We start from the raw sequence: 57671 nt of genomic DNA on the forward strand, positions 1-57671 counted from the left end.
CGGCCCGGTCCGCCCCCGCGGCGGCCGTCCCGGCCTCGGACGGGCCGCCGGGCTCCCGCGCGCCCGCCGTCCCCCGTGCCGGCCGCCCCGGCCACGGATCACCGGTCAGGGCCTCGGCGAGCCGGTTCAGTTGCTCCCTGAGCACCGCCACGTCCGCCTCGGCCGAGCGGTGGGCGGCGAGGAGGGCGGGGTCGTCGTGGGCGTCCGGCGGCAGGGGGGCGCCCGTGATCGCGGCCATCAGGGCGTCCATGCCGCCGTGCTCCCCCGTGTCCTCGTGTCCGGCGGGCATCTCACACCACCTCGTCCTCGTGCAGTCGCCGGCGCAGGGCCCGGACCGCCGCGTGCAGCCGGCTCTTGACCGTGCCCTCGGCAACGCCGAGTTCCTCGGCGATGCCGCGCACCGGCAGGTCGGCGAAGAAGCGCAGGATCAGGACCTGGCGCTGGGCGTCGGGCAGTTCGTCCAGGCCCCGGGCGACGGCGAGGGACAGCACGCTGGTCTCCTCGCCCGACGGGTGGGCCGGCTCGCCCAGGGCAGCCAGCCGCTCCCCCAGCCGCTCCTGGCGCCGCCTGGCCCGGTGCCAGTCCATGGCGAGGTTGGAGGCGACCACCGCCGCCCACGCCGACACGTCCCGTGGCGCCTCGCGCCCGCTCGCGGCCCGTTCCAGCAGCCGCAGGCGGACCTGCTGCACCCCGTCCGGCAGGTCCGCCTGCGGCACCCCGCCGAGCGCGAGCACCGCCCGCACCCGGCGTTCCTGGGCCGCGTCCAGCGGGTCCCCGCCGGTGCTGTCCGCACCGGCGTACACCCCCTGGTCGCGGCGCGCCCCTCCGCGCAGCACAGGCCACCCCCTCCCGCGTCTGCCCCTACGACGCACGAGGGGGTGGAAACGTTCGGCCGGGATCCGGGGACCCGAGAGGCGTACGTCACACCGCCGTGTGGGCGGAGCGTCGGTGGGCAGGGGCGGCCACAGCACAGCTTCCGGCGCGGGACCGCCGCCGGGGAAACATCTGCAGCTCAGCGCGGTGTACGACGGAGGTCCGGAACCGGACGCCGGGTGGTCGTGTCCCTTCTTCGTGGGCGGGCACCGCAATGAAGTGGACAGGTGGACCGGGACTGGCCGCATGATGGAAAGGCCCCGGTCACGCGAAGGCAAGCAGCAACAGAGACACAGAGGGAGTCGCCGTGAGGGTCGGAATCGTCGGAGCCACCGGTCAGGTCGGCACGGTCATGCGCAGGATCCTCACGGAGCGGAACTTCCCGGTCACCGAGCTGCGCCTGTTCGCCTCGGCCCGCTCGGCCGGGACCGTGCTGGACGGCGTGACGGTGGAGGACGCGGCGGCCGCCGACTACTCCGGCCTGGACATCGTGCTCTTCTCCGCGGGCGGCGCGACCTCCAGGGCGCTGGCCGAGAAGGTCGCCGCCCAGGGCGCCGTGGTGATCGACAACTCCTCGGCCTGGCGCCGCGACCCCGAGGTCCCGCTGGTGGTCGCCGAGGTGAACCCGCACGCCATCGCCGACCGGCCCAAGGGCATCATCGCCAACCCGAACTGCACCACGATGGCCGCGATGCCGGTCCTGAAGCCGCTGCACGAGGAGGCGGGCCTCGAGGCGCTGGTCGTCGCCACCTACCAGGCGGTGTCCGGCTCCGGCCTCGCGGGCGTGGCCGAGCTGCACGGCCAGGTGCAGAAGGTGGCCGCCGAGGCCGACAGGCTGACCCACGACGGTGCGGCGGTCGACTTCCCCGAACCGCAGGTCTACAAGCGCCCCATCGCCTTCAACGTGCTCCCGCTGGCGGGCTCCATCGTCGACGACGGTCTCAACGAGACCGACGAGGAGCAGAAGCTGCGCAACGAGTCCCGCAAGATCCTGGAGATCCCGGCCCTGAAGGTCTCCGGCACCTGCGTGCGCGTCCCGGTCTTCTCCGGCCACTCCCTCCAGGTCAACGCCCGTTTCGCCCGGCCGCTCAGCCCGGAGCGGGCGACCGAGCTGCTCGCGGGCGCGCCGGGCGTCGCCCTCTCCGACATCCCGACCCCGCTGCAGGCGGCCGGCCAGGACCCGTCGTACGTCGGGCGCGTCCGCAGCGACGAGACGGTGGACAACGGCCTGGCGCTGTTCGTCTCCAACGACAACCTCCGCAAGGGCGCCGCGCTGAACGCGGTCCAGATCGCGGAACTGGTGGCGGCCGAGCTCTCCGAGAAGTAGGCGCACCCGGTGCGAAAGGGGCGGTCGCGGGCGTGTGACCGCCCCTTTCGCCTGCCCGGGCTCATCGCTTTCCGCGTGGCCGCCATGGAAGGATGGCGCAACCCACACATAACGAGGAGATGACCGCGTGCCTGGCACAAACCTGACTCGCGAAGAGGCGCGGCAGAGGGCGAAGCTGCTCACCGTTGACTCGTACGAGATCGATCTCGACCTCTCCGGCGCGCAGGAGGGCGGCACCTACCGGTCCGTGACCACGGTGCGCTTCGACGTGGCGACCAGGGGCGCCACGTCCTTCATCGACCTGGTGGCCCCGGCCGTCCACGAGGTGACGCTGAACGGGGACGCGCTCGACCCCGCCGAGGTGTTCGCGGACTCCCGCATCGCGCTGCCCGACCTGCTCGACGGGCGCAACATCCTGCGCGTGGTCGCCGACTGCGCCTACACCAACACCGGCGAGGGCCTGCACCGCTTCGTGGACCCGGTGGACGAGCAGGCCTATCTGTACACCCAGTTCGAGGTGCCGGACGCCCGCCGGGTCTTCGCCTCGTTCGAGCAGCCCGACCTGAAGGCGACCTTCCAGTTCACCGTGAAGGCGCCGGAGGGCTGGACGGTCATCTCCAACTCGCCGACGCCGGAGCCCCAGGAGAACGTCTGGGTCTTCGAGCCGACCCCGCGCATCTCGTCGTACATCACGGCGCTGATCGTCGGCCCGTACCACTCGGTGCACAGCGTGTACGAGCGGGACGGGCAGAGCGTGCCGCTCGGCATCTACTGCCGTCCCTCGCTGGCCGAGTTCCTCGACTCGGACGCCATCTTCGAGGTCACCCGGCAGGGGTTCGACTGGTTCCAGGAGAAGTTCGGGCTGGCGTACCCGTTCGAGAAGTACGACCAGCTCTTCGTGCCCGAGTTCAACGCCGGTGCGATGGAGAACGCGGGCGCGGTCACCATCCGCGACCAGTACGTCTTCCGGTCCAAGGTGACCGACGCCGCGTACGAGGTGCGCGCCGAGACGATCCTGCACGAGCTGGCCCACATGTGGTTCGGCGACCTGGTCACCATGGAGTGGTGGAACGACCTGTGGCTGAACGAGTCGTTCGCCACGTACACCTCCATCGCCTGCCAGGCCGCGGCACCCGGCTCCCGCTGGCCGCACGCGTGGACGACGTTCGCGAACTCCATGAAGACCTGGGCCTACCGGCAGGACCAGCTCCCCTCCACGCACCCGATCATGGCCGACATCCGTGACCTGGACGACGTGCTCGTCAACTTCGACGGCATCACGTACGCCAAGGGCGCCAGCGTGCTCAAGCAGCTCGTCGCGTACGTCGGCGAGGACGAGTTCTTCAAGGGCGTGCAGGCCTACTTCAAGCGGCACGCGTACGGCAACACGCGCCTGTCCGACCTGCTGGGCGCCCTGGAGGAGACCTCCGGCCGCGATCTGAAGACCTGGTCGAAGCAGTGGCTGGAGACGGCCGGCATCAACGTGCTGCGCCCGGAGGTCGTGACGGACGCGGAGGGTGTCATCACCTCCTTCGCCGTCCGCCAGGAGGCCCCGGCGCTGCCCGCCGGCGCCCAGGGCGAGCCGGTGCTGCGCCCGCACCGCATCGCGATCGGCCTGTACGACCTGGACGGCAGCGGCAAGCTGGTGCGCACCGACCGGATCGAGCTGGACGTCGACGGCGAGCTGACGGCCGTGCCACAGCTCTCGGGCCGGCCCCGGCCCGCCGTCGTGCTGCTCAACGACGACGACCTGTCGTACGCGAAGGTCCGGCTGGACGAGGAGTCGCTGCGGACCGTCACCGAGCACCTCGGCGACTTCGAGGCGTCCCTGCCGCGCGCCCTGTGCTGGGCCTCGGCCTGGGACATGACCCGCGACGCCGAGCTGGCCACCCGGGACTACCTGTCGCTGGTGCTGTCCGGCATCGGCAAGGAGTCCGACATCGGTGTCGTGCAGTCGCTGCAGCGCCAGGTGAAGCTGGCGATCGACCTGTACGCCGACCCGGCCGCCCGTGAGGCCCTGCTGACCCGCTGGACCGACGCCACCCTGGCCCATCTGCGCTCGGCCGGACCGGGCAGCGACCACCAGCTCGCCTGGGCCCGGGCGTTCGCGGCGACGGCCCGCACGCCGGAGCAGCTCGACCTGCTGGACGCGCTGCTGGACGGCTCGCAGACCGTCGAGGGTCTGGTCGTCGACACGGAGCTGCGCTGGGCGTTCGTGGAGCGGCTCGCGGCGGTCGGCCGCTTCGACGAGGCGGAGATCGCGGCGGAGTACGAGCGGGACCGGACCGCGGCCGGTGAGCGGCACGCGGCCACCGCCCGGGCGGCCCGTCCGACGCCGGAGGCCAAGGCGGAGGCGTGGGCGTCGGTCGTCGACTCCGACAAGCTGCCGAACGCCGTGCAGGAGGCCGTGATCGGCGGCTTCGTGCAGACGGACCAGCGGGAACTGCTGGCTCCCTACGCGGAGCGGTACTTCGAGGTGCTCAAGGACGTCTGGGACGCCCGTTCGCACGAGATGGCCCAGCAGATCGCGGTCGGCCTGTACCCGGCCGTGCAGGTCTCCGAGCAGACGCTGGCCAGGACGGACGGCTGGCTGGCTTCGGCCGAGCCGGGCGCGGCCCTGCGCCGGCTGGTCTCCGAGTCCCGCTCGGGCGTCGAGCGCGCGCTGCGGGCCCAGGCGGCGGACGCGGCCAGCGCGTAACGCCGGTTCGCACACCAGGGCGCCCGGTCCCGCACCGGGCGCCCTTCCCGTGCGGCCGGTCCGGGGGTGCGGCGTCCGGATGCCGCCGGTGCGCGGCGCCGCCGGCGGGCCACGCCGCACGTGTGGCGGCACGCACCGCGCGGCGCGTGCCGCCCCGGCCTCCCGCCGAGCCGCTCGCCCGGACGAGAAGGGCCCGCCCCCTGGCGCTGCTTCGGGGACTCCGGGGGCGGCGCGCTCGGAGTCCTACGCGCCGCCGCGCCGCCCCGCCCCGGACGGCCGCGTCCCCGGAGGCCGCCCGGTCGAGGGCCCGGCCCCCTCCGGACCGGCACTCGCGGCGGCCTCCGCCGGTCCGGAGGTGGCGCCGGTACGTGTGCGGGCGGCGCGGTACGGGTGCTCGGGGTACGGGTGCTTCCTGTGCGCGGCACGGCGGGGCCCGTGGGCCGCTCCGCTCCCGATCTGCCCGGCCGCCGTCGCCCCGAACGCCAGGGCCATGCCGAGCACCTGCACCGCGGTGAGCGCCTGTCCCAGGACCGCCCAGCCGGTCACGGCGGCGGTCAGCGGGGAGAGCGGGCCGAGGAAGCCGGCCCGGGTGGCACCGAGCCGGCCGATGCCGCGGAACCAGAGCCAGTAGGCGACCGCCGTGTTCGCCAGCGCGAGGTAGAGGTAGCCGCCGATCGCGCGGCCGTCGAGCGCGGGCGGGGCGCCCTCGGCGAGCAGGGCGACCGGGGCGACGAGCAGTCCGCCGGCGGTGAGCTGCCAGCCGGCCAGGGCGAGCGGGCCGACACCGTCGGGCCGGCCCCAGCGCCGGGTCAGCACGGTCCCCGCGGCCATGGAGACGGTCGCCGCGACGGCCGCGAGCACGCCGACCGCGTCGAGGGCACCGGCCCCCCTGAGCACGACGAGGCTCACCCCGAGGGCGGCCACGACCCCGGCGACCAGGGTGCGGGGGGCCGGCCGCTCCCGCAGCAGCAGTGCCGAGAGGCCGATCACGAACAGCGGCCCGGCCGAGCCGACCACGGCGGCCATCCCGCCGGGCAGCCGGTACGCCGAGACGAACAGCAGCGGGAAGAAGGCGCCGATGTTCAGCGCGCCCAGCACGGCGGCCTTCGCCCACCAGATGCCGCGCGGCGGCACCCGGGTGAGGGCGAGCAGCAGCAGCCCCGCGGGCAGGGCACGGGCCAGGGCCGTGAACAGGGGGCGGTCCGGCGGCAGGAACTCGGTGGTGACGGCGTAGGTGGTACCCCAGGAAACGGGAGCGAGGGCGGTGAGCAGAGCGGTCGTGGGGCGCTTCATCGCGGACCCTTCCACGGATTTCAGTAAGTGGTAAGTAGCTTAGTGCTAAGCAACTTACGGTCAAGCCACTTTCTTGCCGACGACCGTCCCGGATGGCGATACTCGGCGCATGAACGCAGGCCGGCAGCAGCCCCACGACCCCGTCGACGCGATCATCGGCCAGTGGGCGGCCGTCCGCCCCGACCTCGACACGCGGGCGATGGAGGTCTTCGGACGGATCCACCGCCTCTCCCGCGCCATGGGCGATCTCATGGAGAAGGCCTACGAGCCCTACGGCGTCTCCGGCGGCGAGTTCGACGTGCTGGCCACGCTGCGCCGCTCCGGCGAGCCGTTCACCCTGTCCCCGCGCCAGCTCTCGGCGACCCTGATGCTCACCACCGGCGGCATGACCGGCCGCCTCGACAAACTGGAGCGGGCCGGACTGCTGCGCCGCTCCCCCGACCCCCACGACCGCCGCGCGCTCCAGGTGACCCTGACCGAGAGGGGACGGGACGTCGTCGACCGGGCGGTCGGCGCGGGACTCGACGTCCAGACCGAGGCCCTGTCCCACCTGAACGACCAGCAGGCCGGCCAACTGGCCGATCTGCTCAGGGAGTTGCTTTCCGGCACCCGGTAGGCGGGCGACCGGTGCGGCATCAGGGGCCGCGAGCCTTCCCGGTCACGGCACCAGCCAGTGCTGCGACCGGAGAGGTCCACCGGCTCGCGACGCCCGGCACGGCGTCTCGCCGCGTCGCCGCATCACCCGAGTACGTCCGGTACGCGGACGACGCTCCGCCTTGCGCTGCACCGCACCGGACGCCGCGAACCTTCCGGCAGACCCTTCCGGTCACAGCACCTAGCCGCCGACGTGTGCGGTGACGGCCGCCCCGATCTCCGCCGGACCGGCCGAGTCGGCCGCCCAGGCCACGTACCCGTCGGGGCGCACCAGCACGGTCACGCGGCGCTCACCCGCCCAGTGCGCCACGGCCAGCCGGTCACCGCGCCCGCCCTCGTACGGCTCCGGCGTGATCAGCACGAACCGGCCCCCGCGCAGCGCCTCGTGGAGGCGGCCGCCGCCGGCCAGGGCGACGTCCGGGACCCGGGTACCGGTGAGGCGATGGGCGCCGCGGGGCGCGGGATAGCGGAAGCCGACGCCGGTGATCCGGCCGGCGACCTCGCGGCGGGCGGGTCCGACGGCGCCGAGGAACGCGGTGAGCGCGGCCCGGGCCGCCAGCGTCCAGGGGCGCTTGGCCATGGCGAGGCGCACGATCCCGCCGCTGCTGCGCAGCACGGCCCTGCCGACCGGGTGCCGTTCGGCCTGGTAGCTGTCGAGCAGTTCGGGACCCGCGTGGCCACTGACGACCGCGGCGAGCTTCCAGCTCAGGTTGGCCGCGTCCTGGAGCCCGGTGTTCATGCCCTGACCGCCGGCGGGGGTGTGCACGTGCGCGGCGTCGCCGGCGAGGAAGACCCGGCCGGACCGGTAGGCGGGCACCTGGCGCTCGTCGCTGTGGAAGCGGGACAGCCAGCGGGCGTCGTGCATTCCGTAGTCCCGGCCGAGGGCGAGCCGGGTGATCTCCTTGACCTCGGCCAGGTCCAGCGGCTCCCCGTCGGGGACGTTGCGGCCGCGGTGCCAGCCGATCACCCGGTGGTAGCCGTCGCCGAAGGGCGCGAGGAAGGCGAACGCGTCGCCGACGGCGTTGACGGTGAGCAGGGCCGGGGGCTCCTCGGCGAGCCGGACGTCAGCGAGGACGACGGACCGGATCACCGACCTGCCGGGGAACGGCAGCCCGATCGCGTCCCGTACGGCACTGCGCATGCCGTCGGTGCCGACGACGTAGCCGGCCCGCAGCGTCCGCGCCCGCCCGCCGGGCCCGCCGGCCGCCACGGTGACCCCGTCGGCGTCCTGGGTGAGACCGGTCACCTCGGTCTCGTACCGGAAGTCGGCGCCGGCCTCGAGCGCCCGCCGCTCCAGAACCTTCTCCACCTCGTACTGGGGCAGGACGAGGAGGTGGTTGAAGCGGGAGGGCAGGGCGGCGAGGTCGACGGTGAGCCGGCCGAACAGGCGGAGCCGGTCCAGGGGCCGCCCGACGGCCTCCAGGTCCTCGGCGAGGCCGCGGGCGTCGAGCTGTTCGAGGGTGCGGGCGTGCAGGACGAAGGCGCGGGAGAGGTTGCTGATCCCGTGGGGGCGCTTCTCCAGGACGGTGACCGGGACGCCCGCGGCCGCGAGGTCGCCGGCGAGGAGGAGTCCCGTGGGGCCGGAGCCGACGACGAGGACCCGAGGGTCGGCGGGGCTCGCGTTTGCGGTGGTACTCGCGTGTGCGGTGGTGCTCGTGCTTCCGGTGGTGCCGTTCATGAGGACCTCCTGGCGCCAACGCTTGTTGGCCCATACCTGTCCGGCCCGCGATCGCCGGTCAACAGTTGTTGGACAACGCTTGTTGGCAAACGTACGGCGACCCCGCACGATTGTCAACGCTTGTTGGCAAACATGCGTGGGCCTACGCTTGTGGGCATGAACGCCAGCACCAGTAGCGACAACAGCACCGGCACCGGCAGCAGGAGCACCGGTCGGTCTCGCCGCTCGGACGCCACCCGCGGCGCGATCCTCGCCGCCGCCCGCGAGCGCTTCGCCACCGACGGCTACGAGCGCGCCACCATCCGCGCCATCGCCAAGGACGCACGCATCGACCCGTCGATGGTGATGCGGTACTTCGGCAGCAAGGAGGGCCTGTTCGCGGCAGCCGTCGCACTCGATCTGCGGCTGCCCGACCTTGGGCCGGCGCCCCGGGACGAGGCCGGCCGGACGCTGGTCGCGCACTTCCTCGACCTGTGGGAGGAGAACGAGGAGCTGACCGCGGTACTGAGAGTGGGAGCCACCAACCAGGCCGGGGCCGAGCGCATGCAGGGCATCTTCCGGGACCAGTTGCTGCCGGTGACCCGGCGGGTGTGTCCCGACCCGGAGCAGGTCCCGGCCAGGGCCGCGCTGTGCGCGGCGCAACTGCTCGGGCTGGCCCTCACCCGCTATGTGCTGCGACTGCCGGCGGCGGTGGCGCTGACGCGCGAGGAGCTGGTGGCCTGGCTCGGGCCGACCGTGCAGCGGTACCTCACCGCGCCCAGCCCCTGAGCCCGCCGGGAAGCGCCGAGGGCGCCGGTCCCACCCGGGTACGGCGGTGTGCGCGTACCGGGGAGACGGCGCCCTCGGCGGGACGGGGAGGAGGCCCGGTCAGGCCTTCGCCTCGCCCCGCACGTTGATGTTGGACGACGTGGTGTCCTTCTTGGCGTGGGACTTGTCCAGCGCCATGACCAGGCCCGCGATGATCACGAACAGGGCGATCGGCGCCACGACGTAGAGGCCCAGCGTCTGGACGACGCTCAGGCCGGGGCCGGGGTCGTCACCGTCGTCGCGGGTCAGCGCGAGCGCGGGGGACGACATGAGCAGCATCATCAGCGTCGTACCGGCGGCCAGGGCGCCGGCGCGCAGGGCGTTCTTCTTGTCCACACCCTCAAGTTAGCGAACCACCCGAACGGGCGCGCGCCCGGGGTCCCCTACGCCGCACTCACCGTCCCGCTCCCTGACCGAGCAGGTCCAGCAGCGCCCGGAGCCGGGGCGAGGCCGCCAGTTCCTCCAGCGTCACCGGGCGGCCCCGCGAATCGGCGACGGGCAGCCGCCAGTTCGGGTACTCGTCCCAGGTGCCGGGCAGGTTCTGCGGGCGGCGGTCGCCGACGCCGTCCGGGAGCCAGACGCCGACCAGCCGGGCCGGGGTGCGCAGCAGGAAGCGGTGGACGCCCTGGATCTCCGCCTCCTCGTCGCGGCCCGGCGGACCGGCCGCCGGACCGTCCAGCAGCCCGAGACCGCCCAGCAGGGCGAGCCATTCCGCCGTGTCCGCGGCCGCCTCGGCGCCCTCCTCGGCGGCGGAGCGGGTGAGCAGGCCCAGGCGGTCGCGCAGGCCGACGTGGTCGCCGCTGAGCCGGGCGGCGGTGGGCGGCAGGTCATGGGTGGTGGCGGTGGCCAGACAGTCGGCGCGCCAGCGCTCCGGGGGCAGCGGACGGCCGTCGCCCTCCCAGTCCCGCTCGAACCAGAGCACCGAGGTGCCGAGCACCCCGCGCCGCTGCAGCCGCTCGCGGACCCCGGGCTCCACGGTCCCCAGGTCCTCGCCGATCACCACCGCCCCGGCCCGGAAGGCCTCCAGGGCGAGCAGGGCGAGCATGGCCTCGGCGTCGTGGCGGACGTAGGTGCCCTCGGTGGGCGGGCTGCCCCGGGGCACCCACCACAGCCGGAACAGGCCCATCACATGGTCGATGCGCAGGGCGCCGGTGTAGCGGAACAGGGCGCGCAGCAGATGACGGTAGGGGGCGTGGCCGGAGTCGGCCAGCCGGTCGGGGCGCCAGGGCGGCAGCCCCCAGTCCTGGCCGTGGGCGTTGAAGGCGTCGGGCGGGGCGCCCACCGACATCCCGGCGGCGAAGTGGTCCTGCTGCGCCCAGGCGTCCGCGCCCTCGGGGTGCACGCCGACGGCGAGGTCGTGCACGATCCCGACCGGCATGCCGGCCTCCCGCGCGGCGCGCTGGGCGGCGCGGAGCTGGCCGTCGGTGAGCCAGGCGAGGCGGGAGTGGAAGCCGACGCGGTCGGCGAGCGCGTCGCGGGCCCGCGCGGTCTCGGCGGAGCGCGGGTCGCGCAGGCCGGCGGGCCACCGGCGCCAGTCGGAGCCGTGCACCTCGGTGAGCGCGCACCAGGTGGCGTGGTCCTCCAGGGCCTGCCCCTCGGTGGCGCGGAAGGCGTCGTAGGCGGCCTGCCGTCCGGGGGCGAGGGGGACGGCGTGGACGAGCTCCAGCGCCTCCCGCTTCAGCTCCCACACCGCGTCCCGGTCGATGAGGGCGCCGTTGTCGAGGACGTCGGCGCGCAGCCGGGCGGCGCGGTCCAGCAGGGCGCGGATCCGGTCCCGGTCCTCGACGTGGGCGAACTCGTCGATCAGCTCGACGCGTAGGTGCACGGGGTCGGGGAAGCGGCGTGAGGAGGGCCGGTAGGGCGAGGGGTCGGTCGGGGCTCCGGGCACGGCCGCGTGCAGCGGGTTGACCTGCACGAACCCGGCACCGGCGGTGCGTCCGGCCCAGCCGGCCAGCTCGGCGAGGTCGCCGAGGTCGCCCATGCCCCAGGAGCGCCGGGAGAGCAGTGAGTAGAGCTGGACGAGCAGGCCGTAGGAGCGGGTGGCCGGGGCGGGCAGCCGGTCCGGGGCGACGACGAGATGGGCGTGGCCGGTGCGGCCGTCGGGCGCGACGGCGGTCACCCGGTGCGCCCCGAGCGGCAGTCCTTCGGCCGTGTCCCGTGTCTCGCCCTGCTCGGTCTCGACGGTGAGGCGGGTGCCGGGGGGCAGGGCGGCGAGGGCGGCGGGGCCGTCCGGGTCGCCGGCCCAGTGCACGACCGTCGGCGGGAGCAGCCGTTCGCGCAGCTCGCGCTCCCGTTCGGCGAGCGCGGCGCGGACCGCGTCCGCACTGCCCGCGTCCACGCCCAGGGCGGCCAGGACGGCCACCACGGCGGAGACGGGGACGTCGACCGTGCGGTCCGGGGCGGGGCGGTAGGAGGTGTCCACCCCGTGCAGTGCGGCGAGCCGGGCCAGCTCCCCGTCGACGGCCGCGGCCATCTACAGCCCTGCGCCGGAGAAGTCGGGGAGCGGGCCGGTCTCGCTGGTCAGGGGAACGGCCTCGGCGAGTGGCGGCTCGCTGGTCAGGGGTTCGAAGTCGGGCAGGGGCGGCTCGCTGGTCAGCGGCGCCTCCACGCAGGCGCTCTCCGCGCTGAAGACGCAGAACCGCGTGGCGTCGGTCTCGGCGGACGGCTCCGCCAAGGGTTTCCACTGGGCCGGAATGACGGGATGAGCCGGTGCGGCCACGGGGGCCTCCTTCTCTCTGGTTCGCTTGCCGCGGCTAGCGGTGGTCAGGGGCAGGCCTACCCCGCGACGCCGAAGCCACTCACCCCACTGTCCGGGCACGCGTGTGCGCATCCCGTCAACCGGTGCCGGGGGAGGCGGGGCCGGCCGAGGGGACGGGCGGCTCTCCCGCCGGGGCCGGCGGGAGAAGGAGGGGGACGGGGCTCGGCGCTGCCACGGGCCGGCGCGGCGGGCGATCCGGCGGCGGTGACCTGCCCGTACGACCGGCACGGCGCGCCGGGTGGCCGCGCGCGGGCCGCGCCGCCGACCGCGTTCGCGGCGGGCGCCGCGCCGTGGACGGACCGCGGGGCGCGTGCCGAAGGTCCCCGCGGTCGACGGACCGAGGAATCGCGCGGACGACGTGCCGAAGGACCCCGTGGCCGGACGGCGGGCCGTGCGGCCACGGGGTGCGCGAAGGCCCGGAGTCGTCAGGCTGAGATGCCGTCGATCCGGGCCATGGCGTCGTCCGCGCCGTACGGCTGCAAGTAGGGCAACCAGCGCGGGTCCCTGTGGCCGGTGCCGATGATGCGCCAGGCCAGACCGGTGGGCGGGGCGGGTTTGTGGCGCAGCCGCCAGCCGATCTCGACGAGGTGCCGGTCGGCCTTCACGTGGTTGCAGCGGCGGCACGAGGCCACCACGTTGTCCCAGACGTGCTTGCCCCCGCGGCTGCGCGGAATGACGTGGTCGACGCTGGTTGCGACGCCACCGCAGTACATGCACCGGCCCCCGTCGCGCGCGAACAGCGCCCGGCGGGTGAGAGGAACGGGACCCCGGTAGGGGACCCGCACGAAACGCTTCAGCCGGACCACGCTGGGTGCGGACACTGTGACGGTCGCGCTGTGCATAAAGGCGCCGGATTCCTCGAGGGAGACGGCCTTGTTCTCCAGGACGAGGACGAGCGCGCGGCGGAGCGGTACGACGCCGAGCGGCTCGTACGACGCGTTGAGGACCAGGACGTGCGGCACGGGTGCCTCCTTGGGCGTCGGCGGCGCGTGGCTCGCGCCGGGACGATCTGCAGTCAGTCTCCCCTCATGCCTGGTGAACGCGCCACCATGTCCCGGTAACGGGCTGGGAGTGTTTTCGACCACACCCGATGTGTCCCCCGGATCATGGCGTGTTCAAGCCCAGGTGAGACCCGTCTCCCTTGAGCGGAACGGCGCGGAGCACCCACGATGCCCCGTTAGTGTGTTGGTTCTGTCCGTCCGGTGACCTTTTCGTGATCAGACCTTGACCACACCGCCGGAGCGGGCCGCGCAGCACCTGGAGGTACCCGCCGTGTCCCTGTCCGTCGCCCTCGCGGCCGCCGGCGCGTCCCCCTCGCCGTCCCCCTCGGATTCCACGGCGCCGCCCGTTCCCACCCTGCAGGACGCCCAGGAGCACGCGACGAACGCCGCGAGCTGGGTGGAGCAGAACTGGTCGACCTGGCTGGCGATGGGTCTGCAGATCGTGCTGGTCGTGGTCGTGGCCGTGGCGCTCAGAGCGGTGGTGCGGCGGGCGATCACCAAGCTGATCGAGCGGATGACCCGGACGGCGCAGGCCGCCGAGGGCAGCGCGCTGAGCGGGCTGCTGGTCAACGTCGAGCGGCGCCGGCAGCGGGCGGCGGCGATCGGCTCCGTGCTGCGCTCGGTGGCCAGCTTCCTGATCCTCGGCACGGCCGCGCTGATGGTGCTGTCCACCTTCAGGATCGACCTGGCGCCGCTGCTGGCCTCGGCCGGTGTGGCGGGCGTCGCGATCGGTTTCGGCGCCCGGAACCTGGTCACGGACTTCCTCTCCGGTGTCTTCATGATCCTGGAGGACCAGTACGGCGTCGGCGACGAGATCGACGCGGGTGTGGCCACCGGCGAGGTGCTGGAGGTCGGTCTGCGGGTGACGAAGCTGCGCGGCCCCAACGGCGCGATCTGGTATCTGCGCAACGGCGAGGTCAAGCGGATCGCGAACCTCTCCCAGGGCTGGGCGACGGCCGGGGTCGACGTGACCGTGAGGGCGAGCGAGGACCTGGACCGGGTGAAGGCCGTCCTCGACGAGGTCGCCGAGAGGATGACCAAGGAGGAGCCCTGGAACGAGCTGCTCTGGGGTCCGGTCGAGGTGCTCGGCCTGGACAGCGTGCTGATCGACTCGATGGTCGTCCGCCTCTCGGCCAAGACCATGCCCGGCAAGTCGGTGACCGTGGAGCGCGAGCTGCGCTGGCGGGTCAAGCGGGCCTTCGACGCGGCGAGCATCCGCATCATGGGCGGCGCGACGGCCGTGGAGGACCTCGAGGGCGGCGCGGACCCGGCCGCGGCGGTTGCGGCGCCGTCGGTGTACGCCAACGCGGAGTCCTCGCAGTCGGCGGCGACGGCCCCGATCACCACCTCGCGTACGGCTCCTCCGGGCAGGTAGGAGGGGGGCGTGGGGACCGCGTGCCGGCGCCGGCGCCCGGACCCCACGCCCCCGGGCGGCGGCTCCGCCGCCTCGGGGGCACTGTCCGTTGACGTCCTCTTCGTCCTGGGCATATCTTCCTCCGAAACAAATAGGAAAGTTTCCTAACAGCGATCTCCCGGGTGCCCGCCGATCAAGGCTGGACCTCGTCCCCCGCCCACTGAAGGGCCGGGCAGCCGGAAAGGCAGGTGTCGACCGCATGGCAGGAACCGCCGGTACACCGGGCACCCCGCGCGTCCTGCGCGCCATGAACGACCGCGCCGCGCTGGACCTCCTGCTGGAGCACGGGCCGCTGTCGCGCACCCGGATCGGCAAGCTCACCGGCCTGTCCAAGCCCACCGCGTCACAGCTCCTGGCCCGCCTGGAGGCGGCCGGGCTGGTCCGGGTCACCGGCACCACCGAGGGCCGGCCGGGCCCCAACGCCCGGTTGTACGCCGTGAACGCGGACGCCGCCCACGTGGCCGGGCTCGATGTGAGCCCGCACCGCGTCCGCGCCGCGGTCGCCGACATCACCGGCCGCACGGTCGGCTCGTACGAACTGCCCACCCCGGGACGGCGGCCGGCCCGGGGTGCCGTGGAGCAGGTCACCGAGGCGCTCGACGGTGCCGCGAAGGCCGCGGGTCTCGCCAGGTCCGATGTGCACCGGCTGGTCATCGGCACCCCGGGGGCCTTCGACCCGGGCACCGGCCGGCTGCGCTACGCCTCGCACCTGCCCGGCTGGCACTCCCCCCGCCTGCTCGACGAACTGGCCGCCGCACTGCCCATGCCGGTCGAGTACGAGAACGACGTCAACCTCGTCGCCATCGCCGAGCAGCGGCTCGGCGCGGCCCGCGGCCACCCGGACTTCGTCCTGCTGTGGAACCAGGACGGCCTGGGCGCCGCCCTGGTGCTCGGCGGCCGGCTGCACCGCGGCTGGACCGGCGGGGCCGGCGAGGTCGGCTTCCTGCCCGTGCCGGGCACCCCGCTGGTCCGCCGGGTGACCAAGGCCAACAGCGGCGGCTACCAGGAGCTGGCCGGCTCCCGGGCGGTACCGAGGCTGGCCCGCGAACTCGGCGTCCCCGACGTGCCGGCGGGCCCGCACACCGAGGCGGCCGCGACCCTGCTGGCGCGGGCGGCCGACCACGGCGGCGGTCCGCACCGGGAACTGCTGCGGGCCTACGCGACCCGGCTGGCCACCGGTCTCGCCTCGCTGGTCTCCGTCCTCGACCCCGAACTCGTCGTCCTCGGCGGCTCCACCCTGACGGCCGGCGGCGAGGTGCTGCGCGCCCTCGTCCAGGCCGAGCTGGCGGAACTCGCCGCGGCCCGCCCCCGGCTGGTCGTCGGCGACGTGACGGAACACCCCGTGCTGCGCGGCGCGCTTCAGTCCGCGCTCGCGGCCACCCGCGACGAGGTCTTCGACACCTCGCGCTGAGCACCCGAGTCCCACCGCCATGACCGCCACCGTGCTGGTCATGGCCCCGTGATCCTCGTGTCCTTCTTCGCCCGGAAGGCGTTCACCCCAGGGCGTCACCCTCACCGGAGGAAAGGGTTGGTCCACGTATGAAACTCACCGTGGTCGGCGGCGGCTCGACCTACACCCCCGAACTCGTCGACGGCTTCGCCCGGCTCAGGGACACCCTGCCCGTCGAGGAACTCGTCCTCGTGGACCCGGCCGCCGAGCGCCTGGAGCCGGTGGGCGGCCTGGCCCGCCGGATCTTCGCCAGGCAGGGCCACCCGGGCCGCATCGTCACCACCTCCGACCTGGACGCCGGCGTGGACGGCGCCGACGCCGTACTGCTCCAGCTCCGGGTCGGCGGGCAGGCCGCCCGGGAGCGGGACGAGACCTGGCCGCTGGAGTGCGGCTGCATCGGACAGGAGACCACCGGCGCGGGCGGCCTCGCCAAGGCGCTGCGCACGGTCCCGGTCGTCCTGGACATCGCCGAGCGCGTGCGCCGCGCCAACCCCCGTGCCTGGATCGTCGACTTCACCAACCCGGTCGGCATCGTCACCCGCGCCCTGCTGGCGGCGGGGCACCAGGCGGTCGGCCTGTGCAACGTGGCGATCGGCCTGCAGCGCAAGTTCGCGGCCCTGCTGGGCACCGACCCGAAGGACGTGCACCTGGACCACGTGGGCCTGAACCACCTGACGTGGGAGACGGGGGTACGGCTCGGCGGGCCCGAGGGCGCGGACGTCCTGCCCGAGCTGCTCGCCGGGCACGGCGACGCCATCGCCCGCGACCTGCGCCTGCCCCGGCCCCTGCTGGACCGCCTGGGTGTGGTCCCCTCCTACTACCTGCGCTACTACTACGCCCATGACGAGGTGGTGCGGGACCTGCGCACCCGACCCTCCCGGGCATCGGAGGTCGCCGCCATGGAGCGCGAACTGCTGGCGATGTACGGCGACCCGGCCCTGGACGAGAAGCCGCCGCTGCTCGCGAAGCGGGGCGGTGCGTTCTACTCGGAGGCGGCCGTGGACCTGGCGGCGGCCCTGCTGGGCGGCGGCACGGGCAGCCCCTACCAGGTGGTCAACACGCTCAACCGGGGCACGCTGCCCTTCCTCCCGGACGACGCGGTGATCGAGGTGCAGGCGGCGGTGGGCCCGTCCGGGGCCGCCCCCCTGGCCGTGCCGGACCTCGACCCGCTGTACGCGGGCCTGGTGGCGAACGTGACGGCGTACGAGGAACTGGCGCTGGAGGCGGCGCTGCGGGGCGGCCGGGACCGGGTCTTCCGCGCCCTGCTGGCGCATCCGCTCGTCGGCCAGTACGAGTACGCCGACGCGCTCACCGACCAACTGGTCGCGCACAACCGGGAGCACCTCGCGTGGGCCTGATCCCGACCGTCCTCGCCGTCGACGCGGGCAACAGCAAGACCGACGTGGCCGTGGTCACCGCGGGGGGCGAGGTGCTGGCCACGGCCCGCGGCGGCGGCTTCCGCCCGCCGGCGGTGGGCGTCGCGGCGGCGGTGGACGCCCTGGCCGGACCGGTCGCGCGGGCGTTCGCGGACGCGGGCGTGGCCACCGCCTCGCACGTCTCCGCCTGCCTCGCCAACGCCGATCTGCCGGTGGAGGAGGAGCGGTTGGCGGCCGCCCTGCGAGCGCGCGCGTGGGGCGCGTCGGTGGAGGTCCGCAACGACACCTTCGCGGTCCTGCGCGCCGGTGTGCGCGAGCCCCGGGGCGTGGCCGTGGTGTGCGGCGCGGGCATCAACTGCGTCGGGATGCGCCCCGACGGCCGCACGGCCCGCTTCCCGGCGGTCGGGCGCATCTCCGGTGACTGGGGCGGCGGCTGGGGCCTGGCCGAGGAGGCCCTGTGGCACGCGGCCCGGGCGGAGGACGGCCGGGGGGAGCCGACCGAGCTGGCCCGCGCCCTGCCCGCGCACTTCGGACTGCCGTCCATGTACGCGCTGATCGAGGCCCTGCACCTGGGGCACGTCGAGCACGGCCGCCGGCACGAGCTGACCCCGGTGCTGTTCCGCACGGCCGCGCACGGGGACCGGGTCGCCGGCTCCCTCGTGGACCGCCTCGCCGAGGAGGTCGCGACGATGGCCGCGGTGGCCCTGTACCGGCTCGGCCTCCTGGGCGAGCGGACCCCCGTCCTGCTGGGCGGCAGCGTGCTGAGCGCCGGTCACACCCGGCTCGACGACGGTGTGCGCGACCTGCTGGCGTCCCGCGCCCCCAAGGCGGACGTCCGCGTGGTCACGGCCGCCCCGGTCCTCGGCGCGGCCCTCCTGGGCCTGGACCGCCTGCACGCGGGGGATGCGGCGCTGGGACGGGCCCGGGCACACTGGGACACCGGCCGGCGCTGACCCCGGCGGGGTGCTCCCGGGCACGTGGGGCCACGGGAACCGGACCGGTGCCGCAGGGCGTGTTCACGGGCAGGGGACGCCTCGTTCCGATCAAGATGACGTGAAGGCCGGTGCGGATGTCGGTCCGGGCCGCAATACTGGGCGGCGAACGGATGACCATGGGGGAGGTCAGGTGACACAGCCGCCGAGGAGCAGCACGGCACCGCCGTCGGCGGGCGCCGTCGTGCCCGCGATCCCCCCGCAGGCCGGGCATCCCGCGGCACCGGCCCGGCCGGGCCGGTCACCGGCGCCCCGCCGCACCGCCCTCGCCGAGGGCGCCGAACGGCTGCGGGCCGCCGCGACGACCGAGCCGGGGCGGCTGCGCATCATCGGTGCCGTCCTCGCCCTGCTGGTCGTCGCGTTCGGCGCGGTCACCGCCTGGCAGACCGCCGAGCGCGCGGCCGCCGCCGACGACGTGCTGCACCGCAGCCAGCCGCTCAGCTCCGGCGCGGCCGACATCTACCGCGCGCTGGCCGACGCCAACACCGCGGCGTCCAGCGGCTTCCTGGCGGGCGGTCAGGAGACCGCGGAGTCGCGGGACCGGTACGAGAAGGACATCCGCACCGCCGCCGCGGGCCTGGTCACCGCCGCCACCAGCTCAGAGCCGGGCTCGCCGTCGGAGGCGGCCGTCACCAAGCTGAACAAGCTGCTGCCCGAGTACAAGGGGCTGGTGGAACGCGCCCGCACCTACAACCGGCAGGGCTATCCGGTCGGCGGCGCCTATCTGCGGTACGCGAACGAGAAGATGCAGAAGGAGATGCTCCCGGCCGCGGAGGACCTCTACAAGAAGGAGAACCAGCGGCTGGACGCCGACTACGGGGACGCGACGCCCTACCCGTGGACGGCGATCGCGCTCGGCGTGCTCGCCCTGGCCGCGCTCGGCTGGGCCCAGCACCGCACCTACCGGCACACCAACCGCGTCCTCAACCAGGGCCTGGTGGCCGCCTCCACCGCCACCGCGGTGGCCCTGCTGTGGCTGGTGGCCGGGCACACCGTGGCCAGATCGGGCCTGAACGGCTCCTACGACAACGGCGTCCGCTCGCTGAACGTGCTGCACGACGCCCGCATCGCCTCCCTGAAGGCGCGGGGCAACGAGAACCTGAGCCTGGTGGCGCGCGGCGCCGAGACCATCACGGTGGGCGGACAGACGTACGACGCCTACTACTACGACTTCGACCAGGACATGGGAGTGCTCGCCAAGGGCCTCACCGACGCCCGCCGGCTCGCCGACGACGAAGCGGGCAGCGGGCCGGTCGAGGCGGCCGAGGGCAACATGGCGGTGTGGAAGCGGCGCCACGCCTCGGCCCGCGCCGAGGACGAGAACGGCAACTACCAGCAGGCGCTGGACAAGGTGATCGGCGGGGCGGACGCCACCGGCGCGTGCTTCGACGGCGTGGACCGCAACCTCGCCCTGGCCATCGGCCACGAGCAGACCGAGTTCCAGCGGGCCGCCGGTGACGGGCGCGACGCGATGACCGGGCTGCCCGCCGGCGCCGCCCTGCTGGGCGTGCTCGGCGCGGCGGGCGCGGTCGCCGGCGTCGGCCGCCGGCTTTCGGAGTACCGGTGACAGGGGGCGTGACGATGTACGCGAACCGTGTACGGACCTCCCTGCGGGGCTGGGGCGGGGTCGGGGCGATGGCGGTGCTGTGCGCGCTGGCCCTGACCTTCGCGCTGCTGCTGCCGCGCACGCAGCCGCGTCAGGACGACGAGGGCGGCGCACGGACCGCCGGCCCGGGTGTCGCCAGGGGCAGCCAGGCGCGCGCCGGCGACTGCGAGGACTCCGAGGCGCAGGACCAGACCCTGTCCCCGTCCGGGGCGGACGGTCGGACCATCGACGCCATCAAGTCCCGTACGGGCGCCAAGCGCAAGCTGGTCGTCGGCGTCGACCAGAACAGCTACCACTGGGGCTACCGCAACCCGAACACCGAGACCGCCCAGCTCGAGGGCTTCGACATCGACCTCGCCCACAGGATCGCCGAGGACATCCTCGGCGACCCGGACGCGGTGCAGTTCAAGGCCATCCCGACCAGCCGGCGCATCCCCGCGATCAAGAACGGCCGGGTCGACATGGTGGTCCGCACGATGACCATCACCTGCGGGCGCCTGGACGACGTGGCTTTCTCCGCGCCCTACTTCAAGACCGGGCAGCAGGTACTGGCGCCCAAGTCCTCCCCCGTCAAGGGCTACGACGGCACGCTCGCGCACAAGAGGGTCTGCACGGCGTCCGGTTCCACCGCCTACGGCAAGCTGAAGGCCGACCGCGACGCGGGCGACCTGCCCGCCTCCACCGACATCTCCACCACCGTCCCCAACCAGCTCGACTGTCTGGTGCGGCTGCAGCTCGGCGAGGTCGACGCGGTGGTCACCGACGGGGCCCTCGCCGCGAGCCAGGCCGCCCAGGACCCGACGGTCGCCCTGAAGGGTGACGCGTTCACCACCGAGTACTACGGCGTGGCGATGAAGAAGGACGCCACCGATCTGGTGCGCCGCGTCAACCGCGTCCTGGTCGACTACCGCGCGGACGGCTGGCAGGCGTCCTACGACAAGTGGCTTTCGGACACACTGGGGAAGGACTCGGGCCCGTCGAAGCCGCCCGCGCCGCAGTACCTGCGCAAGAGCTGACCCCGACCCCGACCCCGACCCAGGCCAACCACACAGCAGCGAGAGGTGATCGATGGGCGTCACGGACCCCGCCGGGCCGGTGATGGACCGGGACGAGGTGGACCGTGCGCTGGCGCGGCTCGGCGCGGAGCACGAGGCGATCGAGACCTCGCTGCTCGCCCTCCAGGACCACGCGGGCCGCAGACTCCTCGAAGGCGCCGAGCTGACCGGCGTCACCCAGCGGCGCTGGCAGGCCGCCGAGGCGTCGATCACCCTGCTGTGGTCGTACTTCGACGCCTACACGGCGGCGCTGCGCTCCGCCCGGGAGATCCGCGCCCGGCGCCGCTGGTCCAGCCGGGAGGACCTGGCGGAGCTGACCGAACTGCTGCGCGGCGCGTCCGTCACCGTGCCCGGCGGCACCGGCCCCACGGCGACCGCGAAGCTCAGCGAGAGCTTCTCGCTCACCACCCTGGTCGACCGGATGAACGAGCTCTACGCCTCCTCGCTCGACCTGGTCGTCACCGCCGACGCGGTGTGGTCGGCGTTGCCCGCCCGGATCGATTTACTCGCCGCGGAACTCCAGCGCACCCGCCGGCTCGCGCACTCCGTGGGCGTCCGCCCGGGCGAACACCCGGCCGGTGACGACCTGGAGCGCATCACGCGCACCCTGACCGCCCTGCGCGCGGACGTCGTCTGCGACCCGCTCGCCTTCTGGGTTCCGGCGGAAGGCAGTTCGGCGCCCGGCGGCGGCCGCCCGGACACCACGGTGTACGACCGCGAGGCGCGCGCCCTGGAGGACGTGCGGCGCGAGATCGACGCCGTGCTGACGGTCCGGCAGGACGCGGAGGCGCGGCTGATCCGGCTGCGGGACGTCCTGTCCCGCGCGGACCGCACGCTCGCCGAGGCGCGCACCGCGCGCGGTGAGGTGCTGGCGAAGATCGCGGCGACCGAGGTGCCGGTGGTCAGCGGACCGCCGACGGCGCTGCAGGAGCAACTGGCCGCGGCCGCCGAGTACCGGCGGCACGCGCAGTGGCACCGGCTCTCCCCGCTGCTGGAGTCCCTGGAGCAGAAGGCGGACGACGAACTGCTGCGCGCGCGTGAGTCGCTGACGGCCGTCACCGCGCCGCTCGCGGTCCGCGCCGAGCTGCGCGGCCGGCTGGACGCGTACCGGGCCAAGACCACCCGCAACGGCCTCGCCGAGGACCCGCTGCTGGTCGAGCGGTACGACGCGGCCCGCCGGATGCTGTGGAGCGCCCCCTGCGACCTGCGCGTCGCCGAACAGGCCGTGCTGCGCTACCAGCAGGCGGCGGCCGAGCTGCTCGGCGCACCGGGCGTCCCCCGCCGGGGCGGACCCGAGGACCGTGGAGGTGAGTCGTCATGAGCCAGGCAGGGCGGACGTGCCAGCGGCCCGGCTGCGAGGGCTCCTACGAGGACGTCGGCGGTGGCCAGCTGTACTGCGACACCTGCGGTCTCGCCCCGGTCGTGTCGTCCGGGGGCCCCTCCTCCGGGGGAGGCATGGTCGGCTCGCCGGCCACGGGCGTCACGAGGGGCTCGGCCGCGAGCGGCCGCTCCCGCAGTGCGCGCACCTCCTCGCAGTCGTCGAAGTCGCGGCGCTCGGTGTCCGGACGGCTGTCGCGCTCCCTGTCGGGCGGGGCCGGCACCCGCTCGGTGTCGGTGCGCAGCTCCGGCACCTCCTCCGGCACCTCGACCCGCGGGCGGCTCGGCGCCGGGCTGGTCTCGGTACCGCAGGTGCCGCGGCCCGACCCGCGCGTGATGGTGCTGGAGAACCCGGAGGTGCCCGAGCGCAAGCGGTTCTGCTCGCGGTCCGACTGCGGGGCGCCGGTCGGGCGCGCCCGGGGCGAGCGGCCGGGGCGCACGGAGGGGTTCTGCACCAAGTGCGGTCACCCGTACTCGTTCGTGCCGAAGCTGCGGGCCGGGGACATCGTGCACGGCCAGTACGAGGTCGCGGGCTGTCTGGCGCACGGCGGCCTCGGCTGGGTCTACCTCGCCGTGGACCGGGCCGTGTCCGACCGGTGGGTGGTGCTCAAGGGCCTGCTGGACACCGGCGACCAGGACGCGATGGCCGCGGCGATCTCCGAGCGGCGGTTCCTCGCGGAGATCGAGCACGCCAACATCGTGCGGATCTACAACTTCGTAGAGCACCTCGACCAGCGCACCGGCTCCCTGGACGGCTACATCGTCATGGAGTACGTCGGCGGCAAGTCGCTGAAGGAGATCGCCAACGCCCGCCGCACCCCCGACGGCAGGCGTGACCCGCTGCCCGTGGAGCAGGCCTGCGCGTACGGCATCGAGGCCCTGGAGGCGCTCGGCCACCTGCACAGCCGCAACCTGCTGTACTGCGACTTCAAGGTCGACAACGCCATCCAGACCGAGGACCAGCTCAAGCTGATCGACATGGGCGCCGTGCGCCGTATGGACGACGACGAGTCGGCGATCTACGGCACGGTCGGCTACCAGGCGCCGGAGGTCGCGGACGTCGGCCCGTCGGTGGCCAGCGACCTGTACACGGTGGGCCGTACCCTCGCCGTCCTCACCTTCGACTTCCAGGGCTACACGAACGTCTTCGTGGACTCGCTGCCCGACCCCGACAACATCGAGGTCTTCCACCGCTACGAGTCCTTCTACCGGCTCCTGGTCCGCGCCACCGACCCCGACCCGGCCCGCCGGTTCGCCTCCGCCCAGGAGATGTCCGAGCAGCTCACCGGCGTGCTCCGCGAGGTCGTCTCACTGCAGACCGGGCAGGCCAGACCCGCCCTGTCCACGCTGTTCGGGCCCGAGGTGAAGGTCGTCGACACGGAGCTGTTCCCGAGGGCGCACGGGGACGTGTCCCGGCTCGGGGCGCGCCCGGCGCGCGGCGCCGCACCGGCTCCCGCGCTGCCCGCGCCGGCCGTCGTCGGACCCGTGGACACGCCCGCCGCCGCCCTGGCGCTGCCGGTGCCGCTGGTCGACCCGAGCGACCCCAACGCCGGTTTCCTCGCCGGGCTCATGGGGTCCGCGCCGGCCGAGCTGATCAGCGCCCTGGACGCGGCCCCCGCGCCCAGCGTGGAGTCGCGGCTGCGGCAGGTCAGGGCCCGGTTGGAGAGCGGCGACCACCGGGCCGCGCTCACGGCGCTGGACGAGCTGGAGTCCTGGCCGCAGGGGCGTGCCGGTGCCGCGGGCGCCCGCGGGCCCGACGAGGTGCAGGCACGGCCCGACGACTGGCGGGTGGTCTGGTACCGGGGAGTGGCGGCGCTGGTCACCGGGGACTTCGAGGGGGCCGCGCTGGGCTTCGACGCGGTCTACGACGCCTTCCCCGGCGAGGCGGCGCCCAAGCTGGCGCTCGGCCTGTGCGCCGAGGTGCTGGGCCAGTTGGACAACGCCGCCGAGTACTACCGTCTGGTGTGGTCGACCGACCCGAGCTTCGTCAGCGCCGCCTTCGGGCTGGCCCGGGTGCGGCTCGCGGCCGGTGACCGGGTCGGTGCCGTCACCGCCCTGGAGTCGGTGCCCGAGTCGTCCGTCCACTGCACGGCCGCCCGGGTCGCCGCCGTCCGGGCCCGGCTGCGCGGGCGCACGCCGAGCGCCGGTGACGTACCGTTCCTCGACGACCTGACGGCCGCCGCCGGGCAGGTCGAGGCACTGGACGCGTACGGTCTGGACCCGGCGCGCCGCGAGCAGTTGTCCGCCGAAGTGCTCGGTAGCGCGCTGGACTGGGTACTCTCCACAGGCCGGGACACCGCCCCACCGGCCGCCGGTGGACCGAAGGTGCTCGGCAGCGGTCTGGACGAACGGGGCCTGCGCTTCGGCCTGGAACGCGCGTACCGCACGCTGGCCAGGCTGGCGCCCGGCGGCGAGGAGAGGATCGAGCTGGTGGAACGGGCCAACCGTTACCGCCCCCGGACGTGGGTGTAGTTGATGTCGCAGATGCCCCAGCAGGCCGCGCTGGCGAAGTGCCCGAGCTGTGCCGAGCCGCTCGAATCGGGTGACCTCTTCTGCGGCGCGTGCGGATACGACCTGTCCGTCGTGCCCGCCGCGCCCGAGGACCACCCGACCCTCACCATGACGGGCTCCGCCGCGCCCGGGGACGGCGTCGACTGGCCCGCCCCCGAACCGGCGGGCTCCGGCAGCACCCAGCCGGCGGCGCACCGGGCGGCCGACGTGCCCGGCACCGACTCGGGCGGCAACGCCCTGCACCACGGGGAACCGGCCGCGCCCGGTGTCCGCTTCGACCGCCGTCCGGAGCCCGACGAGTACCCGCTGCAGGCGCCCGACCCGCGTGCCCCGGCCGGTCCCGCCGCGGACGCCGCCGCGCCCGGCGGCTCCGATCCCGCGCAGGTGTGCGTGGCCTGCCGGGCCGGCCGGGTCGACGAGGACGGCTACTGCGAGAACTGCGGGCACGCCCAGCCCCGGGAACGCGACCGCATGGAGCGGGAGTCGGGCCCGGTCGCCGCGGTCAGCGACCGCGGCCTGCGCCACCACCGCAACGAGGACTCCTTCGGCGTCGCCCACACCGCGCTGCCCGACGGCTCTCCCGCGGCGCTGGCCATCGTGTGCGACGGCGTGTCCTCGGCGACCCGGCCGGACGAGGCGTCGATGGCCGCCTCGCAGGCGGCCGTCGACACCCTGGTGGCCGCCCTGCCCCGCGGCACCCACCCGCAGACGGCGATGCACGAGGCGATCGTCGCCGCCGCCCGGGCCGTCGACTCCCTCGCCGAGGAGCCCGAGGCGGCGCGCGAGCACGACCCGCACCAGAACTCCCCGGCCTGCACCATCGTCGGCGCGATCGCCACCGGCGGGCTGCTGGTGGTCGGCTGGGTGGGCGACAGCCGCGTGTACTGGGTGCCGGACGACCGCTCCGCGCCCCCGGCCCGGCTCACCGAGGACGACTCCTGGGCCGCCCAGATGGTCGCGGCCGGTCTGATGAGCGAGGCGCAGGCGTACGCCGACGAGCGCGCCCACGCGATCACCGGCTGGCTCGGCGCGGACGCCTACGAACTGGAGCCGCACACCGCCGCCTTCAAGCCGGACCGGCCCGGAGTGGTGCTGGTGTGCACGGACGGCCTGTGGAACTACGCCGAGACGGCGCAGGAGATGGCCGAGGTCGTGCCCGCGGACGCGGCCGCCCGTCCGCTGCACAGCGCCCAGGTCCTGGTCGGCCACGCCCTGGACGGCGGGGGCCACGACAACGTAACAGTGGCCGTCGTGCCGTTCCCCGCGCCGTCGCGGGGGGCAGGATCGGCCTGAGGCCGCACCACCACGGGGAAGTCCCGGCGGACCGGAGGGGACCGGTCCGTGCAACGGCACCGCCTCGCGTCAGTGGGGCGTCAACAGGGGGATCTGATCAGTCATGGCCAATTTCGCCAAGCCGAACGTGCCGCAGTTCTCGGTCGACGTCTACCAGAACGAGTACCTGCCCGAGGGCGGCCGCGAGGTCAACGCCATCGCCACCGTGACCGCCACCGGCGGCGGCACGGTGGGCGGCGCCGGCACCACACCGCACCTGTACGCGCCCGGCCGGGGGCCCTCCGCCGCGGTCGCCGTCATGGTCGACTGCTCGGGCTCCATGGACCATCCGCCGACCAAGATGCGCAACGCCCGGGACGCCACGGCCGCCGCGATCGACACCCTGCGCGACGGGGTGCACTTCGCGGTGGTCGGCGGCACGCACGTGGCCCAGGAGGTCTACCCGGGCGACGGACGGCTCGCGGTCGCCGACGCCACCACGCGCGGGCAGGCCAAGCAGGCGCTGCGCCGGCTCGGTGCGGGCGGCGGCACCGCCATCGGCACCTGGCTGCGGCTCGCCGACCGGCTGCTGTCCTCGGCGGACGTGGCCATCCGGCACGGCATCCTGCTGACCGACGGCCGCAACGAGCACGAGTCGCCGCAGGAGCTGCGGGCGGCGCTGGACGAGTGCGCCGGGCGGTTCACCTGTGACGCGCGTGGCGTGGGCACCGACTGGGAAGTGAAAGAAGTCACAGGCATCGCCTCCGCGCTGCTCGGCACCGCCGACATCGTCGCCGACCCTGCGGGGCTGGCCGCCGACTTCACGCGGATGATGGAGACGGCGATGGGCAAGGAGGTCGCCGACGTGGCGCTGCGGGTGTGGACCCCGGTCGGCGCGAAACTCCGGTTCGTCAAGCAAGTGGCTCCCACCGTCGAGGAGTTGACCGACCGACGCACCGAGGCGGGACCGCGGGCCGGGGACTATCCCACCGGGTCCTGGGGCGACGAGTCCCGCGACTACCACCTGTGCGTGGAGGTCCCGGCGGCCGGCCTGGGCCAGGAGATGCTGGCCGCCCGGATCTCCCTGGTGGTGCCGCAGCCGGACGGCCAGGTGACGAACCTCGGCGGCCAGGGGCTGGTCAGGGCGGTGTGGACCGACGACATGGCCGCCTCCACCTCGATCAACCCCCAGGTCGCGCACTACACCGGGCAGGCCGAACTGGCACAGGCCATCCAGCAGGGCCTGGACCTCCGCAAAGCGGGCGATTTCGAGCGGGCGACGGCCAAACTGGGGCGTGCCGTTCAGCTCGCGAGCGCCTCGGGCAACGCGGATACTGCGAAACTCCTTTCGAAGGTGGTGGACGTGGTCGACGCCGCGACAGGTACTGTGCGGTTGAAGGCGAAGGTCGCGGAGGCGGACGAGATGACCCTCGAGACCCGGTCCACAAAGACTGTTCGTGTAAAGAAGTGACCCCCGCGGGAGACCGCGGGACAGCCAGGAAGAGATCCGGACGTACCGGAGGACTTCAGGAGAAGGGGAACCGCCGACATGCCGACCTGCCCGAACGGACACCAGTCGGGTTCCGACGACTGGTGCGAGGTGTGCGGTCACCGCATGGCCGGTGCCGTACCCCCGCCCCCGCCGCCCCCGCCCGGCGGCGGCTACGGCTTCCCGCCGCAGGGCGCGCAGCCCGGTGGCCGCCCGGCCGCGCCCGGCGGCCACGAGCCGGAGCTGTGCCCGCAGTGCCGTACGCCGCGTGAGGGCGGCGCACCGTTCTGCGAGGAATGCCGGTGGAACTTCCTGACCAACACGGCCACTTCCTACACCCCGGCCGCCCCGCGTCCCTCGCAGCCCCGCTTCGAGCCGCCGAGCGCGACGTACGGCGGCGGTGACGCGTACGAGTACCAGGGCTCGCGGCCCTCGCAGGTGAACCGGCCCGCCGAGCCGATCCCCTCCTTCGGCAGCGAGCCGTCGGGCCCGACGCCGTTCGCCGGCGAGCGGGGTCCGTCCGGCTTCGGTGAGGGCGGGCGGCCGCCCGCCGGTCAGCAGCCGTTCGGCGGCGTACCGGGGCAGCAGGGCCCGGGCGGCTCCGGCGGTCCGTCCGGCTTCGGCGGCGGTCCCGGTGGTCCGGGCGGCCCGCCGCCCTTCGGCCGCGAGCCCGGTGGGCCCCATGGCCCTGGTGGCCCTGGTGGCCCTGGTAACCCTGGTGGCCCCAACGGTCCCGGGGGTCCCGGGGGACACGGGGGTCACGGTGGTCACGGCCCCTCCGGCTTCGGTGGCGACCCCTCACGCCCGGTTCCGCCGCCGCCCGGCCCCACCCCGCCCGCGGGTCCCGGCGGCCCGGCCGGCGGTCCGCCGCAGGCCTTCCATCAGTCCGGCGCCCCCGCCTTCCCGCAGGAGACCGGCCGGCCCCCGGCCGGCGGCGGCCCCTTCGGCGGCGGCGAGGACGACTGGGTGATCTCCCCGCCGTCCGGCGGCCCCGGTGCACCCGGCGGCGGCTACGGCTACCCGCAGCCCGGCGCCACCCAGGCCCCGCCCGGTCACGGCTTCCCGCCGGCCGCGCAGGGACCGGCCACCTGGACCGCGACCATCGGGCCGGACCGCGACTACTTCATGGCGATGATGCAGCGCTCCGGCCCCGAGGCCGCGGGCCTGAACCTGCCCGCCTACTCGCCGGAGCAGCAGCGCACGCTCAGCGGCAACCAGGTCACCATCGGCCGCCGCCGGCACTCCACCGGCGACACCCCCGACATCGACCTGTCGGTGCCCCCGGAGGACCCGGGCGTCTCGCACCAGCACGCGGTGCTGGTGCAGCAGCCCGACGGCAACTGGGCGGTCGTCGACCAGAACTCGACCAACGGCACCACGGTCAACGGCTCCGACGAGCCGATCCAGCCGTTCGTGCCGGTTCCGCTGCAGGACGGCGACCGGGTGCACGTGGGCGCCTGGACGACGATCACCGTCCGCCGGGGCTGAGGCACCTCACGGGAGGGGCCAGGCGTGGGGCCCCTGCGGGTCGTCCAGCCAGGCCCAGGTGTGTCCGTCGCCGACCGTGACGCCGTAGCGCTCCCGGTCGGGACGGCCCTCGCGCTCCCACAGCGCCCGGGCCTCCCGCGGACCCAGCGCGCCCCGGGTCAGGTCGAGCAGGAAGCCCAACGGCTCCCGTTCGCCGGCCGGGTCCGGCAGCCCGCTCGGGGACACCGCCTCCGGTTCCGCCCGGTCGGCGCCGCGCAGCGGCACGAAGTAGGCGGCCGTGGGCAGGAAGCGGCCCTCGGCGTGCCCGGGGCCGCGAACGTCGAGGGCGAGCAGGCCGGTGGCCAGCGGGGTCAGGATCCGGCCTCCGGGCCGGCACTGCTCGAGCCAGGCGCCCGGCACCGTGGGCAGCCCGCAGGTGGCGATGATCCGGTCGAAGGGTGCGCGCTCGGGCACGCCACGCGCCCCGTCGCCGGTGACGACGGCCGGGTGGTGGCCGGCCGCGGCCAGGTGCTGCCGGGCCGACTCGGTGATCTCCGGGTCGAGGTCGACGGTGGTGACGAGGTCGTCGTCGCCGAGCCGGTGGGCGAGCAGGGCGGCGTTGTAGCCGGTGCCGGCGCCCACCTCCAGCACCCGGTCGCCGTCCTCGACGCGCAGTGCGGTCAGCATCAGCGCCATCAGGGAGGGCTGGCTGCTGGAGGAGAGCAGTTCGCCGTCGCGCAGCCGGGTCGCCAGCGGGGTGTCGGCGTAGGCGCCGCGCACCCAGCGCTCCCGTGCCCCGGGGTCCGGGCTCTGGCCCCAGCGGCGTTCGTGGCCGCCCCTGACGCCGATGTAGTAGTACGGCACGAACAGGTGGCGGGGCACCGTCGCGAACGCCTCCCGCCACACCGGGTCCTCGGCCCAGGTCCCCTCGGCTTCGATCTCCCGCACCAGCGCGGCCCGTGCCGCGGTGGCCAGAGCTTCGATCCCGGTGTCGTAGGCGCCCATGCACCCACAGTAGGGGCGCCGGGAGCCGGGCGCGGGCCGGGAGCCCGGGCCCGCAGTCCGGGGTCACCCGGTCTGAGACCATGGACGCGTGAATGAGATTCGGCGCGGCACGCTTCAGGAGCAGACGTTCTACGAGCAGGTCGGTGGGGAGGAGACCTTCCGCCGGCTCGTCCACCGCTTCTACGAGGGGGTCGCCGAGGATCCGCTCCTGCGGCCGATGTACCCGGAGGAGGACCTGGGCCCGGCCGAGGACCGGCTGGCCCTCTTCCTCATGCAGTACTGGGGCGGCCCCAGCACCTACAGCGAGAACCGCGGCCACCCGCGGCTGCGTATGCGGCACGTCCCGTTCACCGTGAACCGCGCCGCGCACGACGCCTGGCTGAAGCACATGCGGGTCGCCGTCGACGAACTGGGCCTGGCCGAGGAGCACGAGCGGACGCTGTGGAACTACCTGACGTACGCGGCGCAGTCGATGGTCAACACCCCCGACTGACCCTCCGCGTACCGGATCACGGTCGCCCTGCGCCGGATTCCGGTCACGATCCGGTGTCGGCCGGCCGGAAGACCGGTCACCAGCGCCCCGTTCCCGCTGCGAACATCACCCGGGATCCGGACTGCGTGCGGGGAAGTCCGGACGACACGGGGGTCGGGTGACGGGGCTCGTCTCACGCGCGCTGGCGCATCGCCTGCTGCTCGGCTCCGCGCTGCTCGCGGTGCTGCTCAGCACCGCCGTCCTGGCCGGCTCGGTCGCGGCGTGCAGCGGTCCGGCTTCACCACGTACGGTCCCCTGCCGGCCGATCCCTCGGTCCTCACCGGCGGGCGGGTGAGCACCGGTGGGACGGTCTGGCTGGCGTCGGCCGGCTTCGGCGCGGTGACGGCCGGCCGCACGGGCCGGGAGCGGGGAACTGCGCAGGGCCACCGCGCTGCGCCGTGCGACGGCGGCGACGACCTCGCTGCCGGACGTGCTGGAGCGCATCGACCGCTCGCTGCTCGTCGCCCGTTCCACCCTGCTGATCGTCGCGCTGCGGCTCGTGCTGCTCGGCGGGTACGCGCTGCTGCTGGTGGCCCGGCTGCCGGACGCCCAGCGGGCCGCCGAGACCCCGCTGCTCAGGGCGCGCGGCGCGTCCCGGCCCTGGAACTGGAACCGGACCACATCGAGGTGTGGCCGGACGACGGCGACGGGGGGGGTGCCCGGGTGCCGGACGCCGGACGGGAACCGGCCGGCGTACCTCTCCGCACACCTCTCAGCGCACGCTGACACCCAGCGCGCCGAGCCCCGCCCGCCGCACCGCGACGGACCCGTAGGGCGTCCGCAGCCTGAGCCACGCGCCCGAGGAGAACAGCCCGGTGTCGGCCGCGCCGGTCCCCGGGCCGAGGAAGCCGAGGGACTGGGCCGCGTGCACGGCCCGCACCGGCAGCGGGGTGTCCCCGACCGCCCGGGACCAGATGTCCCGCCCTATCCGGTCCAGCTCCGCACGGGTACGCCGCTCCGGCGTCAACTCCTCCGTGCGGGACCGGAATTCGGTGACCGCGGCGGCGACCGTGGTGCGCAGCGCGTCCGGCACGGGCAGCCCCGGCTCGGGCCGCCAGCCGCCGCGCGGCGGCAGCACACCGGCCCAGGGCGGTCCGGTGACCGCGGCCGGTACGGCGGCCGTGGCCGCCCGTTCGTCCACGGACTCCAGGAACTCCCCGGCCGACACGGTGACGTCGAGCGTGACGTCGAGCCCGTTCTCGTACGGCTTGGCGAGCCGCACCGCGCGGATCGTCAGCACCTCGAAGGACGGCGGCCGGCCGAACACGGCGAGTGCCGTACCGGCCGCCTGCAGGCGCACCGCGGCTCCACGGTCGTAGTGGAGCAGCCGGGAGAGGAAGGCGGCGAGGTCGGCCGCCTCCGTCTCGTCGGCGAGGTGCAGGACCGTCATGCGGCGACGGCCTCCCCCGGGCTCTGCGCCTCCTCGGCGGCGTCCGTGTACTCCTGGAGGAACTCCCGCTCCTCCGGGGTGATCCGGCGCGGCCGCTGTGCCTCGAAGTCGAACGGCACGACGACGGTGGAGGCCCGCACGTAGACGAGGTCCGCGTCCTTCACCTCGTAGGTGATCGTGAAGGACGCGGCCCGGATCTCGGTGACCCACAGCTCGATGTCCACCGGGTGGTGCCGGTGGACGAGCTGCCGCTTGTAGTCGATCTCGTGGCGCGCCACCACGGACCCCTGCTTGAACTCCTTCTCGGGGCGGAACAGGAAGTCGATACGGGCCTCCTCCAGATAGCGGAGGAACACCACGTTGTTGACGTGGCCGTACGCGTCCATGTCCGCCCAGCGCAGCGGGCAGCGGTAGATGTGGCGCAAGACCGATCAGCCCCGGGTCAGCTTCTTGTAGGTGGCGCGGTGCGGACGCGCGGCGTCCGCGCCCAGCCGCTCGATCTTGTTCTTCTCGTACGACTCGAAGTTGCCCTCGAACCAGAACCACTTCGACTCACCCTCGTAGGCGAGGATGTGGGTGGCGACCCGGTCCAGGAACCACCGGTCGTGGGAGACGACGACGGCGCAGCCGGGGAACTCCAGCAGCGCGTTCTCCAGGCTGCTGAGGGTCTCGACGTCCAGGTCGTTGGTGGGCTCGTCGAGGAGTAGCAGGTTGCCGCCCTGCTTCAGGGTCAGGGCCAGGTTGAGGCGGTTGCGCTCACCGCCGGAGAGGACACCGGCCGGCTTCTGCTGGTCCGGGCCCTTGAAGCCGAAGGCCGAGACATAGGCGCGGGACGGCATCTCGACCTGTCCGACGTTGATGTAGTCGAGGCCGTCGGACACGACCTCCCACAGCGTCTTCTTGGGGTCGAGGTTCGCGCGGCTCTGGTCGACGTAGGAGATCTTGACGGTCTCGCCGACCTTGATGCCGCCCGAGTCCGGCGTCTCCAGGCCCTGGATCATCTTGAACAGCGTGGTCTTGCCGGCGCCGTTCGGGCCGATGACGCCCACGATGCCGTTGCGCGGCAGCGTGAAGCTGAGGTCGTCGACGAGGACCTTCTCGCCGAAGGCCTTGTTGAGCTTGTCGACCTCGACCACGACGTTGCCCAGCCGCGGGCCCGGCGGGATCTGGATCTCCTCGAAGTCCAGCTTCCGCATCTTGTCCGCCTCGGCGGCCATCTCCTCGTACCGGGCGAGACGCGCCTTGGACTTGGCCTGACGCCCCTTGGCGTTCGACCGCACCCAGTCCAGCTCTTCCTTGAGCCGCTTCTGCCGCTTGGCGTCCTTCTGGCCCTCGACCTTCAGACGCGTGGCCTTGGTCTCCAGGTACTTGGAGTAGTTGCCCTCGTAGCCGTGCAGGCGGCCGCGGTCGACCTCGCAGATCCAGCCGGCGACGTTGTCCAGGAAGTACCGGTCGTGGGTGACGGCCACGACGGTGCCCGGGTACTTGGCCAGGTGCTGCTCCAGCCAGTTCACGGACTCGGCGTCGAGGTGGTTGGTGGGCTCGTCGAGGAGCAGCAGGTCGGGCTGCTCCAGCAGCAGCTTGCAGAGCGCGACGCGGCGCTTCTCACCACCGGAGAGGTTGGTGACGGGCCAGTCGCCGGGCGGGCAGCCCAGCGCGTCCATGGCCTGCTCGAGCTGGGCGTCGAGGTCCCAGGCGTTGGCGTGGTCCAGCTCCTCCTGCAGCTTGCCCATCTCGTCGAGCAGCGCGTCGGAGTAGTCGGTCGCCATCAGCTCGGCGATCTCGTTGAACCGGTCGAGCTTGCCCTTGATCTCGGAGACGCCGTCCTGGACGTTCTCCAGGACGGTCTTCTCCTCGTCCAGCGGCGGCTCCTGGAGCAGGATGCCCACGCTGTAGCCCGGCGACAGGTACGCGTCACCGTTGGACGGCTGCTCGAGACCGGCCATGATCTTCAGCACGGTCGACTTACCGGCACCGTTCGGGCCGACGACACCGATCTTCGCTCCCGGCAGGAAGCTCAGGGTGACGTCGTCGAGGATCACCTTGTCGCCGTGCGCTTTGCGCGCCTTGCGCATGGTGTAAATGAACTCAGCCAAGAGAAACCGTCCGGCAGCTTGAAATCTGGCAGTGGGCAGATACACCCCATCTTGCCGTACGGCCACCCCTGGGCGGAAACCCGTTGAGTGGGGGCGCTGTGACCTGGGCATTCACTGGTGGCGGCGGTGAGGCGTCTGTCGCTGTCGGTCGCCATCGAGTGCCCTCGGGCACCCTCGCACGGCCCAGGGACGGCCCGGGAACGATCACTCGGGCAACCGGATCTCGGGGTCCGTCGGTCCCAGTGATGCCGCTGCCTGCACGCCGCCCGCCGGTCTCCTGGTACCAGCCTCGGAGGTCACCGGAACAGCTCCGGGACCGGGCATACCTGTAGCGGCTCTTCCGGCTGATCTGCCTGCCTCCACCAGGTGTGTCGATCGGCGCACTGCCACAGGCGAGCGGCAAGCCCGCCGACCGTCGTCGCCTCGGGCGAGTACGAAACCGCCCCACCCCAGCGGTTGGCCGCACTCGGGCCAGGCGGAAGCATCGTCAGCCAGTAGGCAATCCCAACGGAGCTATCGGCTGATCGGGATCTCGTAGACGATCTCGCAGTGAGCGGCGGGCACCACGATGTCCGCCGTCTCGACGGGCCGGCCCCGATCGCTGTAGTACGTCCGCCGGATGTGCGTGACAAGCGCGGCCTTCTGGATGCCGAGTATCGACGCCTCCTCGGCGGTCGCGTGCCTGGGCTCGGGCTGCTCGACGGCGTGGCTGACGGTGATCCCGATCGCGGCCATGCGGTTCACGACACCTTCCCCGGCGTGCGGTCCTCCCTCGGGAAGGACGACGAGGGTGCCGGCGGTGAGGTCGTACGGCTCCCAGCTCGTGGACAGCTGCACGGGCCTGCCGTCGCCCAGGAACTCGTACGTCGTCCGGACGCAGAGATCACCCTCGGCGATACCGAGCCGTGCCGCGATGTCCGCGGGAGCCGGCACCTTGGCGCCGGTCCGGCTCTCCCAATCCCCTTGCCTGCCCACGGCTTTCATGTCCGCCCGGAACGGCGATCCGTCGGGCCGCTCCCGCGCGGACGAGCGGACCATGCGCACCCGCTGCCGCGGCTCGGCGACGTAGGTGCCGGAACCGGCGCGCCACTCCAGCACACCCTGGGAGATCAGCAACTCCTGAGCGCGGCGGACGACGTTCTCGCCCACCCCGCACTCCTGGCCGATCTGGGCGCGGGACGGCAGCCGGTCCCCGGGCTCCCATACGTGCTCCGCGATCCGCCGCCGGAGTTCGTCGGCGATGCGGAGATAGGGCGGTTGCTCAGGCATATGGAAAATCTAGTCCACTAGCTCTAATCTAGTTAACTAGCTTCACTGAAAGTGATCGCCGGTGACGGAGGCTGCCCTGTGCCCGCTTCGGGAGTTCGCGCGGCAGCCATCGCTGCCCGGTTGACGGCCCTCGGACTTCCCGCACGCCTGGAGGAGCACGAGCGGTCCTGGTCGGTCGAAGCGGAGGTACCGGAATCACTCCCCGCCGAGTCGTGGCGGGAGGTCTTGGAAGTCGTGGCGGAGGCCGCGCGGTAGACGGTCGACTGGTTCCCCGCTGTTCTCCGTGGTTTCCCGCACGACCTGGCACGTGTCTGGCACGAGTCATTCGTCGTCGCACCGCTCCAAGACTAGGCCTACGGAGCCATCTTCGAGCCCGTTGTTCTCCTCCAGATGGAGATGAGCACCGTCCGGTACGCCGTCCTGGGCGAGCGTGAAGAGGTGGCCAGCCAGGGTCTTCAACCCGGCAGCGTTTGCCTCGATGACGATCTCGCTGCCCAGGTTGCGGACCTCGATGCGTGCGCCTTCCTTCCACGTGAAAACTCTGGTGGTTCCGTCGGTCACCGCACTCAGGTGAGTGGTCATCGATGGAGCAGCGCTGGGTTCAGGGGCCATACGTCAAGCATCGCGTACCCCGGGCCGGCCGCGACGGCGAGAACGGTACAGCGAGACATGCGTGATGACCTCTTGTCACGCAGTTAGACACGCAGCGCTTCCCGAAGTCGGTGTGAGCTTGTGACAAGATCGCGGGATGCTGCGACTCACCGATTTCATTATCGACTGCCCGGACACGATGAAGCTGGCGGCTTTCTACTCCGAGATAACGGGCCGTCCGATCAAGGAAGGCAGCTCCGAGGACTGGGCTGGCATCCAATTCGGCGAGATCGAGCTGGCATTCATCCGGGTGGACGACTACCGCGCTCCGCAGTGGCCCGACAGCGAGCACCCCAAGCAGTTCCACCTCGACTTCGAAGTGGACGAGTTCGAGTCCGAGCAGCTCCGCGTCCTCGGCCTCGGCGCGACGCTGAGGCAGGACTTCATCGGCCCCGACGGCTACGGCTGGCAGGTCTACACCGACCCGATCGGCCATCCCTTCTGCCTGTGCCGCAACAAGGGCGTCATCTGGACCGACCAGGGCCCGATCTGGCCCAGGCGCGACTGATCAGCCACCCACTTCCTCACCCACCATTCTCCCCAGCTCCGATCACGTCCGCCGTCGACCCCCACGCTTTCCAACTGTGGTGGTGGCCCCAGGGGTCTCGGACGGGGCCGTTCACCTGCGTTTATGGGCAGCCGGTCGTCCAGGCGGCTACCGCCTCCGGTCTCGTCCGAATCCGTGAACGGTGCTGAATGAGAGGGACACTGAGACGGAAGAAGGGACGGGCTGTTCCCTGAGCGCGTCTCAGGCGGAGGGATCCAAACTGGGCGGAGGCACGTACCGTCCCGTGCTTGGGTGCAACTGGCCGATCACCAATGTCATGGTCGCGGCGCCTGCCGCCAGCATCCCTGTGATGGCGTGCACGGCGCGCTGGTCGTGCTTGCGCAACGTGTCGTACTCGCTCTTCGACACCTCAACCTGCTCATGGGTGGGGCTGTCGAGGTCGACGGCGTAGTAGCGACCGGCTTCTGCCTTCCCGGACTGACGTGAGGTTTCCGCGACCAGGCTGCTGGCGGTCAGGCCTATGCCTGACACGAAGATGCAGACCAGCGCGAGGCGCAGGGGCCTGGGGAGACTCTGCAGGACTGGCCACTGCGCTGTGCGGGAAAGCTTTCTGCCGCCGGCTTCCATGGCCATTCCGCGGCCGATGGTGACGATGAACAGCGGGAAGAGAAGCGCGATCTCGATCGCCAGCAACGGCCCACCGCTGTAGGGCAGTGGCGGGCCGGGCAGGAGTGTGAGTGCCGATACCAGCAGCGAGAACCCACTCAGCGTGAGTGCCAGCCCTGCGTGGATCTTGAAGCTGGTCTTCATGATTCGCACCTGCCCTCTGACCGACGCTCACAACCGTGTGCGGATGGCTTTGAACTGGGACTCTCAGCTTGGGAAGAGCTTGTGTCCTCTGGCGGCAGAAATCGCTCTGACCTGTGGTGGACCTGGACGCGGCCCTGCGGGGTTGCCGTCTTGATCCCCACTGTTCCCCATGGTTCTCCGCGAGATCTGGCGCGCTCATGGCGCGTCCGTGCGGTGGCTCGCCCGCTTCCAGCCAGGAGCGCGCGCTCTACCCGTCCCTACGATGCAGGCCACGGGGACTGCTGATTCCGCACCGCGCGTACACGCTTGTTGGCTCTCATGGCTCGCGGTGGAGTCGGTCGATCAGGCTGACGTGGTCAAAGCCCTCGGCTCGGCGGATGCACGGGAGACCACCTGGGCCGATGGCGTGGAACTCATCGACGAGGTAGCACACGACGAGGAGGAGCCGTTCTCCACCGTCGTCGTTACTCCGCCCGTCCAGGGGTGGACTCTGGTCGTCGGACCGTACTGGGGTGCGGCTCCTCTGAAGGGAATCCCGTTCAGGCCGTGAGGGCGTGTTCCTGCTGCTTGCCCGATACCGGCGGCGCCCCTCGCGCGTGCAGCACGTAGGAGCCTCATCCAACCGCCATGACCGCCAGCCCGGCGAACCTACGGCACTAGGCACCTCCGATGTGGCTCTGCGCCGCTGGCACCACTTTGCCGATCGTGGTGGCGAGCGTGGCTCCGAGGACGCTGACGCCGGCCAGAGTCAGCCAGATGGCGGCTGCCCCCGTGGACAGCAACCCGGAGAGGGCGGCCGGCGCGACCGCTCCGGCGACACTCACGGCGAGCTGGTTGAGGGCCAAGTACCGGCCGCGGAGGGAGTCTGGGGCGCTCTCCGCGGCGACAGTGGACGTGATGGGGCCGCCGACGATTTCACCGAAGGTGTAGCTGATTGCACCGAGCAGCACGACGCCGATCGCGGGGGCGAGCGCAGCCACGCGGTCGGCGGCGAAGAACAGGAGGTAGCCGGTCGCAAAGCAGGCGTGTCCGGCGACGAGGACGCGGCTGCGGATCCGCCCGCTGAGCCGCCCGACGATGATGCCTTGGGCGAAGCCGACCATCAGGGTGTTGAGCGTGAAGACGGCGCCGGCAGTCCAGCCAGGCAGTCCCAGCACGTCCACGGCGTAGACCGGTATCGCGATGTTGAGGGCGAACAAGGAGATCGCGAAGCACAGTTGGTGCGCGACCACGGACATGTACCGCAGGTCCCGGAGCACGCGCCCCCAGCCTCCAGCAGCGCGCCGGCCCACCTCGGGACGGATATTCGGCACGGCCCGCATCAGAACGAAGGCGGTGAGATAGGACAGGACATTGACGACCACGATCGCGGCGTAGACGCTGTGGGTACCGAAGCTGACGGCGACCGCGGTGAGGAGGCCGCCGAGTGCGTAGCCGAGGTTGCGTACCGACCCCAGAAGACCGAACCAGCGCTCGCGTTGGCCGGGCGCGGCCAGCGCCGTGACGGTCGCGCCGTAGCAGCCGAAGAACACCGCCCGCCCGGCACTGTTCAACCAGGCGCAGATGGCGATCTGCCACGTCTGACCCACGATGAGATACCCGGCGAAGCCGAGCGCCTGGGCCAGGTTTGCCGCCTGCAGTACCGGCTTGGCGCCGTACCTGTCGACCAGTCCTCCGACCAGAGGACCCACCGGGAGCGCCAGCAGCCCGGCCGTCGTCAGTGCCGCGCCCACCTGCACCAGCGTCAGCGACGTCGTGGCCAGGAAGTACAGCATCGAGACGGAGACGAAGACACCGGTGCCGATCGAGTCGATGACGATCGCTGCGACGAAACGGCGGTGCCGAGTTACCGAGGGACGGACCGTGCAATCGGGAATAGTCACGCCCGGGACGGTATAGATTTTATACCAGTATCTACAACGCTACCGGGAGTCATGCATGGGTAACGCCTACAACGTCATGGCTGCGACCTGCCCCAGTCGCACCGTCCTGCACCGGATCGGGGCGCGCTGGACGGTGTTCATCGTCAACGCGCTGGACAACAGACCGATGCGATTCACCCAGCTCAAGGCGCACATCCGGGGGATCACATCGAAGGCGCTCACCGAGACGCTTCGCGCGATGGAGTACGACGGTCTGATCTCTCGCACGGAGACTCCCGCAAATCCCCCGCATGTCGAGTACGCCCTCACCGACCTCGGGCGGTCACTGCTGACACCCCTACGTGCCGTCCGGGAATGGGCCGAGAGCCACGTCCCCGACATTGAACGCGCCCGCGCACAAGCCGATGCGCAACGGTAACTCCGTTGGACGCGGTTCCTCTGAGGGGAAAGTGAGGAAGGACAGGAACCGCGGGCTTCTGCGAGCGACGACGTTGCCCGGGCTGGTGGTCCCACTCTCGTCCCGGTGGTCCCACTCTCGTCGCCGGCGTCCGTGCTCGCCGCTTCGGGCACGTGAGGGACAAGGCCGCAGGGCGCCGTGCCTTTGGATCTTGCCGGTCGTTGCATCGGTCATGAAAAAGATCATCATGACCGCCGCGCTGGCCATGGCCACCATGACCGTGACCGCCCCTGCCCACGCCGACAACGACAACGACTTCGGTGGCGGTGCCAACGCCGCGAACAACTGGAACTTCACGGCGGAGGCCGTCTGCCTGCAGGAAGTAGCCGTGGTCCCCGTCCTGGGGGACTGGCCCGCCGACCATGCCGGCAACTGCTCGAACGGAAATGTGATCGGCCACCCGGGCAGCTAGTGCTGTGACCGGAAAGGTTCACCGGCTCGCGGCGTCCGGCACGGCACCTCGCCGCGTTGTCGCATCACCCGAGTACGTCCGGTACGCGGGCGATGCTCCGCCTTGCGATGCACCGCACCGGACGCCGCGAGCCTTCCGGCAAACCTTTCCGGTCACAGCACTAGCCGAGCGTCGCCTCCCCCATCCGGCGATCTCCCCCGCTCCCGTCCCGTCCGGCCCGCACACCCGTGGAGCGGGCGTGGCGGGTGGACGGGCGTAGCTCCTGGCGTCCAGGCCACTCGCACCACGGCGCGCCCCCATCTTGCGCCGACCCGCGCACACGGCTCCGCGCCGGCCCGGGACGCTCCGTCGCTCGGGGGCCGAGCCATGGGGCGTCTTTGCCCCGCCCCGCGGTGGTGAGGCGCACACTGCTTTCAGGGGAACCGGTGGCCGGCCAGCACGGGAGGGAGAACAGGAGGACAGTCGTGACCGTCCTCGCAGCCCTTCTCTTCGTCGTCGGAGCGCTCCTCGTCCTGATCGGTGCACTGCTGATCTTGATCGGGGCGTTCCTGATCACCCTTGGGGCGATCCTGATCATCGTGGGGTTGGCCCTGATCGCCATTGGTGTGTTTCTGCTGGTCCGAAGACTCCTCGGACGCGATCGAACGCGATCCCACTCCTGGTGAGACCCGCGGCCCCCGAGTGCGCGGCGGTGTCCGGTCGAGCGCGGGCACCGCCGCGTGGGACCGCGCGCCGGGCCGGGCGGCCGGAGCGAAATCACCCGGGCCGAGTGATGCCGCCGGCCCCGAGCAGGCGCACCGTGGATCCCGAAAGGTCGTCCGAAGCCCGGGGGAGGACGAAGGGAAGCGCCCTCACTGATCGCCGGACGCAATCGCCGGACGCAATCGATCGAGGCCCAGAAATGACCACGACACACACCACACAGGCACGCAAGCAGCAGTGGGCGAGCGGGTTGATGCTCTTCGCCGCCGTCATGCTGATGATCGCCGGAGTGATCGACATCTTCCGCGGCATCATGGGGATCGCCGCGGACGACGTGTTCATCACGACACGCGGCTACATCTTCCAGTTCGATCTGACCGGCTGGGGCTGGGTCACCCTGATCCTGGGCGCCGTCGCCGTGGTGGTCAGCCTGGGGCTGTTCCAGACCGCGAAGTGGGCTCGGGTCTCCGGCATCGTCATCGCCGGACTGATCATCCTCGCCAACTTCCTGTCCCTGCCCTACTCTCCGCTCTGGTCGACGCTGATGATCGCCTTCTCCGGCGTCGCCATCTGGGCGATGTGCGTGGACCAGCCCAGGGAGACCGGTCCCGACCAGGGCGCGCCGCGCGCCGGCTGACCCGCGGCGTCACGCGGCCCGCTGGAGCGGCGGGATCAGGAGGGACCGGCGCGGCCGGACCTCACTCGCCCGCCGCCTCCTTGCCGCGCAGCACCACCAGCACCGCGCCGCCGATCACCACGAGTCCGATGGCCACCCCCGCGATCATCGGGGTGATCGCGGAGCTGCCGGTGGCCGCGAGGTCGGTGTCGGGGACCGTGCCGCCGCCGACCGTCGCGGGGCTCGGCTCGCTGAGGGTCTGGGTGGACTCCGTGGTGACCGTGCCCTGGGTCCTGCAGTCGAGGACGCCGGTGAACCGGTGGCTGAAGCCGTTCGGGCCGGTGACCGTGAAGTCGTAGGACTGGTCCTCCTGGAGCGGGACCGTCACCGTGCGGGAGGCCCCGGCCGGGATGGTGTGCTGGGTATCCATCAGCTCGAAGGTGAAGGGCTGGTCACCCTTGTTGACCGCCGTGATGTCGACGCCGCTCCGGGCGCAGTTCTTCCGGGCCGACACCGCCATGGCGCCCTTGTCCGCCCAGGTGGCGCCCGCGGTCGCGGAGACCGTGGACTCGCTGGAGCCGGCCAGGATCTGGGTCTGGCTGCGGCTCTCGGAGGCGAAGGCGCGGCCCACCGGGACGGTGGTCGACGCCTGGACGGTCAACTGTGCGGAACCGTCCTCCGCGCCCTCGGGAACGTCGAAGAACAGTTGGCTGCCGTTCTTCGCCGAGGTGATCACCTTGCCGGTCCTGTCGATGATCCGCACCCCGTCGTCGCCCGCGCCCACCGGGGCGCCGACCGTCACGCTGCCCGCGTTGGTGTGCACGGTCACCGGTCCGAGCAGGTCACCGGGGCGGCCGGAGACCGCGGGCGGGTCCAGGGCCAGCGAGGCCTGCGGCTCGGTGCTGCTCCGGGCGCTCTTCTCCAGGTAGTCCGCGAGCTTCTCGGCGCGGGGGTCCACGGCGTCGACCTTCGCCCCGTCCGAGTAGCGCCAGATGGCCACCTGCGTGCCGGCTGCCGCGTCCTGCTCGCTCAGAGCGCTCACTCCCGCCTGCCGGGCGAGGGTGGCGAGGTCGTTCACCTGTGGGTAGGAGTTCTGCAGGATCCAGCGGATCCGGCCGGCGTCCTTGTTGGCGCCCAGCGAGGTCCCGCTCCAGGGGGTCTCCTGGTAGTGGGCGTCGCGCTGGGTGGGGTTGTGGATGTCGACGCAGTACGTCTGCAGGGTGCCGCCACCGTCCACGGACATCTCGAACAGGCCGGCGGACACCTGCTGGTCGCTGCCGTCCTCGTGGATGACGGCCTGGCCGTACGTCTTCAGGCCGCCTATCGTCGCCGTCGCGCCGCCCTGGGTCTGCGGTATCTGGTCGGCCGCGGCGGTGCCCGCGCCGAGCAGCACGGTGGTCGCCGCGAGGCCGGACGCGAGCGTCACGGCCGCGAGGCGGGCCACGCGGAACCGAGTGGACCCAGTGAACGCAGCAAGCACAGAATTCCCCTTCGAGCAGGACCCGTTGGATGCGGGGGACGGTCCCACCAGCAGAATCGGCTGCCCCGAGGGGCATGCCCGGCATCCTATGGATCACGGGGACCGCGCTTGCCGGTCGGATCGTCACATGAGCAGATCCGATCCGGAATCGTTATCGCGGGACCGGCACGCCGACCGAGCTTGTCGACAAAGGCACCCTGGTCAACGGCCTGTTCGGTACGCTCGGTGGTCGCCTGCCGACAAGCGGCGACCTTCGCTCCGCGGTCGGCCGCGGTGCCGCGGCGAGCGCTGACGTCACGTCACCGACGATGCGGGCACAGCGGGTTGGGCCGTCGGCTCGTCCTGGACCTCGGTGGTCGCCGTCTCCCAGGTCGGCTCCGGCCGGGCCGCCGACGGGGTCTCCTGGCGCACCGCGCGGCGGAAGAGCGCGGTGCCCCGCGCGAGGTCGTGCCCGATGGCCACCGCGTCGATGTCGGCGGACGTGCGCCCCTGCTGCCCGTCGCGCGGTTCCGTGCGCACCTTCAGCCTGCCCTGGACGACGACGGGCTGGCCCACTTCGACCGAGGCCGCCACGTTGACCGCCAGTTGGCGGTTGGCCCACACCGTGAAGAAGTTGGTGTGCCCGTCCGTCCAGGCGCTCTTCTCCCGGTCCCAGTAACGCGCGGTCACCGCCAGCCGGAACCGGGCCGAAGGGCCGGCCGCCGCCTCCCGGTACAGCGGCGAAGTCGCCACGTTGCCCACCACGCACACAACGGTCTCGTTCATCGTGAAGCCCTCCCTCACCCGGCCGTTCACGACCGGGCGGACATGCGTACGGGCCCGTCCCGTACGGCGGCGTCTGCCCTGCGGCACGATCGCCGCGGGAACAGGCTGCCTCCGTCCGGCCGGGCCCGCTGAGCGCTGTGGACCACCACCGAGCTGTGGAAGACTCCGCCGCCCACACGGGTGAGGGACGGGCAGCGGACTTCCTTCGCCCCGCCCTCCCCTCACCGCTGCGGACTCACCCCACCCCCGCTCCGGTCTGCGCCACCCGGCCGTACTGCTCCCGCACCTCCTGGTAGCGCAGCAGCTCCGCCGCCACCGGATCGAGCACCCGGGCCCGGCCGCAGCTCGCGGCCGCCTCCCGGAGTCTTCGTTCGGCGTCCTGCCCGTACCGGCGGGCGGGTCCCTTGGCCGCCATCCGGCAGCCCCACTCCACGAACGGCCCGCCGACGATCCCGCACACCATCAGCAGCACCGGCACGCCGAGGTTGGGGGCCATGACTCCGGCGATCTGCCCCACCAGCCACAGGCCGCCCACGACCTGCAGCAGGGTCATGGCCGCCTGGACCAGCACGGCAGCCGGCCACCAGCCGGGCCGGGGCGGCCGCCCCGGCGGCAGTCCGGCCCGGGCCGCCAGGTCGTCCAGCGCCTCGGGCAGTCCGTGCGAGCCGCGCACGGCCGCCTCCCGCACCGCCTGCGCCCACGGCGTGGGCAGACCGGCCGCGGCGCGGTCGGACACCGTACGGACCGCCTGTTCGACCCGCTGGCGGGCCGTGGCCTCCTCGTCGGCCTGGTGGCGTACCGCCATCCGGCCCGTGCTGGGCCCGCCGCGGCTCTGGTACCAGCGCCACAGCCGCAGCCAGGGCGTGCCGCAGGCCCGGTTGGCGTTGCGCAGCCAGGCGCGCTCGGCGGCCTCACCGGCCGCGGTGGCGCCGACCGCGTCGGCCAGCCGGGCGGCGAACTCCTCGCGTGCCTCCTCGCTGAGGCCGACGCGCCGGCCGGTGGCGTAGACGGGCCGAAGCCGGGCCGCGGCGGCGTCCAGGTCGGCGGCGACCCGGCGGGCCGCCGCGCCGCGCTCCATCACGAAGTGGCCCAGCACCTCGCGCAGTTCGCCGACACCGTCGCCGGTGAGCGCGGACAGCGCGAGCACCGTGGCGCCCGGCTCCCCGAACTCGCCGAGCGCGACACCGTCCTCGTCGAGCAGCCTGCGCAGATCGTCCAGTACCTGGTCGGCGGCCTCCCCGGGCAGCCGGTCCACCTGGTTGAGGACGACGAACATGACCTCGGCGTGGCCGGCCATGGGCCGCAGATAGCGCTCGTGGAGCATGGCGTCGCCGTACTTCTCCGGGTCGACCACCCAGATGACAGCGTCGACCAGCTTCAGGATCCGGTCGACCTGCTCGCGGTGCTCCACTGCCGCGGAGTCGTGGTCGGGCAGGTCCACCAGGACCAGTCCACGCAACTGCCCCTCGGCCTCCGCGCTCTGCAGGGGGCGCCGGCGCAACCGGCCCGGAATGCCCAGCCGGTCGATCAGGGCGGCCGCGCCGTCGCTCCAACTGCAGGCGATGGGCGCCGCGGTGGTCGGGCGGCGCACCCCGGTCTCCGAGATGGCCACCCCGGCCAGGGCGTTGAAGAGCTGCGACTTTCCGCTGCCGGTGGCGCCCGCGATGGCGACGACGGTGTGCCCGCCGGAGAGCTTGCGGCGGGCGGCCGCCTCGTCCAGGACCCGGCCCGCCTCGGCGAGCGTGCGGGTGTCCAGGCGGGCGCGGGAGAGGCCGACGAGTTCGCGCAGTGCGTCGAGCCGGGAGCGCAGGGGGCCGTCGTAGGCGAGGGGCGCGGGGGTGTGGGTGCCCGGGGCGCGTACGGGCTTGTCGAGGACGGAGACGCGGTCGCCGCCGTCCGTCACCCGGCGGGCGATGAGGCCGTCGTCCCAGGCGCCCGCCGCGTCCGCGTCCGCGTCGGTCCCGGTGTCGGCCCTCCGGTCGTCGTGCGCGTGCTCCGCGTCCTGTGCGGGGCGTTGCGCACCCTCGTCGCTCGCGGCGCCGGTCCCGTTGCGGGGCGCCGTCGCTCGCCCGTGGGGCGCGCCGGCGTCCCTCCCGTCCCTCTCCGCCTCCGCCGCGCGCGCGTGTGCGTGTGCGTCGGTTTCCCGCTGTCCCGCGGGTGCGGACGCCCGGTCACCGGCTTCCTGGGTCAACGCGCCCTCCGCGCGGTCGGAGCGCTTCGCGGGCACCCGCGCGTGCGGCCGGCCGTCCGTCTCCGGGGCCCGCTCGTTCCGCTGTTCCCCGGCCTCGCCGGCCCTGGGCCCGGCCCCGGTGTCGTCACCGGTGTCCACGCCGCGCGCCGTGACGGGAGAACCCTGCGCTGCCCCGCCGGTGGCCGGAGGCCGGCCGTTGACCGTGTCGCCCTCTCCCCCGGCTCGGCCGTCCGTGTCGGCTGCGGCAGGACCGGCGTGGTCGGAGGAGCCCACGTGCGTCGTGCGGTCCATGCGGTCCATGCGGTCCATGTGAGTCATGTGATCGGTGTGGTCCCTGTGGTCCCTGTGGTCCCTGTGGTCCGTGTGATCATGGTCAGTGACGGCTGTCACCGTTCACCTCTCCTTCTGCAGTACGGACAGCGCGGCGATGAGCTCCGCCTGCGGCTCGGCACGGAGGTCCAGGGCGTCGAGGGGGGCGACGCGCCGCTCGCGTTCGGTCTGCACGACACGGTCGACGGTGTCGGTGAGCAGGCGCTCGGCCCGGTCGCGCAGCCGCAGCGCGCCGTGTGCGCCGATCCGCTCGGCCACCCGCTCGCCCGCGGTGCGGGCCCGGTTCCCGCCCAGCAGTACGGTGGCGACGAGTGCGGCGACGCTCTCGGGGTCGGGAGCGGTGCTGCGCTCGATGTGCCGTACCTCTTCCTCCACGTACTCCTCCAGCTCGCGCCGCCAGCGGCGGGTCGCGAGGCCGATGCGGTGCTCGGCCTTCTCCGCGCCGGGATGCCGGTCGGCGAGCACCGGAGCGGCCGCGCCGGGCTCGCGCCGCCAGGCCTCGTCGACGCGCTCGTCGGCGGCCGTGACGGCGCACAGCAGCAGCGCGCCCAGGCTCTCCACGAGAGCGTCCAGCAGTTCGCCCGCGGTGCAGTCCAGAGGGAAGGCACGCCAGCGTTTGAGCGCGTCCCCGGCGAGTACGGCCCCGGACTGCAGCCGGCCCCGCACGCGCGCCAGCTCGCCGTCGTAGGCGCTTTCGACGGCGGAGGTGAGCCGGAGCGCGGCCGCGTACTGCGCGGCGACGGCGGCGGCCAGCCCGGGCATGCGCGACTTGAGCGAGTCGAGCAGGCCGTGCGCCGTACGGGCCATGACGTGCTCGCGGGCCGCGGCGTCCTGCGCGTGGTGCACGAGCCAGGTCCGCAGGGCCGCCACGGCGGTGCTGGGCAGCAGGCCGGCACCCCAGACCGACTCGGGCAGCTCGGGCACGGTGAAGCGCGGTACGTCGCCGAGCCCTGCCTTGGTGAGCAGGGCGCCGTACTGCCGGGAGACCTCCGAGACCACCTGGTGCGGCACGCGGTCGAGCACGGTCACCAGCGTGACGTCGTACTCCTTGGCCGTGCGCAGCAGATGCCAGGGAACGGCGTCGGCGTAGCGGGCGGCCGTGGTGACCATGATCCAGATGTCGGCGGCGCAGATCAGCTCCGCGGCCAGGACGCGGTTGTCGGCGAGCAGCGAGTCGATGTCGGGGGCGTCGAGGAGGGCGAGTCCACGCGGGAGGCTCTCTGCGGTCTCGATGCGCAGCACGCGCGCGGAGGGCCGGCTGGGGAACAGCAGATCGTCTCCGGCGTCGGGCTGGGGCCCCCACACGCGGGTGAGGTCGGGGAGCACACGCATGCTGCTGAACCAGTGATGGTCCTCCGGATGACAGACCAGGACCGGGGTCCGGGTCGTCGGCCGGAGCACGCCCGCCTCGCTGACCCGGCGCCCCACGATGGAGTTCACGAGGGTCGACTTGCCGGCCCCGGTGGATCCGCCGATGACGGCCAGCAGCGGGGCGCCGGGGGCCTTCAGTCGGGGCACCAGGTAGTCGTCGAGCTGCGCGAGCAGCTCGTCACGGTTCGCACGCGCGCGCGGGGCCCCGACCAGAGGGAGCGGAAAGCGTGCGGCGGCGACGCGGTCGCGCAGAGCGGAAAGTGTGTCGAGCAGCTGAGGCCGAACGTCCAAGGTCACCACATGTGAAGAATGCCCAATTTTAGGGGAATTCTGAAGCATATGGACATCCCAGCGCGCCGATGGAACACAAGGGACGTAAAGGATGACTAGTACGAGGGCGCAGTCCAGGCATAACGAGTGCACAACACCCGGTGCGTCGGAGGCCAAAAGCGATGCACGATTCGTACCTGCCTGCGATTATCAGGACCGCTTCACGGAACCTCCACATCGAGCCACGGAGGTGAAGCGACAGGGTCAGGGAACCAGGAGCTTTATCCTTGTCCCGCCACCAGGCCCCCGTAGCTCAGTGGATAGAGCAGGCGCCTTCTAAGCGCTTGGCCGCAGGTTCGAGTCCTGCCGGGGGCGCAAGCCGTCACCAGCAAGAACGTCTCAGAGGGGACCTCCCCTCCAGGGCGTTTCGCGCCTTCGGAGGCGACACCGGCAACGACGGGCCCGCCCGTCACCCGTCCGCACGCGGACCCCGGCCGATTCTCGGTGGGCCGCTTCTCGGTCATCCAGCGGCATGCACGGACCTCCCCGGTCGCGTCCGGTTCCCGGCTGACCGAGCCCCACACCTCGCTCGCCGCGCGAGCGTCTGACGGTGCGACACCGCCCGCGTGCACCACGGAGACGACCACGCACCCCGTGGCCCGTCGCGGCAGGAGGCGAGAAGCGCCACGTCCCGCGCCCGAGCCGCTTCGGGACGAGGCGCTTCGCCCCGTCGGGGCACGGCGTTTGAGCGACGGGCCCCGCCCGCCCCGGGCGCGGTCAGCGGCGGCACGGGTCGCCGCGGTCGCCCACTTGGGGGATGCCGGGATGCAGTGCGTGCACGTTTCCGTACGGTCGGTTGCAGGGCCGGGAGGCACCTGGCCCGCGAGTCGGGAGGTACGTCATGCGTCGCATCGGATCGACACTCGCCACACTCGCCGCCGCCGGGGTGCTCGCGCTCGCCGTTCCCGGCTCGGCCTTCGCCGCGAACGGGTTCCTGGCGATCGGCGGAGTCCGCCACGACGACCCCGCGGGCTGCTTCGAGATAGCCAGCCTGTCCACGGTCTTCAACTTCACGGACAGACCCGCCCTGGTCCACAACGTTCCGGGCTGCGCGGGCGGGTTCGTCCAGGTCATCCCTCCTGGGTTGGCGGTGCAGGTGCCGGGGACCCACAGCATTTTCATCGATTGACCTCCCGCCGGGGCCGGCCGGGGCCGGCGGGGACCGCGTCCTGCCGGCCCGATACCAGGGACCGGAGTCGTGCGCCCGGGAAGCACCGTCGGCCGTGGGGCCCATGACCACCGGCCCCATCGCTCGGCCGCGGCGCCGGCGGGCGCGGGCCCCGGAACCGCAGCCGGCCACGAGGCGGCCGCCGGTCCCGGCGCCCCGTGGCCGGCTGCGGCCGCTCAGACGGGGATCCAGTCCGGCCACTGGGGCGGCACGTTGCTCACGGGGCAGAGGCCGGAGTCGCCGGGATAGCCGTCCAGCGTTCCCCGGGTCGCGAAGAACCACCAAGCGAGCCCGACCGTCGCCACCACCACCAGCAGCGTCGGCAGGAAGACGCGGACCGCCCTCGGCGCGCGGGACACCGCCCTCGGCGCGCGGGACACCAGACGCCGCCCGGCGGCCCACGCCATGAGCGCGACGAGCGCTTCGCCCCCCACGGCCGCAGGAAGCAGGAAGTTGAGCTCGAAGCGCCCTCCGGCGTCGTAGCCCGCGTCGCAGTACGCGCGCGCCCAGACCACCAGCACCCAGGCGGCGCATCCCACGGCGGCTCCGAACAGCGCGGAGCCCGCCCAGGGCAGACAGGAGCCGGATCCCGGCTTGGAAGTGTCCACGCCATGACAGGACACCGCGGGACCGGCCCTGGTTCGCGATGGACCCCCTGAGGCGTCCTGCGCGGGACACCGCGAACGGACGGCGGCGGACGGGCCCGGCCAGGGTGTTCCGGGTCCGGGGAGAAACGTGCGGGCGGGCCCACACCATGTCACTTTTCGGCCAAGGCGCCCTGAAAGCTTTGGTTTGGGAAGAAATTCGTTGACCTGGGCGTCCGATGTGGATCAGGCTCGCCTGGTCGGCGGCAAAGATCGCCGGCAGCGCGCACGGCACTGACCAGCCGGGTGCGCTCCACCGCGGTTTCCGGCACGACGGCCCGGCACCGAACGGGGTGCCGGACACCGCTTGCTCCTCGAGGGGGAATCTCAGCCATGCTCAAGACCTCAGCCAGGCTGGCACTCGTCGGTGTGGCGGCGGCGACGCTGTCGATGGTTCCGCTGGCCGGTACGTCGTACGCGGCCGGCTGTTCCGGTGCCGGATGCGACAACAAGGGTCCGGCCACCTACAAGTGCGACACCAGCAGCTCCACCAAGCGGACGGTGAACAGCAACGGCCGCGTGGCGGAGCTGCGCTGGTCCGCCGACTGCCTGGCCGGCTGGGTGCGGATCAAGAACAACGCGGACCCGTCGATCTACGACTCCACCGCGACCATCGAGAAGTGGAGCCTCGGCGGCAAGCTGCTGAAGTCCCTGTCCGTGCGGACGCCCGGCTACCGCAAGACCGACTGGTCGAACATGCTCGGCGGTCCGCAGTACAAGTACCGCGTGTGCGTCCGCTTCGACAGCAATCTGTACCCGCTTCAGTGCAGCGGCAAGTTCTAGCGCGTCCGCCCGTGCCGCCGGGCCGCCACCCGGCCGGCTGACCGGAACTCGTCAGGACGCACCGGTCCTCGCTCGCGGCCCGTATCCGTGCGGCACGACGCGGATACGGGCCCGCTTGCCGTCGCACCATCGGCACCGCCCGGCCCGGCGCCACCATCGGCACCCCGGCTCGGCGGCACGGTCGGCCGCAGCCGGACGCACCGTCACATCCCCCCTTCAGGCCTGTGCGTCCTGAGCGGGGGACATGGCCCCGCGGGGCCGTCGCGCTCGCGGAAATTGCGTGGCGGTCCGGTCGCGCGGAGGCGGAGACTCGGCGTGTGAGTGACATGGGGGCGTTCCGGGACGCGGTCGGCGTGTGGGCGGCCGGTGGGGACGGTGGGCCCGCACGGGAGCTGGCCGGGCGGCTGCCCGTGCGGGTGGCGGTGCTGCTCGAAGGGCCGAGCGACGTCGCGGCCGTCGGTGCCCTGGCGGCACGCCGGGGACGCGATCTGGCGGCCGAGGGGGTGTGCGTGGTGTCGATGGGCGGCGCCATGAGCGTCGGGCACTTCGCCCGGGTTCTCGGACCGCCCGGTCTCGGGCTGCGGCTGACGGGGCTGTGCGATGAGGCGGAACGTGGCTACTACGTCCGCGGGTTGGAGCGGGCCAGGGCCGCGTGGCAGGGGTTCTTCGTCTGTGCGGCGGATCTGGAGGACGAGCTCATCCGCGCCCTCGGCGTGACGCGGGTGGCGGAGCTGGTCCGGGCGGAGGGCGACGAGCGGGCCCTGCAGACCTTCCTGCGCCAGCCCGCGCAGCAAGGCCGGGACCCGCGGCAGCAGTTGCGGCGCTTCCTCGGCACCAGGAAGGGACGGAAGATCCACTACGGGCGGGTGCTGGTGGAGGCCCTCGATGCCGATCGCGTACCGGCTCCGCTCGGCGGTCTGCTCGCCGCTCTCTGAGCGACGTACGACCGGGCGGATCGGGCCGGGCGCCGCCCGGGCCCGCTGCCCGGCCCCGCCGCGCTCAGACCCCGGCCCGCCGGCCGTGCCGTGTCGCCGCGGTGATCAGGGTGGAGACGACGGTGGTCCCCGCGAGGCTGCCCAGCATGACCAGGCCCACGCCGACCACGAAGAGGCCGCTGGAGTCGTCCGACCAGTCGCAGTAGGCGGCGATGGTCAGCCCGGCCGAGGTGCCGGCCACCGCGGCCACGGCGTGGTTCCGCAGCGCCGCCCAGCACACCGCCGCAAGGAGCGTCAGCGCGAGCCCGATGACCTGCCACGCCTCGTACGGGCCGGTCGTCGACCCGTCGGGGTGGACGTCCCGGTGCTGGTCCCAGCCGAGCCAGGCGGCCCACAGCGCCGTCGAAACGCCGGCCATCACGAGGATCGACAGCAGCTGAAGGGCGGGTCTGCGCGGTTCTCTGTTCATGGGCCAAGCCTTCCGGCCCGACCCGGGGTGCGAACAGGGCGCTGGTACTCAGATCCACCCGAGTACCTCAGCGCCCCGACCGCCCCGTCCTCCGCTCCGACCTGTCCTCCGCTGCGCTCAGGCCGCCAGCTCCGCGGCCGTCCCCTCCTCGCGCTCCGCCTCCGCCTTGGCCGCCAGGGCGTTCACGGACGCGTTGAAGCGTTCCAGGGAGGTCGGGTGATCCGGGCCCAGGACGTACTCCTTGAGGGTGCGGCGGTCCAGGGCCATGGGGTCGGCGTGCGGGGCCCGGACCGAGTCCAGGATCTCCGTCAGCCGGGCGCACCCGCTGTCGAGCAGGTAGGCGCCGCCGGCCGTGGTGTAGGCGGCCCGGAACTCGTGGTCGGGCAGGTCGTGGGCGTTGGTCAGCACGTAGGGCTTGAGGCTGGCCACGAAGTCGGCGACGACCGAGGAGACGTCGCTGATGAGGACGTCCGCCTGGTTGAAGCACTCGTAGAGGGTGGGAAGCTGCTTGAGGATCACGTTGTGGCGGACCGGCCCCCGGGTCTCCCAGAAGATCCGGTGCCACTCGGCGCGCAGCTCCTGCCACTCGGCCGCCCCCGCCCGGTCCGGCACCCGGGCCCCGCGCACCTGCTCGGCGTCGTCGCCGCCGTGCCGGCCGGCCAGCTCGTCCAGGCGTGCCTGGATCTCCTCGAGGCGGGGTCTGGCGGCGGCGACCGCGGCCTCCGCCTCGGCGGCGCCGCGCTGCTCGTTGTCCGCGCGCAGCAGTTCGCGGATCTCCTTGTCGGCCCGGGCCGCGTCGGCCGAGCGCTTGCCGGTCAGCGGGTGCGGCTTGTAGATGACCCGGACGTTCTCGGCGAGGAGCCCCTCGATCAGGCGCACGCCCATCGGGATCAGCGAGGTGTGGCAGTCGTCGTCGCTCCAGCCCTCCCAGGTGGGCGCGTACAGGACGACGGGCAGCGGGCCGGGGGTGTGGTCCGCGTGCAGCCGGATCGGGGCGAGCTGGGGACGGCCCACCTCCACGATGGCGCTGTCGCTGATGGCGTGCCGCACCCGCCGGTAGCGGTCGCGCCCCGCGCGGCCGGCCACCCAGATCTCGTCGTACACCTTGCTGACCCGGTTGCTGCTGGCGAGCTTGTCGCTGTCGCCGTGGCCGATGAACACATGCTTGGCCTCGGCCACCCGCAGCATGTGCACGTTCTTGCCGGCGTTGCCCGGGTAGAGCACGACGCGTACGCCGGAGAGTTCGAGCTCGGCCAGGTCGTCGGCCTTCGGAACGCAGACCACCGGGATCCTGGTGCGGCTGAGGTGGCGGAACGAGGCCCGCTCCCGGAGGATGATCACCGGGCGCATGTCGAGCTGTTCCAGGGTCTCGATCCACATGTTGACCTGGTACATGAAGTCACGGGAGACGGCCGCGAAGCTGAAGTACAGCGCCACCTCGGGCCGGTATCCGGCCAGTTGCCGGTTGACCTCGGCGAACACCTCGTCCCGCGCGGGCATGCCGCGTACCCGGCGGTACTGGTCCAGCAGTGCCACGACGGCCGCCGCGGTCACGCCGACGGTGACGGCGAACGCGGCGTACGCCGGCTGCCAGGCCCCGACCGCCAGCGCGGCGAGGAGCCCCGCGTGGGCCGGCAGGTCGAGGTGGAGGAGCTTGCGCAGGAAACGCCGGTAGAGCAGGGCGGGTGGCTGCCCGGGTATGGGCAGTCCGCTCATGTCCAGGTTGCGCACGACCAGCGGCAGCACCCGGCGCCGGCGGATCGCGTGGTGCACCGCCGTGAAGAGCATCATCAGCGCGAAGTGGGCGCTGAAGACGACGAGCGCCGCCACCAGGAGCGCTCCCGGCGCGTCCATCCGGGTGGCCAGCGCGAGCAGCATCACCGTGCGCACCGCGAACCGCAGCGGCCTGGTGAGCTGCAGCGTCGCGAGCCTGCGCACGAACCCCGGAGCCCTGGAGTGCAGTACCTCGTCCACTGCGTACGTCACGGCCGATGCCGCGGCGAAGCCCCGCCAGTCGGGCAGCAGCGCGAAGACGGGCAGCGCGGCGAAACCGGCGCCGAGCAGGAGCACGAGAAGCAGCTCGGTCGCCCCGCGCACACGCAGGGCACCGCATAACCGACGGATCGTCATGAGCAAGGTTTCCTCTTTCGGGCAGGCGCGCACGATGGGGGCAAACGCCGTTGTTCATCAGTTCGACCCAGGAAGAGGACGCAGAGTTGTACACCCACCAGAAAGAGACAGTTCAGGTTCCGTTTACCCGAGTGACGAGGTGAGTTCGGGCCTTCACCGACGGGTAAGGTCGCCGTGGGGAAGGGAGGGTCACGTGCGACTTCGCTGTGCGGTGCTGGACGACCACCAGGGGGTGGCCACCGCCTCAGCCGACTGGTCGGTGCTCGGGGACCGGGTGGAGGTCGTCGCGCTGCGCGAGCACCTGGAGGGCGAGGACGCCCTCGCCGCGGCCCTCGCCGGCTACGACATCGTCGTCACCCTGCGCGAGCGCGTCCCCTTCCCCGGCTCGCTGATCGCCCGGCTGCCCCGGCTGCGGCTGCTCGTCGCGTCCGGGATGCGCAACAGCGTCATCGACTACGCCGCCGCCGAGGCGCACGGGGTCACCGTGTGCGGTACGGCGAGTTCGCCGGCGCCTCCCGTGGAGCTGACCTGGGCGCTGCTGCTGGGTCTGGCCCGCGGGATCGTCGAGGAGAGCGGCGCGCTGCGCTCGGGAGGCCCCTGGCAGTCCACCGTCGGCGCCGATCTGCACGGGCGCCGGCTCGGTCTGCTCGGGCTCGGGAAGATCGGCAGCCGGGTGGCACGGGTCGGGCTCGCCTTCGGCATGCGGGTGAGCGCCTGGAGCCGGAACCTGACCGCGGAGCGGGCCGAGGAGGTCGGCGTGGAACTGGCCGCGGGCAAGGAGGACCTGCTGGCGGTCAGCGACTTCGTCTCCGTCCACCTGGCCCTCGGTGAACGCACCCGCGGTCTGGTCGGCGCCGCCGAGCTCGCCCTGATGAAACCGACCGCCTATCTGGTCAACACCTCCCGCGCGGCGATCGTGGACCAGGACGCCCTGCTGGCCGCGCTGCGCGAGGGCCGGATCGCCGGGGCCGGCATCGACGTCTTCGACCTCGAACCGCTGCCCGCGTCCCACCCGATGCGCTCCGCGCCCCGTCTCCTCGCCACGCCCCACCTCGGCTATGTCTCACGGGCCAACTACGCGACGTACTACGGCCAGGCGGTGGAGGACATCCAGGCGTACCTGGCGGGATCGCCGGTACGCCGGCTGCCCTGAGGCGCCCGGGCCGCAGCGGCCGGTGTCCGGCTTCCGCCAGGGCGGCCGGACCCGGCGCCCGCGGCGACCGATCCGGCCGCACGGACGGCGAGGGCCCCGGCACCCGGGCACCGGGTCCGGGTCCGCTCACCGCTCACGCGTACCGGTAGATCTCGCTCACGTCGTCGAGCTGGTCCGGTGTCACGTCCCAGGGCGGCAGTCTCTGGTACCGGGCGATGATCCGCCCGTGCTGCCGGTCCCCCGCGGGGGGCGGGCCGGCGGGCAGGTAGCGGTGGTTGCGGTGGGCGAGCTGCCACCGGTGCCACTGCATGTCGAGGAAGGCGTGGTGCAGCCAGAACACCGGGTCGTTGACGGAGGCGCCGCCGAGCATCGCTCCGCCGACCCAGCGGTGCACCCGGTTGTGGTTGCGCCAGGAGGCGCTGCCGCTGCCGGGTCCCCAGCCCTCCAGCTTGTTGCGGAATCCCGTGGCGGCCGTCGAGTCCCAGGGCCGGGCGTCGTAGACGGGGTCGTCGAGGGCCCACTGGAGCTGGCTCCCGGTGGGCAGCGCGATGGGGTTGGCGGCCCGGCCCAGGTCCCGGGTGAGGAACTTGCCGTCCGTGACCCCCACCCTGATGGTCCAGTGTCCCGCGGTGTAGGCGAAGGGGCCGGTCATCACCTGCCGGTCGGAGCGCCGCCCGTTGCCGCCGAGCACGTCGGCCGTCCACGGCACGGACGTCTTCCTCCGGTTCCGGGTCCAGTCCCAGTACGGCACCGTCACCGAGGAGTCGACCCGGCGCAGCGCCCGCTCCAGGTCGAGCAGGAACCTGCGGTGCCAGGGCAGGAAGGACGGGGCCATGTGGGCCGAGCGCAGCCCGGTCTCGCCGTCGGCGGTGTAGTGGTCGATGTGCAGGCGCACGAACTCGTCGTACTCGCCGCGCCGTTTCAGTTCCAGCAGCGCGTTGACGAACCGCCGGCGCTCGGTACGCGTCAGCGTGCTGACGTCCTTACGCACGTACGCCATGACGCCCTCCCCTGTGGTGCCCGGCCATCTCGCCGACGACCGGGCCGGGGGCGAGGTCGCGCAGTTGCTGCCCGGGGCCGATCTGGTCGACCGCCGCGCGGGTCGCCTCCAGCGCGGTCGGGTACGAGCCGTAGTGGTCGACCATGCTCAGCCAGGTGCCGTCGGCCCGGCGCATGAGGTGCAGCGGGTGGCCGTCGACGGTGACCTCCCAGTCGCCTTCGGCCTTGCGGCGCCCGGCGATCGGCACCTGGGCGCCCTGGATACGGCGACCCCGGTAGGTCTCGTCGAAGGAGCCGCCCCCGGGACCGTGCCCGGTCGGCAGGGGGCGGGATGCTGCGACCACCGGGGCGAGCGCCAGGGCGGCGCCGGTGCCCAGCAGGGCCCGGGCCGCCTCTCTGCGGGAGACTCCGCGACCGCCCGCCGCGGCCTGCTGATCCGCCCCCACCGCGACGCCTCCGGCACCGACGACCATCTCTCACTCCTCGATCGGGATCAGATGTGCGTATCGGTAACCGGCGGGGACCCGGCCGAGTCACCGACGAGGGCCATCCGGCGGTACGCGGCACGCGGAATGCGGCCGGGTGCCCCACCAGCGGGGCAGCCGGGCAGCCGCGGTCGCTCCCGGGCTTGCCCGTCCGTCGGCCGGTCGCGGGACCGCGGGCGGACGTCAGCCACGCAGGCGGCGGACCGGCAGGACGACCTGCGCGGCAGCCCTGAGGGTCTCCTCGGCGCCGGCGAAGGCGGCCGGCGCGGCCGGTTCCACCGCCGTGCCGGGCTCGCCCTCGGGCCAGGCACGGGTGGTGAAGACCAGATAGGCGTAACCGCGTTCGGCGACGGCGGCCAGCCACTGCGGCGGGGTGTCGGCCCGCGCCACGAACTGCGGCATGTCGACGACGGTCTGCCCCGCCCGGACGCGCAGGGTCAGGACGACGGCCTGCCCTGCCCGGACGCGCAGGGTCACGGGCAGGCTCGGCCGTTTGGTGCCGTCCACCAGTTCGCCGCCGACCGGAAGCCCGTTGCCCACCAGCAACCGCTCGACCGCGACGGCCGTCACCTCCGGGCCGCCCTCGGCGTCCCCTGGGGAGTAGCCCAGCAGACAGGGCATGTCGGTGCCGTCGGGCGCCGCACCGCTCCAGGCCAGGACGACGAGCGTGCCGAGGTCGGCGAGACGGGCGGGGGGCGCGCTTGGGGCCGAGGTCACCGCGCGACCCTACCGACGGGGTGCGGCGCGGCCCGACGCGGCCTCTCACCCTTCCGGCCCAGTGCCGGGTACCGCTCCACACGATCGAGGGAAGCGGTCCCGAACGCACCGGGGCCGGTCCCGCCCGATGCGGGACCGGCCCTGCTTCTACGCCTCGCCGGTGCGTCAGCCCTGCAGCGGGACGCCGCCGAGCAGCGGGTTCCGCTGGTTCACGGCGGTGGTGGTTTCCTTCACCGTGTGCAGGACGGAGTCCTTGTTCTCGGTGCTCAACGCGTCCGACTGGTGCTTGAGC

General features: G+C 73.1%; 52 protein-coding genes, 1 tRNA gene and 1 pseudogene (1 of these 54 running past the window's edge). 27 read left to right on the plus strand and 27 right to left on the minus strand.

The genetic code is table 11. The annotated features are described in order from the left end of the window. Window positions 1-289, minus strand: a pseudogene (locus MXD57_RS24375) (hypothetical protein); the annotation flags it as partial. Window position 290: 1 nt separating this feature from the next. Then, the gene (locus tag MXD57_RS24380) at window positions 291-836 is read right to left on the minus strand and encodes an RNA polymerase sigma factor (RefSeq protein ID WP_374114746.1); all 546 of its coding nucleotides are present in this window, start codon (window positions 834-836) and stop codon (window positions 291-293) included. Between the two features lie 344 nt (window positions 837-1180). On the opposite strand from MXD57_RS24380, the gene MXD57_RS24385 reads away from it, so the two are divergent. Beyond that, the gene (locus MXD57_RS24385) at window positions 1181-2200 is read left to right on the plus strand and encodes an aspartate-semialdehyde dehydrogenase (RefSeq protein ID WP_250404020.1); all 1020 of its coding nucleotides are present in this window, start codon (window positions 1181-1183) and stop codon (window positions 2198-2200) included. A 127-nt stretch (window positions 2201-2327) separates the two neighbouring features. Continuing rightward, window positions 2328-4898 (plus strand): aminopeptidase N, encoded by a 2571-nt coding sequence (gene pepN / locus MXD57_RS24390; RefSeq protein ID WP_250404022.1) that lies wholly within the window; start codon window positions 2328-2330, stop codon window positions 4896-4898. A 243-nt stretch (window positions 4899-5141) separates the two neighbouring features. Here the strand turns inward: pepN and MXD57_RS24395 are convergent, their stop codons facing one another. Next, window positions 5142-6191, minus strand: coding sequence for an EamA family transporter (locus tag MXD57_RS24395; RefSeq protein WP_250404024.1), 1050 nt, complete (start codon window positions 6189-6191; stop codon window positions 5142-5144). A gap of 109 nt (window positions 6192-6300) precedes the next feature. Between MXD57_RS24395 and MXD57_RS24400 the strand changes: the two genes are divergently transcribed. Then, entirely contained in the window at window positions 6301-6807 is a 507-nt protein-coding gene (locus MXD57_RS24400; protein WP_250404026.1) for a MarR family winged helix-turn-helix transcriptional regulator, read from the plus strand. Between the two features lie 219 nt (window positions 6808-7026). Here MXD57_RS24400 and MXD57_RS24405 read toward each other — a convergent pair whose 3' ends face one another. Then, entirely contained in the window at window positions 7027-8523 is a 1497-nt protein-coding gene (locus tag MXD57_RS24405) for an FAD-dependent monooxygenase (protein WP_250404028.1), read from the minus strand. Window positions 8524-8679: 156 nt separating this feature from the next. On the opposite strand from MXD57_RS24405, the gene MXD57_RS24410 reads away from it, so the two are divergent. After that, entirely contained in the window at window positions 8680-9291 is a 612-nt protein-coding gene (locus MXD57_RS24410) for a TetR/AcrR family transcriptional regulator (protein ID WP_250404030.1), read from the plus strand. Between the two features lie 99 nt (window positions 9292-9390). Here MXD57_RS24410 and MXD57_RS24415 read toward each other — a convergent pair whose 3' ends face one another. From MXD57_RS24415 to MXD57_RS24430, 4 genes are all read right to left on the minus strand, one after another. Beyond that, complete coding sequence (locus tag MXD57_RS24415; RefSeq protein ID WP_250404032.1) at window positions 9391-9666, minus strand: hypothetical protein; 276 nt, start codon at window positions 9664-9666, stop codon at window positions 9391-9393. Between the two features lie 58 nt (window positions 9667-9724). Further along, entirely contained in the window at window positions 9725-11803 is a 2079-nt protein-coding gene (gene malQ, locus MXD57_RS24420; protein ID WP_250404034.1) for a 4-alpha-glucanotransferase, read from the minus strand. Further along, the gene (locus MXD57_RS24425) at window positions 11804-12049 is read right to left on the minus strand and encodes a hypothetical protein (protein WP_250404037.1); all 246 of its coding nucleotides are present in this window, start codon (window positions 12047-12049) and stop codon (window positions 11804-11806) included. A gap of 464 nt (window positions 12050-12513) precedes the next feature. Further along, a complete protein-coding gene (locus MXD57_RS24430; RefSeq protein WP_199210575.1) occupies window positions 12514-13050 on the minus strand; it encodes an HNH endonuclease in 537 nt (178 codons plus the stop codon). 310 nt (window positions 13051-13360) lie between these two features. Between MXD57_RS24430 and MXD57_RS24435 the strand changes: the two genes are divergently transcribed. The 11 genes from MXD57_RS24435 (at window position 13361) to MXD57_RS24485 (ending at window position 29119) form a co-directional block, all read left to right on the plus strand. Next, the gene (locus MXD57_RS24435) at window positions 13361-14464 is read left to right on the plus strand and encodes a mechanosensitive ion channel family protein (protein ID WP_250404113.1); all 1104 of its coding nucleotides are present in this window, start codon (window positions 13361-13363) and stop codon (window positions 14462-14464) included. A gap of 238 nt (window positions 14465-14702) precedes the next feature. Continuing rightward, window positions 14703-15914: an ROK family transcriptional regulator gene (locus tag MXD57_RS24440; RefSeq protein ID WP_250404039.1), complete on the plus strand. Its 1212-nt coding sequence runs from the start codon at window positions 14703-14705 to the stop codon at window positions 15912-15914. A 128-nt stretch (window positions 15915-16042) separates the two neighbouring features. Further along, a complete protein-coding gene (locus tag MXD57_RS24445; RefSeq protein ID WP_250404041.1) occupies window positions 16043-17311 on the plus strand; it encodes a 6-phospho-beta-glucosidase in 1269 nt (422 codons plus the stop codon). Next, a complete protein-coding gene (locus MXD57_RS24450; RefSeq protein ID WP_250404043.1) occupies window positions 17302-18282 on the plus strand; it encodes an N-acetylglucosamine kinase in 981 nt (326 codons plus the stop codon). Before MXD57_RS24445 ends, MXD57_RS24450 begins: the two co-directional genes overlap by 10 nt. 172 nt (window positions 18283-18454) lie before the next feature. Next, a complete protein-coding gene (locus MXD57_RS24455; RefSeq protein ID WP_374114747.1) occupies window positions 18455-19888 on the plus strand; it encodes a hypothetical protein in 1434 nt (477 codons plus the stop codon). A 14-nt stretch (window positions 19889-19902) separates the two neighbouring features. Beyond that, window positions 19903-20943, plus strand: coding sequence for a glutamate ABC transporter substrate-binding protein (locus MXD57_RS24460; RefSeq protein ID WP_250404045.1), 1041 nt, complete (start codon window positions 19903-19905; stop codon window positions 20941-20943). 52 nt (window positions 20944-20995) lie between these two features. Beyond that, window positions 20996-22303 carry a hypothetical protein gene (locus tag MXD57_RS24465; protein WP_250404047.1) on the plus strand — a complete coding sequence of 436 codons (1308 nt, stop codon included), beginning with the start codon at window positions 20996-20998 and terminating at the stop codon, window positions 22301-22303. Beyond that, window positions 22300-24831, plus strand: coding sequence for a serine/threonine-protein kinase (locus MXD57_RS24470; RefSeq protein WP_250404048.1), 2532 nt, complete (start codon window positions 22300-22302; stop codon window positions 24829-24831). Before MXD57_RS24465 ends, MXD57_RS24470 begins: the two co-directional genes overlap by 4 nt. A gap of 3 nt (window positions 24832-24834) precedes the next feature. Continuing rightward, window positions 24835-26163, plus strand: coding sequence for a PP2C family serine/threonine-protein phosphatase (locus tag MXD57_RS24475; RefSeq protein WP_250404049.1), 1329 nt, complete (start codon window positions 24835-24837; stop codon window positions 26161-26163). Between the two features lie 103 nt (window positions 26164-26266). After that, a complete protein-coding gene (locus MXD57_RS24480; RefSeq protein ID WP_250404051.1) occupies window positions 26267-27613 on the plus strand; it encodes a vWA domain-containing protein in 1347 nt (448 codons plus the stop codon). 78 nt (window positions 27614-27691) lie between these two features. Beyond that, entirely contained in the window at window positions 27692-29119 is a 1428-nt protein-coding gene (locus tag MXD57_RS24485; protein WP_250404052.1) for an FHA domain-containing protein, read from the plus strand. Window positions 29120-29125: 6 nt separating this feature from the next. Here the strand turns inward: MXD57_RS24485 and MXD57_RS24490 are convergent, their stop codons facing one another. After that, window positions 29126-30103, minus strand: coding sequence for a methyltransferase domain-containing protein (locus tag MXD57_RS24490; RefSeq protein WP_250404054.1), 978 nt, complete (start codon window positions 30101-30103; stop codon window positions 29126-29128). A gap of 88 nt (window positions 30104-30191) precedes the next feature. Here MXD57_RS24490 and MXD57_RS24495 point away from each other — a divergent pair, with 88 nt between their 5' ends. Further along, complete coding sequence (locus MXD57_RS24495; protein ID WP_250404056.1) at window positions 30192-30596, plus strand: globin; 405 nt, start codon at window positions 30192-30194, stop codon at window positions 30594-30596. Between the two features lie 751 nt (window positions 30597-31347). On the opposite strand, the gene MXD57_RS24505 is transcribed toward MXD57_RS24495, so the two are convergent. From MXD57_RS24505 to MXD57_RS24525, 5 genes are all read right to left on the minus strand, one after another. Then, on the minus strand, window positions 31348-32025 hold the full coding sequence (locus MXD57_RS24505) for a hypothetical protein (protein ID WP_250404058.1): 678 nt from the start codon (window positions 32023-32025) through the stop codon (window positions 31348-31350). Beyond that, window positions 32022-32450 (minus strand): acyl-CoA thioesterase, encoded by a 429-nt coding sequence (locus tag MXD57_RS24510; RefSeq protein ID WP_250404060.1) that lies wholly within the window; start codon window positions 32448-32450, stop codon window positions 32022-32024. The genes MXD57_RS24505 and MXD57_RS24510 overlap by 4 nt, the downstream gene beginning before the upstream one ends. 6 nt (window positions 32451-32456) lie before the next feature. Then, window positions 32457-34121 carry an energy-dependent translational throttle protein EttA gene (gene ettA, locus MXD57_RS24515; protein WP_250404062.1) on the minus strand — a complete coding sequence of 555 codons (1665 nt, stop codon included), beginning with the start codon at window positions 34119-34121 and terminating at the stop codon, window positions 32457-32459. Between the two features lie 513 nt (window positions 34122-34634). Then, window positions 34635-35390, minus strand: coding sequence for a GntR family transcriptional regulator (locus MXD57_RS24520; RefSeq protein WP_250404064.1), 756 nt, complete (start codon window positions 35388-35390; stop codon window positions 34635-34637). Window positions 35391-35711: 321 nt separating this feature from the next. Beyond that, window positions 35712-35951: an Imm32 family immunity protein gene (locus MXD57_RS24525; protein WP_250404066.1), complete on the minus strand. Its 240-nt coding sequence runs from the start codon at window positions 35949-35951 to the stop codon at window positions 35712-35714. Window positions 35952-36138: 187 nt separating this feature from the next. On the opposite strand from MXD57_RS24525, the gene MXD57_RS24530 reads away from it, so the two are divergent. Next, on the plus strand, window positions 36139-36549 hold the full coding sequence (locus MXD57_RS24530; protein WP_250404068.1) for a VOC family protein: 411 nt from the start codon (window positions 36139-36141) through the stop codon (window positions 36547-36549). Window positions 36550-36789: 240 nt separating this feature from the next. Here the strand turns inward: MXD57_RS24530 and MXD57_RS24535 are convergent, their stop codons facing one another. Beyond that, entirely contained in the window at window positions 36790-37359 is a 570-nt protein-coding gene (locus tag MXD57_RS24535; protein ID WP_250404069.1) for a hypothetical protein, read from the minus strand. Between the two features lie 328 nt (window positions 37360-37687). Between MXD57_RS24535 and MXD57_RS24540 the strand changes: the two genes are divergently transcribed. Then, window positions 37688-37909 (plus strand): hypothetical protein, encoded by a 222-nt coding sequence (locus MXD57_RS24540; protein WP_250404070.1) that lies wholly within the window; start codon window positions 37688-37690, stop codon window positions 37907-37909. Window positions 37910-38015: 106 nt separating this feature from the next. On the opposite strand, the gene MXD57_RS24545 is transcribed toward MXD57_RS24540, so the two are convergent. After that, window positions 38016-39242, minus strand: a complete 1227-nt coding sequence (locus MXD57_RS24545) for an MFS transporter (RefSeq protein WP_250404071.1) — start codon at window positions 39240-39242, stop codon at window positions 38016-38018. A 55-nt stretch (window positions 39243-39297) separates the two neighbouring features. Here MXD57_RS24545 and MXD57_RS24550 point away from each other — a divergent pair, with 55 nt between their 5' ends. The 4 genes from MXD57_RS24550 to MXD57_RS24565 all read left to right on the plus strand — a co-directional run bounded on the left by MXD57_RS24550 (window position 39298) and on the right by MXD57_RS24565 (window position 41450). Further along, complete coding sequence (locus MXD57_RS24550) at window positions 39298-39660, plus strand: winged helix-turn-helix transcriptional regulator (RefSeq protein ID WP_250404073.1); 363 nt, start codon at window positions 39298-39300, stop codon at window positions 39658-39660. Window positions 39661-39871: 211 nt separating this feature from the next. Then, on the plus strand, window positions 39872-40111 hold the full coding sequence (locus MXD57_RS24555) for a hypothetical protein (RefSeq protein WP_250404075.1): 240 nt from the start codon (window positions 39872-39874) through the stop codon (window positions 40109-40111). 464 nt (window positions 40112-40575) lie between these two features. Then, a complete protein-coding gene (locus MXD57_RS24560) occupies window positions 40576-40776 on the plus strand; it encodes a hypothetical protein (protein ID WP_250404076.1) in 201 nt (66 codons plus the stop codon). Between the two features lie 236 nt (window positions 40777-41012). Further along, window positions 41013-41450, plus strand: a complete 438-nt coding sequence (locus MXD57_RS24565; protein ID WP_250404078.1) for a DUF7144 family membrane protein — start codon at window positions 41013-41015, stop codon at window positions 41448-41450. Window positions 41451-41511: 61 nt separating this feature from the next. Here MXD57_RS24565 and MXD57_RS24570 read toward each other — a convergent pair whose 3' ends face one another. The 4 genes from MXD57_RS24570 to MXD57_RS24585 all read right to left on the minus strand — a co-directional run bounded on the left by MXD57_RS24570 (window position 41512) and on the right by MXD57_RS24585 (window position 47866). After that, window positions 41512-42873, minus strand: a complete 1362-nt coding sequence (locus MXD57_RS24570) for a Cys-Gln thioester bond-forming surface protein (protein ID WP_250404080.1) — start codon at window positions 42871-42873, stop codon at window positions 41512-41514. A 330-nt stretch (window positions 42874-43203) separates the two neighbouring features. Then, window positions 43204-43674 carry a single-stranded DNA-binding protein gene (locus MXD57_RS24575; RefSeq protein ID WP_250404082.1) on the minus strand — a complete coding sequence of 157 codons (471 nt, stop codon included), beginning with the start codon at window positions 43672-43674 and terminating at the stop codon, window positions 43204-43206. A 235-nt stretch (window positions 43675-43909) separates the two neighbouring features. Then, complete coding sequence (locus MXD57_RS24580) at window positions 43910-46183, minus strand: GTPase (RefSeq protein ID WP_284506029.1); 2274 nt, start codon at window positions 46181-46183, stop codon at window positions 43910-43912. 75 nt (window positions 46184-46258) lie between these two features. Next, on the minus strand, window positions 46259-47866 hold the full coding sequence (locus tag MXD57_RS24585) for a dynamin family protein (RefSeq protein WP_250404087.1): 1608 nt from the start codon (window positions 47864-47866) through the stop codon (window positions 46259-46261). Between the two features lie 272 nt (window positions 47867-48138). On the opposite strand from MXD57_RS24585, the gene MXD57_RS24590 reads away from it, so the two are divergent. Next, window positions 48139-48211: transfer RNA gene (locus MXD57_RS24590), tRNA-Arg, on the plus strand. Between the two features lie 526 nt (window positions 48212-48737). Beyond that, window positions 48738-49025: a hypothetical protein gene (locus tag MXD57_RS24595; RefSeq protein WP_250404088.1), complete on the plus strand. Its 288-nt coding sequence runs from the start codon at window positions 48738-48740 to the stop codon at window positions 49023-49025. Between the two features lie 215 nt (window positions 49026-49240). On the opposite strand, the gene MXD57_RS24600 is transcribed toward MXD57_RS24595, so the two are convergent. Beyond that, window positions 49241-49672: a hypothetical protein gene (locus MXD57_RS24600; protein WP_250404089.1), complete on the minus strand. Its 432-nt coding sequence runs from the start codon at window positions 49670-49672 to the stop codon at window positions 49241-49243. A 369-nt stretch (window positions 49673-50041) separates the two neighbouring features. Here MXD57_RS24600 and MXD57_RS24605 point away from each other — a divergent pair, with 369 nt between their 5' ends. Further along, the gene (locus MXD57_RS24605) at window positions 50042-50491 is read left to right on the plus strand and encodes a DUF2690 domain-containing protein (RefSeq protein WP_250404090.1); all 450 of its coding nucleotides are present in this window, start codon (window positions 50042-50044) and stop codon (window positions 50489-50491) included. 317 nt (window positions 50492-50808) lie between these two features. Beyond that, complete coding sequence (locus MXD57_RS24610; protein ID WP_250404091.1) at window positions 50809-51426, plus strand: TOPRIM nucleotidyl transferase/hydrolase domain-containing protein; 618 nt, start codon at window positions 50809-50811, stop codon at window positions 51424-51426. Between the two features lie 64 nt (window positions 51427-51490). Here the strand turns inward: MXD57_RS24610 and MXD57_RS24615 are convergent, their stop codons facing one another. After that, complete coding sequence (locus MXD57_RS24615) at window positions 51491-51895, minus strand: hypothetical protein (protein ID WP_250404092.1); 405 nt, start codon at window positions 51893-51895, stop codon at window positions 51491-51493. A 117-nt stretch (window positions 51896-52012) separates the two neighbouring features. Beyond that, window positions 52013-54025, minus strand: a complete 2013-nt coding sequence (locus MXD57_RS24620) for a hypothetical protein (protein ID WP_250404093.1) — start codon at window positions 54023-54025, stop codon at window positions 52013-52015. A 193-nt stretch (window positions 54026-54218) separates the two neighbouring features. Between MXD57_RS24620 and MXD57_RS24625 the strand changes: the two genes are divergently transcribed. Continuing rightward, the gene (locus tag MXD57_RS24625; protein ID WP_250404094.1) at window positions 54219-55178 is read left to right on the plus strand and encodes a D-2-hydroxyacid dehydrogenase family protein; all 960 of its coding nucleotides are present in this window, start codon (window positions 54219-54221) and stop codon (window positions 55176-55178) included. Window positions 55179-55311: 133 nt separating this feature from the next. Here the strand turns inward: MXD57_RS24625 and MXD57_RS24630 are convergent, their stop codons facing one another. The 4 genes from MXD57_RS24630 to MXD57_RS24645 form a co-directional block, all read right to left on the minus strand. Beyond that, on the minus strand, window positions 55312-56178 hold the full coding sequence (locus tag MXD57_RS24630) for a tyrosinase family protein (RefSeq protein ID WP_250404095.1): 867 nt from the start codon (window positions 56176-56178) through the stop codon (window positions 55312-55314). Next, window positions 56162-56650: a tyrosinase cofactor gene (locus MXD57_RS24635; RefSeq protein ID WP_250404096.1), complete on the minus strand. Its 489-nt coding sequence runs from the start codon at window positions 56648-56650 to the stop codon at window positions 56162-56164. The genes MXD57_RS24630 and MXD57_RS24635 overlap by 17 nt, the downstream gene beginning before the upstream one ends. A gap of 195 nt (window positions 56651-56845) precedes the next feature. Beyond that, window positions 56846-57379 (minus strand): DUF5949 family protein, encoded by a 534-nt coding sequence (locus MXD57_RS24640; RefSeq protein WP_250404097.1) that lies wholly within the window; start codon window positions 57377-57379, stop codon window positions 56846-56848. 165 nt (window positions 57380-57544) lie between these two features. Then, window positions 57545-57671, minus strand: the final stretch of a protein-coding gene (locus tag MXD57_RS24645) for a hypothetical protein (RefSeq protein ID WP_250404098.1). Its footprint extends 164 nt past the window's final position; the window shows 127 of its 291 coding nt (coding positions 165-291); the start codon falls outside the window, past its right edge — the gene reads right to left on this strand; its stop codon occupies window positions 57545-57547.

This window comes from Streptomyces cellostaticus, assembly GCF_023630175.1.
Classification (GTDB): Bacteria; Actinomycetota; Actinomycetes; order Streptomycetales; family Streptomycetaceae; genus Streptomyces; species Streptomyces cellostaticus_A.

Coding starts and splice junctions, on each gene's coding strand:
- MXD57_RS24395 (WP_250404024.1), bottom strand. CDS start 6,191: ATGAAGCGCCCCACGACCGCTCTGCTCACCGCCCTCGCTCCCGTTTCC.
- MXD57_RS24400 (WP_250404026.1), top strand. CDS start 6,301: ATGAACGCAGGCCGGCAGCAGCCCCACGACCCCGTCGACGCGATCATC.
- MXD57_RS24405 (WP_250404028.1), bottom strand. CDS start 8,523: ATGAACGGCACCACCGGAAGCACGAGCACCACCGCACACGCGAGTACC.
- MXD57_RS24410 (WP_250404030.1), top strand. CDS start 8,680: ATGAACGCCAGCACCAGTAGCGACAACAGCACCGGCACCGGCAGCAGG.
- malQ (WP_250404034.1), bottom strand. CDS start 11,803: ATGGCCGCGGCCGTCGACGGGGAGCTGGCCCGGCTCGCCGCACTGCAC.
- MXD57_RS24440 (WP_250404039.1), top strand. CDS start 14,703: ATGGCAGGAACCGCCGGTACACCGGGCACCCCGCGCGTCCTGCGCGCC.
- MXD57_RS24445 (WP_250404041.1), top strand. CDS start 16,043: ATGAAACTCACCGTGGTCGGCGGCGGCTCGACCTACACCCCCGAACTC.
- MXD57_RS24460 (WP_250404045.1), top strand. CDS start 19,903: ATGTACGCGAACCGTGTACGGACCTCCCTGCGGGGCTGGGGCGGGGTC.
- MXD57_RS24465 (WP_250404047.1), top strand. CDS start 20,996: ATGGGCGTCACGGACCCCGCCGGGCCGGTGATGGACCGGGACGAGGTG.
- MXD57_RS24470 (WP_250404048.1), top strand. CDS start 22,300: ATGAGCCAGGCAGGGCGGACGTGCCAGCGGCCCGGCTGCGAGGGCTCC.
- MXD57_RS24475 (WP_250404049.1), top strand. CDS start 24,835: ATGTCGCAGATGCCCCAGCAGGCCGCGCTGGCGAAGTGCCCGAGCTGT.
- MXD57_RS24480 (WP_250404051.1), top strand. CDS start 26,267: ATGGCCAATTTCGCCAAGCCGAACGTGCCGCAGTTCTCGGTCGACGTC.
- MXD57_RS24485 (WP_250404052.1), top strand. CDS start 27,692: ATGCCGACCTGCCCGAACGGACACCAGTCGGGTTCCGACGACTGGTGC.
- MXD57_RS24490 (WP_250404054.1), bottom strand. CDS start 30,103: ATGGGCGCCTACGACACCGGGATCGAAGCTCTGGCCACCGCGGCACGG.
- MXD57_RS24505 (WP_250404058.1), bottom strand. CDS start 32,025: ATGACGGTCCTGCACCTCGCCGACGAGACGGAGGCGGCCGACCTCGCC.
- MXD57_RS24520 (WP_250404064.1), bottom strand. CDS start 35,390: ATGCCTGAGCAACCGCCCTATCTCCGCATCGCCGACGAACTCCGGCGG.
- MXD57_RS24530 (WP_250404068.1), top strand. CDS start 36,139: ATGCTGCGACTCACCGATTTCATTATCGACTGCCCGGACACGATGAAG.
- MXD57_RS24535 (WP_250404069.1), bottom strand. CDS start 37,359: ATGAAGACCAGCTTCAAGATCCACGCAGGGCTGGCACTCACGCTGAGT.
- MXD57_RS24550 (WP_250404073.1), top strand. CDS start 39,298: ATGGGTAACGCCTACAACGTCATGGCTGCGACCTGCCCCAGTCGCACC.
- MXD57_RS24555 (WP_250404075.1), top strand. CDS start 39,872: ATGAAAAAGATCATCATGACCGCCGCGCTGGCCATGGCCACCATGACC.
- MXD57_RS24565 (WP_250404078.1), top strand. CDS start 41,013: ATGACCACGACACACACCACACAGGCACGCAAGCAGCAGTGGGCGAGC.
- MXD57_RS24575 (WP_250404082.1), bottom strand. CDS start 43,674: ATGAACGAGACCGTTGTGTGCGTGGTGGGCAACGTGGCGACTTCGCCG.
- MXD57_RS24580 (WP_284506029.1), bottom strand. CDS start 46,183: ATGACTCACATGGACCGCATGGACCGCATGGACCGCACGACGCACGTG.
- MXD57_RS24595 (WP_250404088.1), top strand. CDS start 48,738: ATGCGTCGCATCGGATCGACACTCGCCACACTCGCCGCCGCCGGGGTG.
- MXD57_RS24605 (WP_250404090.1), top strand. CDS start 50,042: ATGCTCAAGACCTCAGCCAGGCTGGCACTCGTCGGTGTGGCGGCGGCG.
- MXD57_RS24615 (WP_250404092.1), bottom strand. CDS start 51,895: ATGAACAGAGAACCGCGCAGACCCGCCCTTCAGCTGCTGTCGATCCTC.
- MXD57_RS24620 (WP_250404093.1), bottom strand. CDS start 54,025: ATGACGATCCGTCGGTTATGCGGTGCCCTGCGTGTGCGCGGGGCGACC.
- MXD57_RS24630 (WP_250404095.1), bottom strand. CDS start 56,178: ATGGCGTACGTGCGTAAGGACGTCAGCACGCTGACGCGTACCGAGCGC.
- MXD57_RS24635 (WP_250404096.1), bottom strand. CDS start 56,650: ATGGTCGTCGGTGCCGGAGGCGTCGCGGTGGGGGCGGATCAGCAGGCC.